The organism is Candidatus Kosakonia sp. 282A-S69 (assembly GCF_029433855.1).
Lineage (GTDB): Bacteria > Pseudomonadota > Gammaproteobacteria > Enterobacterales > Enterobacteriaceae > Kosakonia > Kosakonia cowanii_A.
Map to the genome: position 1 here is coordinate 807,089 of NZ_JAROAU010000001.1, position 56,412 is coordinate 863,500.

A 56,412-nucleotide genomic window follows, 5' to 3' on the forward strand; every position below is an offset into this window, starting at 1 on the left:
CAACCCGCAGGCCGGATAAGGCGCGAGCCGCCATCCGGCAATGCAGACCGCACCCAATCCGCAGGCCGGATAAGGCGCGAGCCGCCATCCGGCATGCAGACCGCACCCAACCCGCAGGCCGGATAAGGCGCGAGCCGCCATCCGGCAATGCAGACCGCACCCAATCCGCAGGCCGGATAAGGCGTGAGCCGCCATCCGGCAATGCAGATCGCACCCAACCCGCAGGCCGGATAAGGCGTGAGCCGCCATCCGGCAATGCAGACCGCACCAACCCGTAGGCCGGATAAGGCGCGAGCCGCCATCCGGCAATGCAGATCGCACCCAATCCGTAGGCCGGATAAGGCGCGAGCCGCCATCCGGCAATGCCAAACGTGACGGCGTTTACAGCGTCCCCGCGCGCGCCTGCGCCATCATGCGCGGGTAAAACGCCCAAAACTGCGTCTCCAGCGCGTGATAATTGGCGTCAAGATCCTGCCAGGAGTCGCGCAGCGCCTCCAGCCGCGGCCGGCGGCTCGCCATGCCGTTGAGCACATTCTGGATAAATGCCATCTCGCCGTAGCGCTCCATCCAGCGCTCCGACCATAAGTAATTGTTCAAATTCACAAAGCGCGGCGGTGAGTCCGGCAGAATGGTCGCCACCTGCGAATGGGCATAGCGGATAAAATCCGTCAGTTCGATGTCGGGTGAGACCTGCGCCCAGTGGCGCGAGAGAAAGTGATCCCACATCACATCCAGCGTAATCGGCGCGACCCGCCGCGTTTCGGGGCGAAACCACTCGCGGGCGGTTTTCACCTCCGGCAGGTTGTCGGTCAGCACGTCAATACGGCGATGCATATGGATCCCTGCCACCACCTCCGGTGCGTAGAGGTCCTCCGGGTTGCCGCGAACAAAATCCGCCAGCAGGTTACCGGCAAGGGAGCTGTTCGCCAGGTGGGCAAGGTGCAGGTGCGCTAAAAAATTCATCTCTATTATTTATCCAAAAGCGGCTAACGGTTGCAGCGAAGGGGCGTGGGCACTAGACTACCCGCCTCTTATTTTATGTCTCGAGTCAGTGTCATGCGCGTTACCGATTTCTCCTTTGAGTTACCCGAATCCCTGATTGCCCACTATCCACAGCCTGAGCGCAGCAGCTGTCGCTTACTGTCGCTGGATGGCCCAACAGGCGCGCTGACGCACGGTACTTTCACCGATCTGCTCGATAAGCTCAACCCGGGTGACCTGCTGGTGTTCAACAACACCCGCGTTATTCCGGCGCGCCTTTTCGGGCGTAAAGCCAGCGGCGGCAAGATTGAAGTGCTGGTTGAGCGCATGCTCGACGACAAACGTATTCTGGCACATATTCGCGCTTCTAAAGCGCCGAAGCCGGGTGCAGAGCTGCTGCTGGGCGATGCGGAAGATATTCAGGCCACCATGGTCGCCCGCCACGATGCGCTGTTTGAAGTGGAATTCCACGATGAGCGCCCGGTGCTCGATATCCTTAACGCCATTGGCCATATGCCGCTGCCGCCCTATATCGATCGCCCGGATGAAGACGCCGACCGCGAACTCTATCAAACGGTCTATAGCCAGAAACCTGGTGCCGTTGCTGCACCGACGGCAGGTCTGCATTTTGATGAGCCGCTGCTGGAGCGCCTGCGCAACAAGGGTATCGAGATGGCTTTTGTCACCCTGCACGTGGGCGCGGGGACCTTCCAGCCGGTGCGCGTTGATAGTATCGAAGATCACATCATGCACTCCGAATATGCCGAAGTGCCGCAAGAGGTGGTGGATGCGGTGCTGGCGGCAAAAGCGCGCGGCAACCGCGTCGTAGCGGTCGGGACGACCTCCGTGCGCTCGCTGGAGAGCGCCGCGCAGGCGGCAAAAGCGGAACTGATCGAACCCTTCTTTGGCGACACGCAGATCTTTATCTATCCGGGTTATCAATACAAAGTGATTGATGCGCTGGTCACCAACTTCCATCTGCCGGAATCGACGCTGATTATGCTGGTCTCTGCGTTTGCGGGGTATCAACACACTATGAATGCGTACCGCGCCGCAGTTGCTGAAAAATATCGCTTTTTTAGTTACGGGGATGCGATGTTTATCACGTACAATCCGCAAGCGATTTTAGAGCGCCCTTAACGGGGCGATTTACTTGCCATTCTGGACCTGAGCTGTGCTCGCACCCCTCACGTACTGCGTGTATGCTCCGGTTGCTGCATGCTTTCCGCGTCCGGACTGGCTGCGCCAATAACGCTTTGCGTGTGGATTGGCTAATTTGAGGTTGTGGAGTGAGTCCGCAACAGAGAGTAATCATCAGACTGTCTATCTGGTGTTGGAGAAAAGATGAAATTCGAACTGGATACTACCGACGGACGCGCCCGCCGCGGCCGGTTGGTGTTTGAGCGCGGTGTGGTTGAAACGCCGGCGTTTATGCCTGTTGGCACCTACGGCACCGTGAAAGGGATGACCCCGGAAGAGGTCGAAGCCACCGGCGCGCAGATCATTCTGGGTAACACCTTCCACCTGTGGCTGCGCCCGGGTCAGGAGATCATGAAGCTCCACGGCGATCTGCACGACTTCATGCAGTGGAAAGGGCCAATTCTCACCGATTCCGGCGGCTTCCAGGTGTTCAGCCTCGGCGATATCCGCAAAATTACCGAAGCGGGCGTTCACTTCCGTAACCCGATCAACGGCGATCCGATCTTCCTCGATCCGGAAAAATCGATGGAGATTCAGTACGATCTCGGCTCCGATATCGTGATGATCTTTGACGAATGTACGCCATACCCGGCGGACTGGGACTACGCCAAACGCTCAATGGAGATGTCTCTGCGCTGGGCAAAACGCAGCCGCGACCGCTTTGACGGGCTGGGTAACAAAAACGCACTGTTCGGCATTATTCAGGGCAGTGTTTACGAAGATTTACGCGATATCTCCGTCAAAGGTCTGGTAGAGATAGGCTTTGATGGCTACGCTGTCGGCGGTCTTGCTGTGGGCGAACCGAAAGAGGATATGCACCGCATTCTGGAGCATGTCTGTCCGCAGATCCCCGCAGACAAACCGCGTTACCTGATGGGCGTAGGTAAACCGGAAGATCTGGTCGAAGGCGTGCGTCGTGGTATCGACATGTTTGACTGTGTAATGCCGACGCGTAACGCGCGTAACGGCCATCTGTTCGTGACCAACGGCGTGGTGAAAATCCGTAACGCAAAATATAAAAGCGACACCAGCCCGCTCGATGCCGAGTGTGATTGCTACACCTGTCGCAATTATTCGCTCGCCTACTTGCATCATCTTGATCGTTGCAACGAAATACTGGGCGCGCGTCTCAATACCATTCATAACCTGCGCTACTATCAGCGCTTAATGGCTGGTTTACGCAAGGCTATTGAAGAGGGTAAATTAGAGAGCTTCGTAGCAGATTTTTACCAGCGTCAGGGTCGACCGGTTCCACCTTTGAACGTTGATTAATTTAATAATGAGGGAATTTGAATGAGCTTTTTTATTTCTGACGCGGTAGCGGCAGCAGGCGCACCGGCGCAGGGCAGCCCGATGTCTCTGATCCTGATGCTGGTAGTATTTGGTCTGATCTTCTACTTCATGATCCTGCGCCCGCAGCAAAAACGTACCAAAGAGCATAAAAAGCTGATGGACTCCATCGCGAAAGGCGATGAAGTGCTGACCAACGGTGGCCTGGTTGGGCGCGTAACCAAAGTAGCGGAAACCGGCTACATTGCTATCGCACTGAACGACACCACTGAAGTGGTAATCAAACGTGACTTCGTAGCTGCCGTTCTGCCGAAAGGCACCATGAAGGCGCTGTAATTTTCGTTTTTCCCAAAGGGAACTGCCGTGTTAAACCGTTATCCTTTGTGGAAGTACATCATGCTGGTCGTCGTCCTTATCGTCGGCCTGCTTTACGCACTTCCCAACCTCTATGGTGAGGATCCGGCTGTTCAGATCTCTGGCGCGCGCGGTGTCGCCGCCAGCGAACAAACTCTGATCCAGGTCCGGAACGAACTAACAAAAGAAAAGATCCGCTGGAAGTCTGTGGCGATGGAAGAGGGCACGGTTCTTGCCCGCTTTGAATCGACCGACACCCAGCTGCGCGCGCGTGAAGTCCTGCTCAGCGCATTAGGCGACAAATATGTTGTCGCGCTCAACCTTGCACCAGCCACGCCTCGCTGGCTCTCCCTCATTAAAGCGGAACCGATGAAACTCGGCCTCGACTTACGTGGCGGGGTTCACTTCCTGATGGAAGTGGATATGCAAACGGCGCTGGGTAAATTGCAGGAACAGAATATCGACAGCCTGCGCAGCGATCTGCGGGAAAAAGGCATTCCTTACTCCACCGTGCGTAAGGAAGATAACTATGGTCTTAGCATTCAGTTTCGCGACAGCGCGGCGCGCGACCAGGCGAATAACTACCTGACCGGCCGTCATCGCGATCTCGTCTTCTCTAATCAGGGCGACAACGTGCTGCGCGTGGTGATGAGCGATGCGCGTCTGAGCGAAGCCCGTGAATATGCTGTTCAGCAGAACATCAACATCCTGCGTAACCGTGTCAACCAGCTTGGCGTTGCCGAGCCGCTGGTGCAGCGTCAGGGCGCTGACCGCATTGTGGTTGAACTGCCGGGTATTCAGGACACGGCGCGTGCGAAAGAGATTCTGGGCGCGACCGCCACGCTTGAGTTCCGTCTGGTTAATACCAATGTCGACGCTTCAGCTGCGGCAAATGGTCGTATACCGGGTGATTCCGAAGTGAAAGAGACACGTGATGGACGGCCAGTTGTGCTGTACAAACGCGTAATCCTCACCGGCGACCACATTACCGACTCGACCTCCAGCCAGGATGAGTACAACGTACCGCAGGTGAATATTTCACTCGATAGCGCGGGCGGTAACATCATGTCTAACTTCACCAAGGACAACATCAATAAACCGATGGCGACCCTGTTTGTGGAGTACAAAGACAGCGGTAAAAAGGATGCCAACGGTCGCGCAATTCTGGTGAAGCAGGAAGAGGTGATTAATATCGCCAATATCCAGTCTCGCCTGGGTAACAGCTTCCGTATTACCGGTATCCAAAACGCCAACGAAGCACGTCAGCTCTCGCTGCTGCTGCGTGCGGGTGCGTTGATTGCGCCGATTCAGATTGTGGAAGAGCGTACCATCGGCCCAACCCTTGGCGCGCAGAACATCACGCAAGGTCTGGAAGCGTGTCTGGCCGGTCTGGCGGTGTCGATCATCTTTATGATCTTCTTCTATAAGAAGTTTGGCCTGATTGCGACCTCGGCGCTGCTGGCGAACCTGGTGCTGATTGTCGGCATTATGTCGCTGCTGCCGGGTGCCACGCTGACCATGCCGGGGATTGCGGGGATCGTGCTAACCCTTGCGGTGGCAGTGGATGCTAACGTACTGATAAACGAACGTATTAAAGAAGAGCTGAGTAACGGACGATCCGTGCAGCAGGCGATTCACGAAGGTTATCAGGGCGCGTTCTCGTCCATTTTCGATGCCAACATCACCACGTTGATCAAAGTGCTTATCCTTTACGCGGTGGGTACTGGCTCAATCAAAGGCTTTGCTATCACCACCGGTATCGGTGTGGCGACGTCCATGTTCACCGCTATTGTCGGTACCCGTGCCATCGTCAACCTGTTGTACGGCGGCAAACGCATTAACAAGCTGTCTATCTGAGGAGTGCGTTGTGGCACAGGATTATACTGTTGAACAATTGAACCATGGTCGTAAAGTCTGGGACTTTATGCGCTGGGACAACTGGGCTTTTATCATTTCCGGCGGGCTGCTGATCCTCTCCATCATTGTGATGGGCATTCGCGGTTTTAACTGGGGCCTGGATTTTACCGGCGGTACGGTTATCGAAATCTCGCTGGAGAAACCGGCGGATATGGACGTCATGCGCGAAGCGCTGGAGAAAGCGGGCTTCCAGGATCCGCTACTGCAGAACTTCGGCAGCAGCCGCGACATCATGGTACGCATGCCGCCAGCGCAGAGCGATAACGGCGGGCAGCTGCTGGGTAGCAAAGTGGTGAGCGTCATTAACGAAGCGACCAGCCAGAATGCCGCCGTGAAGCGTATTGAGTTCGTTGGTCCGAGCGTTGGCGCGGATCTGGCACAAACCGGCGGCATGGCGCTGCTGGTGGCGCTGATCAGCATCCTCGTTTATGTCGGTTTCCGTTTCGAATGGCGCCTGGCGGCGGGCGTGGTTATCGCGCTGGCGCACGACGTCATCATTACCATGGGCGTGCTGTCGCTGTTCCAGATCGAGGTTGATCTGACCATCGTGGCCTCTCTGATGTCGGTGATCGGTTACTCGCTCAACGACAGTATCGTGGTTTCGGACCGTATCCGTGAGAACTTCCGTAAGATCCGTCGCGGTACGCCGTATGAGATCTTCAACATCTCACTGACGCAGACGCTGCACCGTACCCTGATCACCTCCGGCACGACGCTGGTGGTGATCCTGATGCTCTATCTCTTCGGCGGCGCGATGCTGAAAGGCTTCTCACTGACGATGCTGATTGGTGTTTCTATCGGTACGGCCTCTTCCATCTATGTTGCTTCAGCGCTGGCGCTGAAACTTGGGATGAAGCGCGAGCATCTCCTGCAACAGAAAGTGGAAAAAGAGGGGGCGGATCAGCCCTCGATTCTGCCGTAACAGACGGGCAATAATAAAAAACCGCAGCGTAATGTTGCGGTTTTTTTTGCCTGAAATATTCGTAGAATTTATTGGTTAATTATTTCCATCTAATATTTATATCGATTTCGCGTTTCTGTTTATTTCCCTCCCGATATTACTAATAAATATTCATCCTGCACCGGGAGGTTTTTTGCTAGAGTAGCCGCCACTCCTGTAATAACGATGCCACCTGAAAACCCGTAAGCATGGTAATGGAAAAAAAGATCCTGATAGCTGACGATCACCCCATCTATTTAATGGGGTTGCGCGCATTACTCTCACCGCTTGCCGGGCAATATCATATCGTTGACGAGGCGCTCACCACCGATGACGTAATAAGCAAGCTTGAACGTGATGATATCGATATTCTGATTACCGATTTCAGTATGCCCGGGGATAAATATAACGATGGCCTCGCCCTGATTCAGTTAATTAAACGGCGCTGGCCTGAACTGCTGATTATTGTGGTGACGATGATTGATAACCCGGGTATTCAGCGCGCGTTACGGCAGCTTGGCGTGCATGGTGTGCTCAGCAAAGCGGGTCTCTCAACGGAGTTAGTGCATTTTATAAAAGGGCTTACCGGCACATTTGCACCCAGCAAACCCACTGCCGATGTACCCGCCCCGGCAGGCATCAGCCTGACGCCTAAAGAGAGCGAAGTGCTGCGTCTGCTGCTGCGCGGCTTAACGGTGAGCGATATCAGCACCCGCCTTAATCGCACCAAACAGACCGTCAGCGCACAAAAGAAGAGCGCGATGCGCAAGCTGGGCGTCACCTCCGAATATGAACTTTATCAACAGTTGCAACAGCTTGGGCTGGCCAGCTGATTGCCGACAGTGAAGATGAAGATCCCAGCCAACCTGCTCGTTACCTTTGACGCATCGCAACAGAGGCTGTTAACGCAGCAGTGCCAGGTGGATGTTCTTAATAAGATCGAAGTTATTGAGAGCGAATCCGCTATCAGCGCGCTGCGCCGTCACTGCTGGAACGCCCTGATGGTGGATTTAACCCACGACCTCAAGCCAGGCCTGATGCTTATCAACCGGGTGCTGGCGGCCGAACTGGCGGGCACCTTCGCGCCGCCGGGGCTGCTGCTGGCCTGCAGCGCAACCCCGGAGACCTTAAACAGATCTCTGCTGCATCTTAACGGCTTTGATCGGCTTGTCGCCTTACCGATAACCGAAACCTTGCCCTGTGCCGCGCCGCAGGCGGTGGATCTCAGGGAGCTAAATGCGCTGGCAGGCGAGCAACCGGCGGTTATTGATGCGATGATCCCAGTGCTTATTCAGGCGCTTAAAGAGGATATTTGCCACCTCACCACTCTGCCTGTGCAGACGCCGCTCACGACAATTGCTGATATCGCCCACCGAATGAAATCCTCCTGGCATCTGCTGGGCATCAGCCGCGCCAGACGAAGCTGCATCATTATGGAGCGCCTGCCTGCACTGCTGGAAAGCGGTGTTATAACCACGCAGGAGAGCGAAAAGATGCGCATCAATTTTATTTCAGTGCTGTTTGCGTCGCTTCATCAATGTAAGAGGCTGTTATCCGCGCACCGGTAACGTGATGCTGACGGTTAAATAGCTCTCCCTTTTCCTGCTGGTGAATCTCTTTAAAGCGGAGCAGATCGTGCGCAGCGTTACTTTTTATCGCCTCTCGTGGCTCGCTTGTGTGCCGGGGCTGTTTTTCTTCTCTCTGCCTGCGTATGCCGCGCTCTCTGCACGCTGGCATGATGCGGGTTTGCTGAGCGCCATATGTATGGGGGCGCTTCTCCTCTTACTGGTTTACGGGTACGCACAGCGCAGAAAGCGCATCCGCAACCTGCCGCGCAATGAGACGGCGGCTGCAAGCCTTATGAAAAACCACTTCCTCGCTATCATTGGCCATGAAATCCGCACGCCGCTCCATGCGATCCTCGGCATCCTGGAGTTGCAGATCAAACAGAATGCGCAGACGCAACATCCCCAGCCGATGCTGGAGGTGGCATACGATGCGGCAAAAGATCTGCTGGCGTTAGTCGGTGATGTTCTTGATCTGTCGCGCATTGAGTCGGGCCATATGCCCCTTGCCCCCTCTGCGCAGGAGCTGGTGAGCCTGACCCGCTCCGTGGTGCAGCTCTTTGAGGAGGCGAGCGAACAGAAGCAGCTTGCTACCCATTTTTCGGTTGTCGGCGGCGCACGCTGCCCGGTGCTGATTGATCCCTCACGTTACAAGCAGATCCTCTCCAACTTGCTGAGTAACGCCATTAAGTTCACGCGCGAAGGGGAGATCCGCATTACGCTCTCCCACCATGTAACCGATGAGCGGCAAATCGCGGTTTCGCTGACCGTTGCTGATACCGGCCCCGGCATTGCGCCAGAGCATCAGGCGCGGCTCTTCACCCCTTTCACCCAGGTCGGCTCCTGTAAGGATCGCGTGCAGGAGGGATCGGGCCTTGGCCTCGCCATCTGTCAGGCGCTGTGCGAATTAATGGCAGGAGAACTTATCCTGGCCAGCACGCCCGGCAAAGGTACCCGCGTCACGCTGCAACTCACGTTACCGTTGTCCGATGAGACTTGCCCGGCGCAGACAGCCCTGCAGGAGAGGCCGGGTGCAACCGCAACGGGCAAGCGGGTGATGATAGTTGATGATTACCGGCCAAATCTGCTGCTGCTGCGCCACCAGCTCGAACAGCTCGGCCATCAGGTGACGCAAGCGCAAAGCGCAGATGAGGCGCTGGCAAAATGGCATGCCCGGCAGCCGTTTGATTACATTCTGATGGATTGCAATATGCCGCAGATGGATGGCTTTACGCTGGCAAAAATAATTCGTCTTCAGGAGCAGCAGCAGGCTATTTCCCGGGCGACCCTGTTGGGTTTTACCGCTATTGCTCAGCCAGACATTATTGCGCAGTGCCAAAACGCGGGAATGGATGGCTGTCTGTTTAAACCCTGCAGCCAGCAGGAACTTGCAAAATGGATAATATAAACGCGGCGCCGATCAGCGACTAAAAAAGCGTATCGCTTATTGCCAGGAATTTTCCTTGCTTACGCTTCTCGCTTCTCAACTCAGCAAAGAGAGCGCTAATAGGATTATTTATCGCCGGGATTAACATGGAGGACAGAATAATTACTTACCCTGTAACAGGAGGTTACATTGAAAAAGCTCTCTTTAGCTCTCTTGATTGGCTCAGTATTACTCACGCAATCTGTGTTAGCGGCTGAAAATAACCGCACCATGAGTTACCTGACATCATGGGGTCTTCCACAAGATGCCGCGACTCAGTTAGAGAAGTCCAATGTTGACACTTTCTTCCTCTCATTTGGCGGCTGGGATCAGAATGGTGATATCGCCTCTTCTGACAACATCATCAAGCCTGCCGAGTACGATGCTTATTGGCTCTCCCCTTCCTACACGTCCTGGACACAGACCAAGCTGGCAGCGCCCTCTAAACGCATGCTGGTCGCTTTCGGCGGGGAAACGTATGAAAGTATGTGGGCTCATCTTGCCGATCCGGCGAGCCGGGAAAAGATTGCTCAGGGGCTGGTTAAACTGCTGAACACCGACTTCCCGGTTTACAAAAAGGATATGAAGCCGGAAGAGATCGTGGGCGGCTGTTTAAGCACCAACTGGGACAACACCTGCAATATGGCGAGCTACCAGAAAGCAGGCACGGTTCAGCTGGACGGCATCGATTTCGATTATGAAAAAGTGGCCCGCCTGACGCCGCAGGAGAATGAAAACCTGCTTATGCTGGCGAAACGTGTCAGGACGCTGCTCGGCCCGAACAGCGGCAAGCTGCTGAGCCTGACTACCTATCACGTCGGCGCAGATCCTGAAGCCTGCGCCAACCCATCGGTGATGGAAAACTGCTCCTTTATTGAGGATGCCCGCTCTGCACATCACGGTGAAGTGCTGTCACTGCTCACCGGCGGGCGCGATGTGTTCGACTTCTTTAATGTTATGACCTATGACGCCGGTCCGCGTTTCCGCTATAACGTTGCGATGGCCAACTACGCCCGTGCGGTAGGCGATAAGAAGAAGATCATTCTCGGCAATACCATCAACTCCCAGTGGGGGCCGGATGGCCGCTATGTTGAGTCCAAAGAGAATAACCTGACCCGTGCGGCCTGGCAGGCAGAGCAGGGTTACGGCGGTGTCTTCGTCTGGGCGTTGGGATCTAATAACGTTCAGCTGAGCTTTGCCGACCAGGTGAGCTACATCAATGAGATGAAACAGGCGGCGGGCGGCGATGCACCACAGGTGGAGAACCATATTCCCGTTGCGAAAGCAGCATATCCGCAGCAGGTCACCGGTGCCGCCACCGTTGTGCTCGATGGATCTGCCTCAACCGATCCGGAGGGAGCGCCACTGAGCTGGTCCTGGACACAGGTTTCAGGTCCACATGTCACGCTGAGCAGTGCTAACCAGCAGAAGGCGAGCTTTACGCTCAACGCACCGGAAGAGAAGAGCACGCTGGTCTTTACCCTGACGGTAAACGATGGTGAACATGACTCGCTACCGTTAACGATCACCATTTCGCATAACCCGGAGGATAACAGCGCCACCGACCCGGATACGCCGGATAATGGCTCAGTGGCTGCTACGTGGCAGAGCGATAAGATTTATGTCGGAGGCGATAAAGTCTCCTGGAAGGGGCTGGAATATAAAGCGCGCTGGTGGACCCGCGGTAATGAACCAGGAACGAATGAAGTGTGGCAGGTAGTTGAGTAAATTCTAGTTGAGTTAGTCTTTTATGTTTTAGCCGCAATATTCACTTTGCGGCTTTTTTTTATTTGTTCTGAATGGGAATTTTCCTCGCCTTATTACGCTGGCTCTGAAGGGATAAAGGAAAGTTGATATTACTGCTGGGGTGATAACTATTTAATTTAACGCTGTGGATCTATTTCACTAATAAAAGGAGTACGTATGAATTATTCAAAAATAGGCCTGGCGGTTATGACATTATGTATGGCAGGCGGTGCGCTGGCGCATGGCTATGTCTCTCTCCCGGCGTCACGCGCCTATATGTGTAATGCCAACATGGGGTATCAAAATAAAGAGTGTGGCAGCGGTCCGCTGTATGAGATGCAGAGCGTTGAGGGGCCTGATGGGTTTCCCGCTGCCGATCAAGGGCCTGCGGATGGTCATATCGCCAGCGCGGGGGTAGCGTCAATGGGGCGGCTGGATGAGCAGAGTGAAACGCGCTGGGCGAAACACCCTATCAGCGCGGGCAAACACGCCTTCACCTGGACCTATACCGCGCCGCACAAAAGCAAATCATGGGACTACTACCTGACGAAAAGTGACTGGAATCCCGCGCAGCCGCTCACGCGCGCCGCCTTTGAAACAAAACCATTTTGTCATATCGAAGGGAAGAACATTCAGCCCAGCACCGGCCCGGATGTGCCGCATGAGTGCACCGTTCCCGAACGGCAGGGCTACCATGTGATCCTTGCGGCATGGGACGTTGCTGATACGGGCGCCACCTTTTACAACGTGATTGACGTCGATTTCGGCGGTCAAAACGCCCCTGCGCCGGAGGACGATCCCCAGAGCGAACTCCCGGCACAGTGGCAGAACGACGCTATCTATGTGAGCGGCGACAGGGTGTCGTGGAAGGGGAAAGAGTATCAGGCACGCTGGTGGACGCGGGGCAACCAGCCAGGCGAGCATGAAGTCTGGAGCGAAGTGAAGTAACGCGCAGCAGACAAAACAGGGCCATACAGCAACGTGGATGGCCCTGTTTTATCATGCCCGGGCGGCGGTGATATGGAGTGAGATGGCTGGCTTTCCGGTTACATCGCAATATCAAACATCCGCGTCTGGAAGAGCAGGCAGTAGAGCTGGCAGTCTGTTCGCACATTGAGTTTCGCCATTGCCCGCAGCTTATGGGCGCTCACCGTTTTTATGCTGATATTCATGCGTCTGGAGATGGTAGTTAACGAGAGCCCCCGGCAGAGTAGGCGTAAGACTTCACTTTCGCGCGTCGAGAGCTCCTGTGGCGTGATGGCATCGCGGCGGAAAAGGGAGTCCATTAAACCGCGCTCAATATAGACTTCGTCCATTAATACCGTGGCCATCGCGCGCCATAATGTGCGTTCACTGGTATTACGGCTGATATACCCTTTTGCACCGGCCTCAAGGGCGATTCGAATAAGGTTGGTGTTGTTATACGGGGATAAGAAGATGATTTTTGTTTTGGGATAACGGCCTGAAATCCATTTTACCAGCGCGATACCATCTAATTCTGATAAGGGGCTACCGGTTTTTATTGTCGTCAGTCCGTAGCCAAGGAAAAGCAGATCAACTTGTTTATTTGCGAGAATATTCAGCAGTTCTGTTTGTTCATGTGTGTCGCCAACAACCTCGATATCTAATCTCTCAGTGTTGATATTACTGGCCTTCAGAGAGTTAATCATCGAGGTCATTCCTCGGCGTATTATCGTATGCTCATCAGCAATCAATATATTAATTGGCATTAATTATCCTCCCAACGTCCTGTAGGAATGAAGAGTACAAAAGCACCATACGGCGTTCCTGATGTTATTTCTATCTGACCAGTAAGAAAAATCAGCGGCCTTTTACCCAAAAGAGAATTCCTTGCGCGCGTAGAGCATTCTTGAACGCTACGGGAGCAATCGGCTTTCGTCTCTGTTGCATCGGGGGAGAATAGACATGGTAAACGGCAATTCTTTGAGCGAACACGTGAATCATGAATAATCAACAACGCCTTAAGATTAATCAGCAGCAGGGTTTTACACTGCTCGAACTGCTGGTGGTATTAATGATCATTGCGCTGCTGGCCGGCTTCGTTGGCCCGAAATTATTTTCTAATGTTGATCAGGCGAAAGAAAAAACCGCACTACGCCAGATGCACGCCTTTGCGGACGCATTAACGCAATATCGGCTGGATACCGGCAGCTATCCTTCGGAGGCTGAGGGTTTAAATGTACTGGTTGAAAAGCCCGATAACGTTAATAACTGGAACGGCCCCTATCTGGCGCAAAAAATTCCTCATGACCCATGGGGTAAAGCTTACCAGTGGCACAACCCGAGCCGACAATCGCAAAGCGTATTCGAAGTGGATATTTCTACCACTGATAATAATGGCAAGGCCATTGTCTACGGCTTCTGATAATGATTCGGTTAATGCTGGTACTCACTCTGCTGGCCGTGCATGGCGCTGAAGCCCACTGCTGGCAACGTGCGGGCGCGCGTTACGGTATTGAGCCAGCATTATTAAAAGCGATTGCTGTCGTTGAATCAGGATTATCGCCAACGGTGGTGCATAAAAACCGAAATGGCTCCACGGATGTCGGCCTGATGCAGATAAACAGCCAGCATTTCGCACAGCTTAAGCAATACAACATCACCGCACATTCGCTTATTAATAACCCTTGCCAAAACGTGATAACGGGTGCCTGGGTGCTGGCCGGGCAAATTCGCCAGTTTGGTTATAACTGGGAAGCGGTTGGCGCTTATAACGCCGGGAACGCCCGTAATAAGAAAACCCATTTAGCACGCCTGCGCTATAGCCAAAAAGTGGCGCGTATTTATCAGTCGCTGAAAAGGAACGATAAGGAGTTCGCGGCATGGGAAAAATGAGCACCTGGGAAGTGACCTATTTAGAAAAGGGTAAACGAAAAAAAATTCGCACCCAGGCCGATACGCCCATTTCAGCCAGACACCAATTACAGCAGGCCGGCTATGTGGTGCTGCGCGTGGCGCAACAGGCGCAACACTCAACAAAGCGCGTCTCGCTGACGCTCTTTATTCAGGAGCTGATGGCGTTGCTGGATGCCGGGCTGGTGGTGACCGAAGCGATTGAGACCCTCTGCGCCTGCTCCAGCGATGAACAGGCGCTGGAGATGCTGGAGGGTCTGCTGGAGAAACTCTACGCCGGGAGCCAGTTATCGCAGGCGATGGCCGCTCAACCCGACATTTTCCCGCCGCTATTAGTGAATACCGTCGCCTCTTCAGAGCAAACCGGCCAGCTGGCTAGCGCCCTGAAACGCTACCACTTCTATGAACAGCGCCTTGAGCAGTTGCGTAAACGCATTCGCGGTACCTTAACCTACCCGCTGATTGTACTGACGGTAGGCGGCCTGATTATCTGTTTCCTGCTGGGCTTTATCGTGCCCAGCTTTTCACAAGTGTTTGAAGGCGTTAACACCCCCAGCCGCAGCGCTGAACTGATTTTATGGTGGGGTCAGCTGGTGAAACACTCCGGCGCGGAGCTGCTGATGGGCACCATTGTCACGCTCGGTACGCTGATTGTGCTGGCTAAGCAGAGCCTGACCAAACAGCTGCTGCTGAGAGCCGCCATGAAAATCCCCCAGCTTCGCCAGCAGCAGTTCCTCACCATTCTGGTTCGTTTCTATCGCACTCTCGGCCTGCTGCTGGAGGGGGGCGTACCGGTTACCCACGCGTTACGCCTTGCTCAGTCGGTGATCCCGGTCAGCCACCACTCACAGCTCAACACCGTGGTGGAGCATGTAATGGCGGGTAAAAGCGTCTCGGAATCGCTGGAGAGCCAGCATTTAACCACCCCGGTAGCGATGCGTTTACTGCAGGTGGGCGAGCGCAGCGGGGAGTTAGCCGGTATGTGTGAACGCATCGCGGGCTTTTATGACGAGGCGCTGGAGCGCGCCATCGATACGTTTACCCGCGTTTTTGAGCCGTTACTGATGATGATCGTCGGCGGCATCGTCGGTCTGGTGGTGTTTCTCCTCTACATGCCCATTTTTGAGATGGCCGGGAGTATGTCCTGATGATGTCGCAGCCGGAAATTTCCGCCCTGATTGATGACCTGCTGGCGGTTGATGAAGCCCAGCGCAGCGAGGCGTTTGAAAAGCAAATCGAGACCGATGCTGCTGTGCTGCCCGCGCTGGCTGATGCCCTCGGTATCGCGCTGTTTACGCCGCAGGCGGAGGAGGAGGTCACCGTCGATTTTCAGCATGTCGCACTCAATGATGCGCTGGCGATGCATGTCCTGCCGGTGTGCTGGCGCGACCGGCACTGGTTGCTCCTGAGCGACCCCTTTTCGCTGGCGCTACGCCAGTGGGCGCAGCGGCTACCGGTGACCCTTGCCATCGCCTCGCCGGGCTGGTTACGCGAGCAGCTTGAGGCGCTGACCCGCCAGCAGCGCACACTCGATCAGCTTGAACAGCAGGGGAGTGAAGAGGGCGAGGATGAGGTGATCCTTGAGATCACCCCCGGCAATATCGCCAGTGAAAGCAACCCGATTATCAAACTGGTTAACGCCACCCTCTATGATGCGATCCAGAGCCGCGCCAGCGATATTCACCTCAGCGCCGCGCCGGATGGCCTGGCGGTCAAATACCGCGTCGATGGCGTCATCCACGCCATTCGTCACTGCCCGGGTATCCAGGCGTCCGGTCAGATTATTTCGCGCATTAAGGTACTGAGCAGTATGGATATTTCCGAGCGTCGTATTCCACAGGATGGGCGCTTCAAGGCGATGATCCATCAGCGGCCGGTCGATTTTCGTGTCTCGGTGGTGCCGGGGATTCATGGTGAGGATGCGGTGTTGCGCGTGCTCGACAAATCCCACAGCAGCACCCTGAGCCTTGAGACGCTGGGTTTTGATGACCATACGCTGCGCGAAATTCGCCTGTTAACCCACCAGCCGCACGGCATGGTGCTGGTCACCGGGCCGACCGGCAGCGGCAAATCGACCACCCTTTACGCGGCGCTGAGCGAGCTGAACACCGGTGATAATAAGATCATCACCATTGAAGATCCGGTCGAGTATCAGCTTAACGATGTGCTGCAAATTCCCGTCAATGACAAAAAAGGGCTTACCTTTGCCCGTGGCCTGCGCGCCATCTTGCGCCACGATCCCGACACCATTCTGGTCGGTGAGATCCGCGACAGCGAAACCGCCGGTATCGCGGTGCAGGCTGCGCTCACCGGCCACTTAGTGCTCTCCTCCGTGCACGCCAACGATGTATTCAGCGTGCTGGAACGCTTTCTCTATATGAACGTTGATGCCAATAGCCTGCTCTCTGCGCTGCGCGGCGTGCTGGCACAGCGGCTGGTGCGCGGTATCTGCCCGCAGTGCCTGGAGGAGGCGCAACCGAGTGAAGAGGATCTGCATCAGTGGCAGCAGAGCGCGCTTAACACGCTCACGCCGGTGTGGCGTAAAGGGCGCGGCTGTCCGGCCTGCCGACAGAGCGGTTTTCGCGGTCGGCTGGCGCTGGCGGAAGTTTTGCCCTTCAGCGACAGAATGAAAGAGGCGCTTCAGATGCGGGCCTCGGTGCGCCAGATGCGCGAAATTGCCTTAGCAGAAGGCTTTGTCCCACTGCATAACGTTGCCATTCGCGCGGTGCTGGAGGGCAAAACCACTTTTTCGGAGATTAACCGTGTTATCACTCCTCCCGCCTGAGTTGCAGTGCGAGATTCACCCGCAACGGCTGGTGCTTCGCCGGGGCGACCGGGTGCTCGGCGAACAGGCGTTAACCGCGCAGTGTGGGCTGGATGAGGCGCTCGACCAGCTATTACGTGGTCATGCCTTAGCAATGCCCTGGTGGGGAAAGCTCAGCTTCTGTCTGAGCAGCAGCCGGATTCACTACTTTACCGTGCCGTGGCAGCCCGGGCTGAGCACGCCGGAGGAGCTACGCAGCTTCGCCGCTACCGAGGCTGCCAGGCAACCTTTCTGGCGCGACGTTCTGGCGTGTAAAACCGCCTTTATCTCGGTGCAGTTCGGCGCAACGGCGCTGGCGGCAGCCATTGATGAAGCGCTCTGGCAAGCCTTACTGCTCACCGCCCGTAAATGGAGGCTGCGTGTAGGCGGTATTCATGTCGCGTTGCACCATAAGCTTCGCGCGTGGCGCGGCGCGCTGCCCGCCGATGCGCTCTTCTGCCTGCGCGATGAGCAGGCGACGATCTTTGTCTCGCGCCAGCGCGGGCAGTGGCAGCAAGCGTGGTGTCTGCACAATGACACGGGGGTGAGTCCGCAGCAGCAGGTCGCCCGCACCGCGCGATTAATGGGGCTGGACGCTGCCGTTCCGCACTACTTTCTTAACGCTATCGATGTGCCGGGGGAGTAAGGATGTTTTCCATTTCGGCTTGTAAAGGTTGGGCTGCTCCCTGTTTTCAACATCGGCCACGCGCCGCCTGGCCTGTAATGGGGGTCGTGCTGCTGCTGAGCGGCGGTCTGCTGCTGGTAAGCATGAAGGATTATCAACAGCGCGACGCGCTGCAGCGCCAGCATCAGCGGCTGCTGGAGACGGTGGCAAAGCGGGATGAAATTGTCCGCGGCCTGTCGGCGCGCATGAAAAAGCATCAGCCGGATGCGAGTGCCGCCATGCAGGTCGTGGCGATGCTGAACCCACTGGCGAAACTACTCCTGCCCGATGTGGCAATCATGAATGTGAGCGTCGAGCCTGCGAAAAAAGTGGTCCGGCTGCAGGTAAAAGCGATGTCGCTTGAGGCGCTGCTCGATTTCAGCACCCGTCTGGAGGCGATTCCGGCGCGGGTTGAGCTGCAAAACCATACGCCGTCAAAGGAGCTCAGCCAGAAATGGGCGGTCGACGCCACGTTAATCGTTATCTATACCCTTAACCCCCGGCTCTGAGTGAACTTATGAGATTTTCCCTCTCTTTACCTTATCTACGCTGGTCGCTGGCTTCTCTGGTGGAAAAAACGGGCAGGGCACCGCTGCTGGCGGCGCTGTTGCCCCTGATGATCGTCGTTTATTGGCAATTTGCGATCGCCCCGGAGAAGCGCCAGCTCGTCTCTGAAAATGCACAGCTGGAGCTGCAGTTAGATAAACCGCTGGCGCTCTCTCCTCAGCCTGAAAATAGCGCGGCAACTTTACAGCGAACGCTTAACGATACCGAGTATCAACAGGTGAAAGCGGTCTTTGACATTTTTCAGCAGAATCACCTGCAGGTTGACGGCAGCCGGTATCAATTCGGTAAAAACGGAAAAGGGCGTCAACGCGCGCTGGCGCTGACCATTCCGCTGCAGGGCGAGTGGAAGAACTTAACGCGCTCCCTTATCACGATGAGTAAGAGCCTGATATTTCACGTCGACAGGCTCGCCATCAGCCGCGCCAGCCCGGAAAGCGCCCACCTGCTGATCACGCTGCAGTTAACGCTGAGCCTTGCATCTGGTCTGGAGGCGTAATGAAACTGCCGCGATACCTGCAAATCCTGCTGCTGTTGACTGCCGGGCTGCTTACCTGGGTGCATTTCACCGATGAGGAATCACAAAGCGGAGCCGGGATGAGCCAGGCTGCGCCAGAGGACATCCGCCCGCCGCGCCAGGCGAAGGCCCGTTCGCTACGCGTCACGGATGATGCCAGCGCGATTGCCGATCTCTTTCCCGTCTATAACGTGCCGGTCGCGAAAGCGCCCGCGCCGGTGGCGAAGGTACAGAGCGTCACCTTTCCTTTTCGCGTCGTGGGGCTGTGGGTCCGCAAAGATATGCGCATCGTCATCCTGACGGATGGCGCACGTCAATGGCTGATCTGTGACGCCTGTCGTAAAGCGGGGTATATCCGGCCTGGCGGTCTGATCACGCCCGAGTGGCGACTGCAGGCGATGGCGCAGGGCAGCCTGCTTTTTGAATCCTTACCGGGGCATGAGCCATACAGCATCAGCCTTAACTCTTTGACTACACAAGCCGTAACAACACAATGAAAAAACCGATTCTCACTATGGTATGCGCCCTTGCGCTGCTGGCGGGCTGCGTAAGCACTAAGCCGGTTGCGCCGGAAGAGGCCGGGCCCGTCAATACGGCGTCGCTGCTTGATGCGTTGCAGCGTGTCGATAGCCAGCTTAAGCGCCACCCGCAGGATGTTGAGTTGCGAACGCAGCGGCAGCTGCTGGTGACACAACTGGTGGAGGGCTATATCACCGCTGCCCGCCAGGCGGCGGCGAAAAACAACTATCTGGCGGCAAGCCGCGCGTGGCAATCGGTGCTGCGCTATCAGCCCGGCCACTTTGTCGCACTACAGGGATTACAGAAAATAGACCGGCTGCGCGTGCTGGATAAGCTCTACCAGCAGGCGATGGCGCAGTACCAGACCGACCCGGAGCAGGCGTTGGCTAAAATCCAGCAGATCCTGGAGGAGTCGCCGGGCTGGCCGCAGGCGGCAGAGATGCGTGACCATCTTATGCGTGTAATAGCCGTGCAGAATCAGCCGGAGAAGAAGATGAAGCGCGAGCTGCGCAAGCCCGTTAGCTTTACCTTCAGCAAACATAATCTGAAGGAGATCTTCGCCGCCATCAGCCAGATTACCGGCATCAATATTATCTACGATAAGGATGTCTCAGATGCAGCAACGGCCAGCCTGATCGCCCACGATACCAGTGCGGAAAATGCCCTCAATCTGCTGCTGCTCTCCAATCAGCTGCGTAAAAAGATCCTTAATGGCAACACGCTGCTGATCTATCCCGCCACGTTGCAGAAAGAGAAGCTCTACCGCGATACGGTGGTAAAAACGGTCTTTCTCGGATACGCCAAAGCGAAAGAGCTGAACGTGGCGCTGCGTAATTTGATCAAGCTGCGCGATGTTCATGTTGATGAGCGAACCAACTCGGTGACCTTTCGCGGCCCGCGTGAAAGCGTTGAAAAAGCCGAGCAGCTGTTGCTGACTCTCGACCGTCCGGAGGCGGAGGTGACGCTGGCGGTAGAGGTGCTGGAAGTGGACGCCAAAGATGTCGAAAGCTTTGGCATCAACTTCCCCGGGCAGGTTGGCATTGGTTTTAACGCCGTTGAGTCCGGCAGCAGCAACATCGCTGTTAACGCACTGAATAAAAATAATATGTTCGTCAATCTCGGTTCTGGCCAGGGGCTGAGCGCCAATATGCAGAAGATCCGCTCCCATGGTCGCGTGCTGGCTAACCCGCGCATCCGCGTGAAAAACAATAAAAAAGCGGTGGTGGAGATTGGCGAGCGCATCCCGGTTCTGACCAGCAGCATCTCCGAGGGTTTTTCACAAGAGCAGGTTGAGTATCAGGATGTTGGCCTGAAGCTGGAGGTTACGCCGGATATCAGCGTCGATAACACCATCTCGATGGATGTGAAGTTTAACCTCAGCACCATTGGCAGCGCCGAGCACTCGAAAGATGGCGTCGCTTACTATCGCACCAACAACCGCGACGCGGCCACCGTGCTCAGCAGCCAGAATGGGGAAACGCAAATGCTGGCAGGGTTGATCAAAGAGAGCGACAGCGCAGGGCTGAACGGCCTGCCGGGGCTGGCAGAGCTGCCGCTGCTCGGCAAACTCTTCGGCAGCCATGAAAGTAACCATGAGCGGACCGAAGTGGTACTACTGATCACGCCCACCATTGAGCGCAGCATCGACCTGCCAGGCACCCACATCAACACCATCGAGATGGGCAGCGAAGATGCGCCGGGTGAGAGCGCCTACCTGCCGCCAGCCGCAGAGGAGACGCCTGAAGTCTCGCACTTTGCCCCGCCACCGCTGACGCCGCCGGCCTCCTTCCCGGCGAGGAAAAAAGTGCCGATGCCAACGCTTGCTAAAGGCGAGCAGTAATGGCACGGCGCAATGGGTTTACGCTGATTGAGATGCTGGTATCGCTGGCGCTGCTCGCGACGCTTGCCAGCGCCGCGATCCCGATTTACCAGCGTCAGCTCCAGCAGCGCAACGAAGAGGCGTTGCGCGTGGCGCTGCGCGAGATCCGCACTGCCCTCGATCGCTATGCTCAACTCAGTGAAGAGGGAATTATTGAAAAAGAGGCCGATATGTCCAACTGGCCGGTGTCGCTGAATCAACTGGTGGACGGGGTGAACAATAAAAAGTCGGCCAATCGGGAGAAGATCTACCTGCTGCGCGCCATTCCGCGCGATCCCTTCTGCGACTGTGAAGGCAAGCCGAACAGTGAAACCTGGCGGCTGCGCGCCTCGACGCAGGCTCCCGGCGAAAGCACTGGCGGGAAGGATATCTGGGATGTCAGCTCCACCAGCATGCAGCCCGGACTGAATGGAGTGCCGTATGCGCAGTGGTGAAAAGGGCTTTACGCTGATTGAGTTACTGGTGGTGATGGCGATTATCGCCACGCTGATGACACTGGTAGCGCCACGTTTTTTCAATCAAACCGAGCGCGCCAAAATCGTGGTGTTGCAGCACAACCGCAATGCCCTGCGTTCGGCGATTGCCGCCTGGCGTCACGATCGTCTCAGCGGGCCGGAGCGGCTGGAGGAGCTGGTCGAGCAGGGGTATCTGTTTGCTATCCCGTTAGATCCCGTGACCCAGCGGCGCGATAACTGGCAGGTGAAGCGTGACGAGAACGATCAGATTGTCGATGTCACTTCGCCCTCGCTGCCGGAGCAGGAAAATGAGTGGCAGTAAGCCGGAGGGCGGTTTCACCTATCTGTGGGTGCTGCTGATGCTCACCGTGCTGTCGCTCTCCCTGCTGAAAGAGACCCGCTCACGCGAAGTGCGCTTTCGGCAGCAGCAGGAGGAGGAGCTCTTTTTTCGCGGCGTGCAGATCCGCAATGCGATCCACCGTTATCAGAAAAACGGCAGCGGCTGCTTCCCGCTCGGTTTTGAGGATCTGCTGCGCGACAGCCGGGATAAAAAGCCCGTCGCGCATCTGCGCCAGTGGTTTGCCGATCCGCTCACCGGCACGCGTGACTGGGGAATGAGCTACGACAAGCAGGGGCGCTGGGTTGGCGTCTTCAGCAAAGGCCGCGGTAAGCCGCTGCGCCGTATGCTCTTTCCGCCTGAGATAAAGAACTTCAAACCGGCCGAGCGCTATGAGCAATGGGTATTCAAAACCCCGGAAGTGCTCTCCGCTCCGCTCCCTTCAGCCTGCCGCTCGCTGCTTAATCAACCGGATCGATGAGCCTGTGGAAAGCCTCTTTTTTGCGCTGCTTGGCGCCATTTTCGGCAGTTTTATCAATGTTGTGATCTACCGTTTACCGCGAAAAATGCAGGGTGAAGCGCTAAGTCTGAGCTGGCCGCCCTCCTTTTGTCCCCACTGCCGGGCGCGGATAACGGCGCGTGACAATGTTCCGCTGCTCGGTTGGCTGTGGCTGCGCGGGCGCAGCCGCTGCTGTCAGAAGCGGATAAGCGCTCGCTATCCGGCCATTGAAGCCTTGATGGCGCTGCTGTTCGCGGCGGTAATTACCCATGATGGCGTCAACCCGGCGGCGCTGCTGACGCTGGCGCTGATGAGTTTGCTGGTGGCGATGTGCTTTATCGATATCGACCATATGCTGCTGCCGGACGGGCTGACTTATCCCTTTATAGCGCTGGCGCTGCTCTGCGCCTGGTGTCGTCAACCGCATCTGCTAACGCTGCAGGAACATGCGCTTGCCGCGGCGGTCGGCTTTTTTATCCTGTGGTTGCTTAACTACGGATTTGCGCGCTGCCGCGGATATGACGGAATAGGGGGAGGGGATATGAAACTGTTTGCCGGCATCGGGGCATGGCATGGCTTACCGGCGCTGTTCAATATCATGCTCATCGCTGCGCTGATCGGGCTGGCGAGCGGGCTGTTGCTCTTTCGCGCCGCGCGTCAGCAGCCTTTTCCATTTGGCCCTGCCATTATTATCGCCTGCATAGGCTGGGCGATGGTTTACAGCCAGTAATCGAGAGCGATCTGCCAGCGGCGCTCACTCAGATTCAGCAGATAGACCTTTTGCCACTGCAACGCCACATCCAGTGAGGCAAAATGGCGGCGAAGTTCGGCAAACCCCATATTTTTATGCCGCTGCAGATCCCGCTGCGCAATCAGGTTGAGATCGTACTGTTCGAAAAAATCCTTCCAGTAAGCCTGCAGCAGCATGCTGCGGCGGGGATCCTGACCGGCTATGTTCGGCTGCGCGCTGCCGTTGTAGTGCCCTTCGAGCCGCAGCGTCAGCTCGCTCTCTCCGGTCCAGGTCAGACCCGCCGCCACGCGGTTGCGCCAGGCGATATCCCACTGGCTCTCCGGCAGCAGCGTCTCCTGCCAGCGGTAGGGCTGACGTCCGCCGGCCCATTCGCCGTAAATCAGCGTTGAGCGGGAGATCACGCGCGAAAGATTGAGGCCAAACTGCACCTCGCGCTGCTGCTCTTTAAACAGCAGCAGTTGCGGATTGAAATTCTCTGCAAAGCGGTAGCTGGCGCTCAGCAGCAGGCGGTCGCGCGGGTTACTGGCCTGCCAGCCCAGGCTGCCGCTGCTCTCCGTGCTGCCCCTGCGAATTTGTGGTGCCCAGAGTGCGCTAACGGCGGCGTTATCCCAGAAGTGCTGCAGGCGCACCATCGCGTTCCCCATGCGGTTGTTGCGCAGCGTTTCCGGATCGGCAGAGATCGCTGAGCGCACCGTGCCCCGGCCGAGAAAGTCCGTGGGGTTATAGCCCAGCGCGACGCCGTAGCGGGTGTTGATACGCCCCATATCCAGCATCGTTTGCGGCGTCAGGTGATAGCTGAGCCAGGCTTCGCGCAGGGTATTGGTATAACGGGGTTCACTGAGCCGGTGCGTAAAACGGCTATCCAGACGGTTGGAGAGCACCAGCCGCCACTCCTCACCAGGCGAGGTATCCAGGCGCATATCAAGCGACAGCCGCTGCTCTTTCTCCTGTTGATGATTGATGCTGCTGGCCGCTTCAAACATCATGTTCAGCGCCCGGTAGTCGTCGGGCGTGAACTCGGTGCTGTCCGCCAGATCGAGCGCCGCCAGGGTCTCGTCCTGCTGCGACAGCGCGGGGTTGGCCAGCAGCAGTAGGCAGAGAAGAAAGAGGGGCGATCGTGTCATTAATTCGCCTCCCGAAAATGGGCGAGAAAATCACGTTGCAGCCAGGACTCCGGCACATCGCGCCACTGAAAATCCTTCTGGCGCAGCACGGTAACCCAGTGCGCATTAACGCCATCAATAATCACCGCTTCGGTCGGGCGGACGCCGCCCAGCACGGGCGCATAGCGGCGATAGAAGGTGGTTTTCAGCAGGTTACCGTTGACGGCATAGAACTCCGCTTTGTGGCTCTTAAAGTCGCTTTTATCGACCCATAAATCCATCGAGGGGTAGGCCGCATCTCTGTTTTGCGCTACCAGGTGCAGGCGATAGCAGTCGCGCATCTGCCGCTCGCCATCCTGAATCCGCTCCTCACCCACCAGCTTTGCCTGATAATCCGCCGCCCAGTTCGCGGTAATGACATCGCCGTTGGAGGCTTGCCCCATCAACCGCTGCTGCGGTGAAATCGGCACGCTCGCCTGGCTTGTGGGATCGTAAAGCCACAAATCGCGGCCGCTTTTCAGCGTCAGTTTACCGGCATCGCGCGGCGGGCTGATAAAGCGCAGCAGGCTGCGAAACTGACCGCCATCCGGCGCAACCCGTGAATAGAGCATCAGTTCGCTGGTTTCGTGCTGTTTGCCATGCTTGTAGCTGACCAGGGTGGTCACCAGGCTGAAGGAGCGATCCGGGTTACGTACCGCATCGCTTTTTTTCAGGATCTGCTGGGCATTAAGCGCCGCAAATGCTGGTGCGGTGCTCATCAACAGGATGCTCAGCCACGCTGACGTCAGGCTCTTTTTCCGTAATGACATGATTCCTCCTTTTTTATTCAGTGCGTTGCATCAGATATGGCGTAGCGCTTCAACAATTGACACACGCGATGCGCGTCGTGCGGGCCACCAGGAAGAGAGTACGGTCACCAGCAGCAGGGTGCCTGTGACGCTGGCCAGCATGCGCCACTCGCCCCAGATAGTGATGCGGATTGGCAGCGGCGCGGCCACGCCCGGCGGCTGCCATGTCATTCCGGAGCGGTTGATCAGCCAGGCCAGCGCCAGCGCGATAAGCACGCCAGAGATCGCGCCAATCGCCCCCAGCAGCGCCCCCTCGCTCAGGAACAGACGCTGAATATCGCCACGCTTTAGCCCTACCGCGCGCAGGGTGCCGATCTCCACCGTGCGCTCCATCACGGCCATATTCATGGTGTTGCCGACGGTGAAGAGCGCAATACAGAGGATCAGCGCCAGCAGGAATGAGAAGATCTTGTCAAACATCGCCAGCACCTGGTTATAAAGCGGCTGTAGCTGAGTGAAGTCATACACTGCCAGCGGTTCGCCGGAGAGCTTATTGGCGAAGATCTGTTGCAGGCGCGCCCGCGCGGCCTCCAACGCGTTGGTGCTGTGCAACTGAAGCAGGATCGCTGTCACGCCGGGCGTCTCCTGGCCAAAAAGCAGCTGCTGGGCCTGACGCAGGTGCAGGTTCACTACGGTGTCATCCAACTCGCGCGCCTGCTGCGGCTGGGTGCCCAGTACGTTAACGCGGACAATATTTGGCGCGCCGGCGGCGGAAGCGGCCAGCAGTTCAATATGCGATCCGGTGGCAGGCGGACGCGTATCTTGCGTGCGTTGCGATAGCTCAAGCAGATCGTCAGGCAGCGGGCTGGCGCTGTTCTCTCTTGGCTGCGGCGGCGCGCAGGGCTGATCTTTTACAAAATCACATAGCAGTAGTAGACGCGCCAGCCCGCGGCCAATCAGAGCGTCCTCCGGGTGGGTGCCGGTCAGCGGTTTGCGCACGATAAGATCAGCACCTATCTGATATTCATCCCATTTATCGAGCTGCGCTTGCCCGATCGCTTCTGTGCCATAGATCAATACCGGACGTGAGGTACCGACCGCGTAGTGGCCCGCAAGGCCGGTCATGGAGAGGACCGGGGTGGTGACGGCGATCATCTTCTTCAGCACCGGATCGCGGATGAGAATATCGACGATTTGTTGATAGTTATGAATGCTGTAAAGCGCAGGGTTGCTGGTGCCATGCAGAAGGTAGTCCCGCTGCTGGATCTGCAGATGGCCCTTATCGCGCACAAAGGTGGTTTGTAGACTGTACTCAATCGACTGGTTATAGCCTGCGAAAAGCAGGATGCCTATTGCCCCGATGACAATCGCGCAGAGGGTTGAGAGCGTACGTCGGCGGCTGCGCAGTAGGTTGCGCATTGCATGTTTGATCAGCGTTGTGGTTTGCATTTTCTCCCCTTATGCCCTTGTCGGGCGCGTGACGCTGCCGTCATGCACCACATAGAGATCGTCCGCAGCGGCAATCACCTGCGGATCGTGGGAGGAGAAAACCACCGTCACGGCGTATTCACGCTGTAAATGGCGCAGCAGCTGCAAAATGGCGGCGCCGGTTTTACTGTCGAGGTTGGCTGTCGGTTCGTCGGCGACAATCAGCGCGGGACGGTGGATCAGCGCGCGGGCGATGGCAACGCGCTGGCGCTGACCGCCGGAGAGCTGGTTGGGCAGCGAGTCGGCTTTATGTGCCAGACCGACATTATCGAGCATCTCATCGATGCGCTGCTGGCGATACGCCGGGTTTTTATGCTGTATCAGCAGCGGAATTTCGACGTTCTCGCGCACGGTCAGCACCGGTATAAGGTTGAAGTTCTGGAAGATAAAACCGAGGTGGCGGGCGCGAAAGCTGCTGCACTGGTCGTCATCCAGCTCCGCCATCGGCTGGCCGGCAATCGTCAGATATCCGCTGTCGGGCCGATCGATGCCGCCGATTAAATTGAGTAGCGTTGTTTTGCCACTGCCCGATTGCCCGGACAGGACGGTAAAGCGATTTGCTGCAATGTTGAGTGTGACGTCTCTAAGGGCATCAACCCACACCTGACCCAGTAAATATCTCTTACTGATGCCCTCCATTTCTACGGCCCACATGGTTCTCTTTTCCTTAGAGTAAATTCCTCTCAGGAGCGTATCCTAAAGCATGGTGGAGAGCATTGGATGGGGAGAATTGGCACTGCTGTACTGGAAAGGTCTGTTTTCAGATTTTTATTCAACGGCGTTGAGGCGATAAAAAAAGCCGACCCTGGGTCGGCTTTTTCAGAGAGCGGAATCAGAAGTTGTAGCCGACCACCAGGTAGCCACCCCAGCCGGTAGAGCGGGCGCTGAAGTCGCCTGAGCCGAAGTTCAGGGTCGAATCATCTTTGAACTGACCGCCGTTATGCCAGTAACGGGCAACAACGGAGTAGTGCCAGTGATCGTAGCTCAGCGCCAGGATGTGGCTGGACGCGATGGAATCGCTGGTGCGTTGTTGCTCGCCATTGTTGTAGTAACGGCGATCGCCAAGCTTGGAGCCCCAGTCGAAGTTGGTGAAGCCGATATAGCTCAGCTGACCGCCCCACAGTGGGGTGATCGGCACAAAGTATTTCACTTTAAAGCGGTAACCGTCCCACTCGTTGGCGTTCTCTGCGCCATAGTTCTGCCACTGATATTTTGCATAGACGTTGAGGGAGAGGCTCATCGGCAGGCCGGTGTCGATATCGGTGCCCAGACCCATATACCAGGTGCTCTGGCGACCAGCCGCATTACGGCCCATGTCGTAGATGTAGTTGTTGGCGAAGTACCACTCTTTGAACGGGCCGAAGCTCAGATCGGTGTTGGTCAGCTTATCAATCGAGAAGCGCGGTTCGATCTCCATAAACAGCGGCGAGCCGTGGTTCCAGATCCCCTTCGCGCCGGAGTTGCCGCCGAAGAAGACCGGCGCATCCAGGTAGCCGTAGAAGTCGAACCAATCTTTCTTGGCAAAGGCTTCATATTCCAGATAGGTATCGTTACGCGGAATCGGCGAAAAACGAGTGTGATAGCTGCCTACCACGTTCACGCTCTGATGCCACCAGTCGGAGACAAATTCAGGTTTGCTGGTTTCCGCTGCGCTGGCAGAGAAAGAAGCGGTAAGCGCCAGTGCGGCACCGGCTGCGAGGATAATTTTTTTCATCATTACGCCACTGATTAAGATCCCAGACGGGAGTGAAAGTAAGCACGCATTAAATTGCTAAATGTTTCATATTTCTGCGCGCCTATTATAAGTATCCGCGCTCACAAAAATATGTGGTGTTTCACATTATTGACATTTACGTAATCGATTGCGTTCACGTTTGCGTCTAATAAACGGCGGCGATTGTACTGACATTTATTGATAATGCCAATTGATGAATATCAAGGTTACAGAGTGGCTTAAAAAGCGAGCGGCGAAAGGGCGGGCGAGAGGTTCGCCCGCAGATGAGAGATTACTGCACGTTCGCTGGCTGGATATCGTGAATGCGTACAAAGCCGAGTTGCTCAGGCGTGATGCCATTAAGCTGCAACGGAATGTCGACATCGCTCGGTGCCAGCGTGCTGGCCGGGGCGTTGATCAGCTGATTTTGTACATTCACTTCCTGGTAGTTCTCGGTGGTGCCCTGTAGCTGACCATACTCAATGGTGCCGCTAAAGGCCGGAAGCGGATCGTTGGACTGGCCCTGAATGTGCAGCACAACGCGCGTTCCGGCTGCGTTTGGCGCCATATCTTTCAGCGACATACGCAGTGTGCCGATCTGGCTCTTCAGCAGCGCAGGCGTATTGGCTCCGGGCAGCAGGTAGGCGCCGCTGCCGGATTTGGCGTTAAGGCTGTTTTGCTGTGTGATTTTGACCGTCTCCTGGTTCAGCTTGCTCATCTCTTTATTGAGCGTACTGACGCTTTGGTGGAGCTGGCGTACTTCGCTTTGCGGGGCGCAGGCGCTGAGGGTAAAAAGGCTTCCCAGCAACAGTGTTCTTAGGTAACGTCTTGTCATTGCGTCTGTTTCCTTGAAGAGGAGGATCGCTGTAATGGTAGATCGCAACCGCGGCCTTGCCATCGATCCATTGTCTCAAAAAGGGTCTGCCTTTGTTGTCATGCCACTTCAGGTTAAAATAGATTTCAGTTAACTCTCACGTCAGGACCCCGTATGCATTGCCCATTCTGTTTCGCCGTGGACACTAAAGTCATCGATTCCCGCCTGGTGGGAGAGGGATCATCCGTTCGCCGTCGCCGGCAGTGTCTGGTTTGCAATGAGCGTTTCACCACCTTTGAAGTGGCAGAGCTTGTGATGCCGCGCGTAGTGAAAAGCAATGATGTGCGTGAACCCTTTAATGAAGACAAGCTGCGCAGCGGCATGTTGAAAGCGCTGGAGAAGCGTCCAGTGAGCGCCGATGACGTAGAAATGGCGTTAAACCATATTAAATCGCAACTTCGCGCAACCGGCGAACGCGAAGTGCCGAGTAAGATGATCGGCAACCTGGTGATGGAGCAGCTGAAAAAGCTCGATAAAGTGGCCTATGTGCGCTTTGCCTCCGTCTACCGCAGTTTCGAGGATATCCGCGAATTTGGCGAAGAGATCGCCCGTCTACAGGATTGATCATGCAGGATGAAATCTACATGGCACGCGCGCTGAAACTGGCGCAGCGCGGCCGCTTTACCACCCATCCGAATCCGCGCGTCGGCTGCGTGATCGTCAACGAGGGCGAAATCGTCGGCGAAGGGTTTCACTACCGCGCCGGTGAGCCGCACGCCGAAGTGCATGCCCTGCGCATGGCAGGCGATCGCGCGCGCGGCGGCACCGCCTATGTGACGCTGGAGCCCTGCAGCCACCACGGGCGCACGCCGCCCTGCTGCGATGCGCTGATTGCCGCAGGGATCACGCGGGTCGTTGCCGCCATGCAGGATCCTAATCCGCAGGTTGCCGGGCGTGGCCTCTATCGTTTACAGCAGGCCGGGGTTGACGTGAGCCACGGCCTGATGATGAGCGAGGCCGAAGCGCTGAATAAGGGCTTTCTCAAGCGTATGCGCACCGGTTTCCCCTATGTTCAGCTGAAACTCGGCGCGTCGCTGGATGGGCGCACGGCGATGGCGAGCGGCGAGAGCCAGTGGATCACCTCGGCGCAGGCGCGCCGCGACGTGCAACAGCTGCGCGCGCAGAGCCATGCCATTCTCAGCAGCAGCGCAACGGTGCTGGCGGACGATCCGGCGCTGACGGTGCGCTGGAAAGAGTTAAACAGCGATGCGCAGGCGCGTTATCCCGAAGCGGATCTGCGCCAGCCGCTGCGAATTATTATCGACAGCCAGAACCGCGTGACGCCGCAGCATAAGGTTGTCAGCCAGCCGGGTGAGACCTGGTTTGCACGCACCAAGGCCGATACGCGCGCGTGGCCAGAGGGCGTGCGCGAAGTCATCGTGCCGGAGCATAACGGCCATGCCGATCTGGTGATGCTGATGATGATGCTCGGTAAACAGCAGATCAACAGCATCTGGGTTGAGGCGGGCGCGCAGCTTGCCGGCGCGCTGCTCAACGCGGGCCTGGTTGATGAACTGGTGGTCTATCTTGCGCCTAAACTGTTAGGCAGCGATGCGCGGGGTCTGTGTCATCTGCCGGGATTGACGGCGCTTACCGATGCGCCGCGCTTTAATTTCAGTGAGATACGGCAGGTTGGCCCTGATGTTTGCCTGCACCTCACCAACGCCTGAAGCCTGCTGTAAAAGGGAAGCAGCGCGTTAAATAGTATGCTAAAATCCGCCCCCCTGCGGGGTCCGAACTGAACCTGTGAAGGAAGTGTATGAACATTATTGAAGCCAACGTTGCTGCTCCGGACGCTCGCGTCGCCATCACCATTGCGCGTTTCAACAACTTTATCAATGACAGTCTGCTGGAAGGCGCGGTCGATGCCCTGAAACGTATTGGTCAGGTGCAGGACGATAACATCACCGTCGTGTGGGTTCCGGGCGCTTACGAGCTGCCGCTGGCCGCAGGCGAGCTGGCTAAAACCGGCAAATATGACGCAGTTATTGCGCTCGGCACCGTGATTCGCGGCGGCACTGCGCACTTTGAGTATGTGGCAGGTGGTGCAAGTAACGGCCTGGCGCATGTCGCTCAGGAGAGCGCCATTCCGGTCGCTTTCGGCGTGCTCACCACAGAAAGTATTGAACAGGCCATCGAACGCGCTGGCACCAAAGCCGGTAATAAAGGTGCGGAAGCCGCACTGACCGCGCTTGAAATGATTAATGTATTGAAAGCCATCAAGGCTTGAATTTTGTAAGGGGAATTACGTGAAACCTGCTGCTCGTCGCCGCGCCCGTGAGTGTGCCGTTCAGGCGCTTTACTCCTGGCAGTTGTCCCAGAACGACATCACTGATGTTGAATACCAGTTCCTGGCGGAACAGGACGTGAAAGATGTTGACGTCGTGTACTTCCGTGAACTGTTGAACGGAGTGGCGACTAATAGCGCATATCTCGATGGCCTGATGAAGCCATACCTCTCCCGTCTGCTCGAAGAGCTGGGTCAGGTTGAGAAAGCGGTATTGCGTATCGCGCTGTTCGAACTCTCTAAACGTGATGATGTGCCCTACAAAGTGGCGATCAACGAAGCTATCGAACTGGCTAAAACCTTTGGCGCTGAAGACAGCCATAAGTTTGTGAACGGCGTGCTGGATAAAGCCGCACCTGCGATCCGTCCCCATAAGAAGTGATCCGCAAGCCGGTGACGGGCGATGCTTTCAGCGCGCCAGTCCCGGCTTTTTCTTTTTTCTACAGAGGAATAACGTATGGCATGCGGTGAATTCTCCCTGATTGCCCGTTATTTTGACCGCGTACGAACTTCACGTCGCGACGTCGAAACCGGTATCGGTGACGATTGTGCGCTGCTCAATGTCCCCGAAAAACAGACCCTGGCGATCAGCGTCGACACGCTGGTGGCGGGTAACCATTTTCTTCCCGATATCGATCCTGCCGATCTGGCCTGGAAAGCCATGGCGTCCAATCTCAGCGATTTGGCGGCGATGGGGGCCGATCCTGCCTGGCTGACGCTGGCGTTAACGCTGCCAGAGGCCGACGAAGCGTGGCTGCAGGCCTTCAGTGACAGTCTGTTTGAGCAAATAAGCTACTACGATATGCAGCTTATCGGCGGCGATACCACCCGCGGGCCGCTGTCGATGACTATTGGTATTCACGGCTACGTGCCGGCAGGCCGCGCGATGAAGCGCTCCGGCGCGAAGCCGGGCGACTGGATCTATGTCACCGGTACGCCGGGCGACAGCGCCGCAGGGCTGGCGATTTTGCAAAACCGTTTATCCATCAGCGACAGCGACGATGCCGCTTACCTGAAAAAGCGCCATCTGCGCCCGACGCCGCGCGTGCTGCAGGGCCAGGCGCTGCGTAACCTGGCAAGCTCGGCCATCGATCTCTCTGACGGTCTGATCTCCGATTTGGGGCATATTTTGAAAGCGAGCGGTTTTGGTGCGCGGATCGACCTTGATGCGATACCGTTATCGGATGCCTTGCGTCGGCACGTCGAGCCGGATCAGGCGCTGCGCTGGGCATTGTCCGGTGGAGAGGATTATGAACTCTGCTTTACCGTACCTGAGCTGAACCGCGGCGCGCTGGATGTGGCGATTGGTCAGCTGGGCGCGCCGTTTACCTGCATCGGGCAGATGGGCGCGGACGGGGAGGGGCTTTACTTCACTCGCGAGGGAAAAGCCGTCACCCTCGACTGGAAAGGATATGACCATTTTGCCGCGCACTAAAGATAAAGATATCGCCAAAAGCCGTCTCAATCTTCGTAACCCCTGGCACCTGCTGGCGACCGGATTTGGCAGCGGTTTGATTCCGTTTATGCCCGGCACCATGGGTTCGCTGGCGGCGATCCCCTTCTGGTGGCTAATGACCTTCCTGCCCTGGCAGCTCTATTCGCTGCTGGTGATGCTGGGTATCTCGCTGGGTGTCTATCTCTGCCATCAGACGGCAAAAGATATGGGCGTGCACGATCACGGCAGTATCGTCTGGGATGAGTTTATCGGGATGTGGATCACCCTGATGGCACTGCCCACCAGCGACTGGCAGTGGGTGGCGGTGGGGTTTGTGCTGTTCCGCATTCTGGATATCTGGAAACCGTGGCCGATCCGCTGGTTTGATCGTAATGTGCACGGCGGCATGGGGATTATGGTCGACGATATCGTCGCCGGGATCGTTGCCGCCGGGCTGCTCTACTGGATTGGTCACCACTGGCCGATTGGGCTGATTTAGCGGCACCAGGCTACGTCGAAGTGCCTGATGGCGCTCCGCTTATCAGGCCTACGCTTGCTGATTTGTATGTGAATACGGTGAAATGCCTGATGGCGCTGCGCTTATCAGGCCTACGATTCCGGATTTGTATGTGGATGCGGTGGAAATGCCTGATGGCGCTGCGCTTATCCGGCCTACAGTGCCGGATTCACATCCGGGCGTAAGCCGGATAAGGCGCAAGCCGCCATCCGGCACACCATCCGCGTTGTGCACTACTTAAACCCCACCACCGGGTGCTGTTTGTAGGGCGTCTCCAGCTCGGCAATCTGCTCTGGCTTCAGCGTCAACTCTACCGCGCCCAGAAGCTCTTCCAACTGATCCCCACGCGACGCGCCAATAATCGGTGCGGCAATGCCCGGCTTGCTTAACAGCCATGCCAGCGCCACCTGTGCACGTGAAGCGCCCAGCTCATCTGCCACGCTCGCCAGACGCTCGGCGATCAGCGCATCGTTGGCATCCGTTTCGCTATACAGCGTTTTGCCAAACTCATCGGAGACCAGACGGGCGGTGGTTTCCCCCCACGGGCGGGTCAAACGTCCACGGGCCAGCGGGCTCCACGGGATAATCGCCACGCCCTCTTTGTAGCAGAGTGGCAGCATCTCGCGCTCTTCTTCACGATAGATAAGGTTGTAGTGGTTTTGCATGGTGACAAAGCGCGCCCAGCCGTGCTGCTCCTGCAAGGCAAGCGCCTGCGCAAACTGGCTGGCGTGCATGGAAGAAGCGCCGATATAGCGCGCTTTACCCGCTTTCACCACATCGTTCAGCGCTTCCAGCGTCTCTTCAATCGGTGTGTTGTAGTCCCAGCGGTGGATTTGCAGCAGATCGACATACTCCATGCCGAGGCGCTGCAGGCTGTCATCAATGGAGCGCAGGATCTGCGCGCGGGAGAGGCCTTCCGCCAGATCGCCGACCTGATGGTAAACCTTGGTGGCAACAACGACTTCATCGCGGCGGGCGAAATCGCGCAGCGCGCGGCCAACGATCTCTTCACTGCTGCCGTCGGAGTAGCTGTTGGCAGTATCAAAAAAGTTAATCCCGCCCTCCAGCGCGCGTTGGATAATCGGGCGGCTGCTCTCTTCCGGCAGCGTCCAGGCATGCTTACCCCGGTCCGGCTCGCCAAAGGTCATACAGCCAAGGCAAAGGCGGGAGACCCTGAGCTCTGTTTTCCCTAATGTGTTGTATTGCATGGTTCCACTCCTGCTGTTCACGAATTACGCTTAAGCATAGCAGGAGCGGAAAAGGGCGGAATCAGGCGAGCCAGTTTTTAATACGTGATGCGATCCCGGCGGCGTCGAGGCCAATCTCGGCGCGCGCTTCATCCTGCGTACCCTGCGGAATAAAGAAGTCCGGCAGACCGAGGTTGAGTACCGGCACCGGCTTGCGCTTCGCCATCAGCACTTCGTTAACGCCGCTGCCGGCGCCGCCCGCAATGGCGTTCTCTTCAAGCGTTACCAGTACCTCGTGCTGCGCAGCCGCCTGCAGGATCAGCGCTTCATCCAGTGGTTTGGCAAAACGCATATCGATTAGCGTCGCGTTGAGCGCCTCGGCGGCTTTTGCCGCTTCCGGCAGCAAAGTACCGAAGTTGAGGATCGCCACTTTCTCGCCTTTGCGTTTCACCACGCCTTTACCGATAGGCAGCTTCGCCAGCGGCTCCAGCGTCACGCCGACCGCATTACCTCGCGGGTAGCGCACGGCGCTCGGGCCATCCATATAGTGGTAGCCGGTAAAGAGCATCTGTCGACACTCGTTCTCATCGCTCGGCGTCATCACCACCATATCCGGGATGCAGCGCAGATAGGAGATATCAAATGCCCCCTGGTGGGTCTGACCGTCCGCGCCAACAATCCCGGCGCGATCGATAGCAAACAGCACCGGCAGTTTCTGGATCGCCACGTCATGGATCACCTGATCGTAGGCGCGCTGCAGGAAAGTGGAGTAGATCGCCACCACCGGTTTGTAGCCGCCAATCGCCAGCCCGGCGGCAAAGGTGACTGCATGCTGCTCGGCAATGGCGACATCAAAATATTGCCCAGGGTATTTGCGCGAGAATTCAACCATGCCGGAGCCTTCGCGCATCGCCGGGGTAACAGCCATTAGTTTGTTATCTTTGGCGGCGGTCTCACACAGCCAGTCGCCGAAGATTTTCGAATAGCTCGGCATACCGCCGCTGCTTTTCGGCAGGGTGCCGCTGGTCGGATCGAACTTCGGCACCGCGTGGAAGGTGATGGGATCTTTCTCGGCCGGCTCATAGCCGCGCCCCTTTTTGGTCATGATATGCAGGAATTGCGGGCCTTTCAGATCGCGCATATTGCGCAGCGTCTGCACCAGACCCAGCACATCGTGACCGTCTACCGGGCCGATATAGTTAAAGCCCAGCTCTTCAAAGAGCGTGCCCGGCACAACCATGCCCTTGATATGCTCTTCGGTGCGTTTCAGCAACTCTTTGATCGGCGGCACGCCGGAGAGCACTTTTTTTCCACCTTCGCGCAGGGTGGAGTAGAGCTTGCCAGAGAGCAGTTTCGCCAGATGGTTATTGAGCGCGCCAACATTCTCGGAGATCGACATCTCGTTGTCGTTAAGCACCACCAGCATGTCGGGGCGAATATCCCCGGCGTGGTTCATCGCCTCAAACGCCATGCCCGCGGTGATCGCGCCATCGCCAATCACGCAGACGGTACGACGCTGCTTATTCTCTTTCGCTGCCGCAACGGCCACGCCAATCCCGGCGCTGATGGAGGTGGAAGAGTGGCCGACGCTCAGCACGTCATACTCACTCTCGCCGCGCCACGGAAAAGGGTGCAGGCCGTTTTTCTGCCGGATGGTGCCGATTTTGTCGCGGCGGCCGGTGAGGATTTTGTGCGGATAGGCCTGGTGGCCGACGTCCCAGATTAACTGATCGAAGGGCGTGTTGTAGACGTAATGCAGCGCCACGGTCAGTTCAACCGTGCCAAGCCCGGAGGCGAAGTGTCCACTGGAGCGGCTTACGCTGTCGAGAAGGTAGCGACGCAGCTCGTCGCACAGTTTCGGCAAACTCTCTTTCGGCAGCAGGCGCAACTCTTGCGTGGTATCAACCAGCGCCAGCGTCGGGTATTTGGCAGTATCAAAACTCATCAGAGACTCGGACTCATCCTGTTATTTCGTTATTTATCACGCTGGATTATGTAATTCGCCAGTGCTTCCAGTGCCGTCGTATCCAGCGATTGCGCCGACAGCAGGCTCAGCGCCTGGCGGGCATCGTCAATCAGATCGCGGGCTTTCGTGCGGGCTTGCTCAAGGCCCAGTAGTGCGGGGTAGGTGCTTTTACCCAGTTGCTGGTCAGCACCCTGGCGTTTGCCAAGGGTGGCAGTATCGCCGACCACATCAAGGATGTCATCCTGAACCTGAAACGCAAGGCCGACACACTGTGCGTAGCGTTCGAGCAGCGGCAGCGCGTCGCGACCGCGTTGACCAGCGCTCAGGGCACCCATTTTTACCGCCGCGCAGATAAGCGCCCCGGTTTTATGGCGGTGAATCTGCTCCAGCCCTTCAAGAGAAACCTGCTCATTTTCTGCCGCCAGATCCAGCGCCTGCCCGCCGCACATGCCGGCAACGCCGCTGGCGTTTGCAAGCGTGGCGACCATCGCCAGGCGATCTTCGGCGGCAACGTCCGCCATCGGCGCTTCCGTCAGGATCGAGAAGGCCAGCGTCTGCAAGGCATCGCCCGCGAGAATGGCATTGGCTTCGCCAAATTTAATATGGCAGGTGGGCAGACCGCGACGCAGGTCGTCGTCGTCCATTGCTGGCAGATCGTCATGCATTAATGAGTAAGCATGAATGCACTCCACCGCCGCGGCGGGCGCGTCCAGCGTCTGCTGGCTGACGCCGAACATGCGACCGGTGGCATAGACCAAAAATGGGCGCAGGCGTTTGCCGCCTAAGAGTGCGCCATACTGCATCGCCTCAACCAGCGGAGTGTTCTGAAAGGGCAGGGGATCGATGAAACGGCGCAACGCGTCGTTGGCCTGTTCAACGCAGGCCTGCAGTTGTTGATTGAAATCCATCTATTCAGCATCCGGAGCGAAAGGGGTTAACGGCGCCTCTTCGGTATCGGAGAGCAGGATCTGCACGCGCTGTTCCGCTTGCTGAAGCTTAACCTGTCCCTGGCGGGCCAGCTGGACGCCGCGTTCGAATTCATTCAGGGCCTCTTCAAGCGGAAGCTCGCCGCTTTCAAGACGAGTGACAATCTGTTCCAGTTCGCTCAGCGCGGTTTCGAAACTGGCGGGTGCGTCGTTTTTCTTTGGCATAGTGAATGTCTGACTCTTCTATTATTCCGACTACGTTATGGTAGCGAAGTCGGGGCACATAGCAAATAACGCTCAATGGTAATGCGTTGCACATGATCTTCGCGATGGTGGTATACTTCCGCGCCTGGATGCAGCCGCAGGTAGGGGCTGCTGTAAATTTTCCTCTACAGGCCTTCGCAGGCTTGCCAACGAACCATTGCCGCCATGAAGTTTATCATTAAATTGTTCCCGGAAATCACCATCAAAAGCCAATCTGTGCGTTTGCGCTTTATTAAAATTTTGACCGGGAACATTCGTAACGTTCTGAAGCACTACGATGAGGCACTCGCCGTTGTGCGCCACTGGGACCATATTGAAGTGCGCGCCAAAGACGAAAATCAGCGTCTGGCGATCCGCGATGCGCTGACCCGCGTTCCGGGCATCCACCATGTGCTGGAAGTAGAGGATGTTCCCTTTACCTCTCTGCATGACATTTTCGAGAAAGCGCTGGCGCAGTATCGCGAGGCGATCGAAGGCAAAACGTTCTGCGTGCGGGTAAAGCGCCGCGGGCAACATGAGTTTAGCTCGATCGAAGCAGAACGCTACATCGGCGGCGGCCTTAATCAACACGTTGCGTCGGCAAAGGTCAAATTGACCCACCCGGATGTGACCGTGCATCTGGAGATTGAAGACGATCGCCTGCTGCTGGTGAAGGGCCGTTATGAAGGCATTGGCGGCTTCCCGATCGGCACGCAGGAGGATGTGCTGTCTCTCATCTCCGGCGGGTTTGACTCCGGCGTCTCCAGCTATATGCTGATGCGCCGCGGCTGCCGCGTACACTACTGCTTCTTTAACCTCGGCGGCGCGGCGCATGAAATCGGCGTACGTCAGGTGGCACACTATTTATGGAACCGCTTTGGCAGTTCGCATCGCGTGCGCTTTGTGGCGATCAACTTTGAGCCGGTGGTTGGCGAGATCCTTGAGAAGGTCGACGACGGCCAGATGGGCGTGGTGCTAAAACGTATGATGGTTCGTGCAGCCTCTCAGGTAGCCGAGCGCTACGGCGTGCAGGCACTGGTGACCGGCGAAGCGCTGGGCCAGGTCTCCAGCCAGACGCTGACCAACCTGCGTTTGATTGATAACGTCTCCGATACGCTGATCCTGCGCCCGCTTATCTCTCACGATAAAGAGCACATCATCGATCTGGCGCGTAAAATCGGCACCGAAGATTTTGCCCGCACCATGCCGGAGTATTGCGGCGTGATCTCCAAAAAGCCGACGGTAAAAGCGGTCAAAGGAAAGATTGAAGCGGAAGAGGCGAACTTTGATTTCGCGATCCTCGATAAAGTGGTCGCGGAAGCGAACAATATCGATATTCGTGAAATTGCGCAGCAGACCGCAGAAGAGGTGGTGGAAGTCGAGACGGTAACCGGCTTCGGCGAGAATGATGCCATTCTCGATATTCGCTCCATCGACGAGCAGGATGAGAAACCGCTGCAGCTGGAAGGCGTCGAGGTGGTGTCACTGCCGTTCTACAAGCTCAGCACCGGGTTTGGCGATCTCGATCAGAGTAAAACCTGGCTGCTGTGGTGCGAGCGCGGCGTGATGAGCCGTCTGCAGGCGCTCTATCTGCGTGAGCAGGGCTTTACCAATGTGAAGGTGTATCGCCCGTAACTTTTCGTGCACCGTGATTTGTGCCCATGACTGCCGGATAAGCGCCAGCGCCATCCGGCAATCAATATCAACGAATAGTCCCCGCTTTACGCTTCGTAGTAGTTATAAATCCCCGCCGCCATCACCAGCTGTGACGCTACTTCGTGGGCTTTTTCGCGCCCAACCAGCAGATCGATAATCTTCAAACCGAAATCAATCGCCGTGCCAGGCCCCTGGCTGGTCAACAGATTGACGCGCGGATCCCACACCACACGCTTATCCTGCCACTGCGCTTCCGGTATCGTCTCCCTGAGCCCTGGAAAACCGGTCATATTGCCGATCGGGAAGATCTCATGGGGCACCAGCACGGTACCGACGGCGGCACATATCGCCGCAACGATACGACCAGAGCGGTGAAACTGGCGCACGGTCTCTACCAGCAGCGGATTATCGCGCATGCACTCTGCGCCTTTCAGGCCGCCGGGCAGCACGATAACGTCGTAATCCCCGTCTGCCACCTCAACCAGCGGCGCGTCTGCTAACAGTTTTACGCCGCGCGAGCAGACGATCGCGAGCTCACCGTCGCTGGCCACGCTGGCGGTGGTCACTGAGATCCCGCCGCGCACCAGCAGATCGATAGTGGTGACCGCCTCCATCTCTTCGCTACCAGGGGCGAGACATATCAGAGCTGATGCGCTCATATTCACTCTCCTTACGTTTAATCAGGTCAAACAGCCGGGCATTCTCAGGCACCGCGATCCCGTGCGCGCGGGCGCGTCTGAGCAGATAGCCGGTAATGTAATCGCATTCGGTATGGCGCATCGCGCGCACATCCTGCAGCATCGATGAGATATTCTCCGCCGTACTCTCAATCACCTGGTGCACATAGGCGATCAGATCGTCGGCAGAGATATGGTGCCCTTCGCGCTCGATGACCGCCGCCACTTCGCGGGCGATCTTCGCAATCTCTTCCGGCGCGTCGCGCAGATCGCCATTCTTGCAGTCGCGCAGCGCCGTCAGCGGGTTGATAACGCAGTTCACCGCCAGCTTGCGCCAGAGTGCGGGGCGAATGGTGTTGTGCCAGGCGACATCCGGCAGTGCCATTTGCAGCGTGTCAGCGAGGTAGCTGAACTCGCCGTCCTGCGCGCGGGCCGGGCCAATGTGGGTGATGCCGCTGGCGACGTGAACAATCACATTACCATCGCGGCGCGCAGCATGCGTGGTGGTGCCCATCAACAGCGGATTAGGCAGGGATTTCAGCTCCTCTACGGTGCCCATGCCGTTGTGGATTAACAGCACCGGCGTGGCGGGCTGGAGCGAGGAAGAGAGACCTTTTACCGCATCGGAGACCTGCCAGGCTTTGAGCGTGACCAGCAGCAGATCGCTGCGGGCCAGGAAATCGGGGTCGTTAGCCGTCAGGGACTCATTAAAAATCGTGCCGTCTTCTTCAACCAGGTTCACACTGCAATAAGGTTGCGGGATACGTAACCAGCCCTGTACCTCATGTCCCTGCTTGCAGAGTGCGGTTAACCACAGTTGCCCTAAGGCGCCGCATCCCAGTACGGTAATTCTCATTATTCCTCCTCACCTGCAACTGCGCCAGGTGTTACAGCGATAAGTATAGCGCTGTCAGCTAAGCTTCCAGTATTCAAGATTGTGTTAATACACATTGCGGGTATTATGCATCGCTGAAATTACAGAGGGAGAGAAAAGATGCCATCTTTCGATATTGTTTCCGAAATTGATCTGCGCGAAGTGCAAAACGGCGTCGAGAATGCGACCCGTGAACTGGCCACGCGTTTCGACTTTCGCAACATTGAAGCGACGTTTGAATTAAACGAAACCAATAAAACCATCAAGGTGCTGAGCGAGTCTGACTTCCAGGTTAACCAGCTGCTCGACATTTTGCGCGCCAAGCTGTTAAAGCGCGGCATTGAAGGCACCTCGCTGGAAGTGCCGGAAGAGTTTGTTCATAGCGGTAAAACCTGGTTTGTTGAAGCCAGGCTCAAGCAGGGGATTGACGCTGCAATGGCGAAGAAGATCGTCAAGCTGATCAAAGAGAGCAAACTGAAGGTGCAGGCGCAGATTCAGGGTGAAGAGATCCGCGTTACCGGCAAAGCCCGTGACGACCTGCAGGCCGCCATGGCGCTGGTACGCGGCGGTAATTTAGGCCAGCCGTTCCAGTTTAAGAACTTCCGCGATTAATCACTTGCCCTCTCTCGTACGGGGGAGGGCGCTTCACATTTAACCCGCAACCACCTGTTCCACTTCAAAGCGATTGGTCACCTTGCTGTCTATCTTCACATAGACGCTGCGCTCTTCCGGCACCACCATCGCTTCGCTCACGCCGTCCATTGCCAGCAGGCGCTGCTGCAGCGCAGTATCTACCGCGACATCATCAGGAATCGCGATGCGCAAACTGCTGACGTATGGCGGCTCCTGCATGGTGCTGGCGACTAGCAGCCAAAGCACCGCCAGCAGCGCGCCAGCAAGGAAGACGGTCTGGGAGTCGAAAAAGCCATCGACCCAACCGCCGAGCGAGCCGCCAATCGCCACGCCAAGAAACTGGCTGGTGGAGTAGATGCCCATCGCTGTGCCTTTATAACCAGCAGGCGCTTCTTTACTGATTAGAGAGGGGAGCAGCGCTTCCATCAGGTTAAAGGCGAGGAAGAAGATCTGCACGCCAATAACAATCTCCCAGAAGTGCGGGCCTGCGCCCCACAGCACAATCTCTGCGATCACCAGCAGAGCGACGCAAAGCAGGAAGACCCGTTTCATTTTGCGCTTCACTTCGGCATAGATGATGAACGGCACGACGGAGATAAAGGACACCAGCATGGTGACGAGATAGATTTTCCAGTGCTGCGCCGCGGCAAACCCGGCGGCTTCAAGCTGGCCCGGCAGAGCGACAAAGGTCGACATCAGCAGCATATGCAGACACATAATGCCGAAGTTGAGCTTGAGCAGCTTCGGATTAGCCATCACCAGGCTAAAACACCCTTTCACCATCCCCGATTCACGGTTGCGTACGTGCTGGGTGCTATTTGGCACCACCCACAGCGTCAGCGCGATACCGAGCGTGGCAAGCCCGGCGATCATCCAGAAGAGCGCATGCAGACCCAGTTGATGGGTGATAATCGGGCCGAGCACCATGGCGATGGCGAAGGTGACGCCAAAACTGACGCCGATAAAGGCCATCGCTTTGGTACGGTTCTGCTCGCGGGTCAGATCGGAGAGCAGCGCCATGACAGCGGCGGCAATCGCGCCGGAGCCCTGCAGCGCGCGGCCGAGAATAATGCCCCAGATTGAGTGGGAGAGGGCGGCAATCACGCTGCCGGCGACAAAAATCACCAGCCCGCCGACGATCAGCGGCTTGCGGCCGATGCGATCCGAGAGCAGACCGAAGGGAATTTGAAAGATGGCCTGAGCGAGGCCGTAGATACCGATTGCCAGACCGATTAATGCTTCGCTGGCGCCCTGTAGCGCCATACCGTACGTGGTCAGAACGGGCAGGACCATAAACATGCCGAGCATGCGCAGGGAGAATACAGTCCCTAAACCCCAGGTTGCGCGCAACTCGCCTGGCGTCATCTTGTAATCGTTCATTACCACCTCATGTTAAAAACCGGACATAGTGTAGTGCGGGGGCAGGGCGGGGTAAACACCAGCTTAATTAACAAATATTACCTGCGTGAATGGGATTGCGGGCATAAAAAAAGGGTGCCGGGGCACCCTTTAGATGACGGTCTGGATCACCAGACGTAAGTCAGCAGACTATGTGAATCCGGCACCATAAAGTCCACGGACATCATCACGCTCAGCGACGTGATGGCGACAATTGAGAAGACGAACAGTTTGCGCGCCCACACTTTGTCATCCGCCACTTTATATCCGCGCAGCGCCATGCCCAGCCACCAGAGGCTCACCGCAGCAGCAACCACCAGGTATTTGTAACCTGCATAGCCGCCCAGCGAGAGCATCAGGGTAGCGACAGCAAACGCCACGATGTAGAGCGTGATGTGGTTTTTCGCCACGGAGATGCCTTTCACTACCGGCAGAACCGGGATGTTCGCTGCCTGATAATCCTTAAAGCGGAAAATCGCGATGGCATACGAGTGAGGCATCTGCCACAGGCTGAAAATCGCCAGCAGGATCGCCGCGCCGCTATCAAACTCGTTGGTCACGGCGCAGTAGCCAATCACCGGCGGCGCCGCGCCGGAGAGAGAGCCAATCAGCGTACCGTAGACGGAGTGGCGTTTCATGTAGAGGCTATAAACCCCGACATAAACCACAAACCCCATCACCCCGAGCCAGCAGGCCAGCGGGTTAGCGCCGAACCACAGCAGCATAAAGCCAGCAATACCCAACAAGGCGGCGTACACCAGCGAGACTTTTGGCGAGATCAGCCCTCTGACCAGCACCCTGTTTTTCGTCCGCTCCATCTTTTTATCGATGTCACGGTCGATGTAGTTGTTAAAAACACAACCAGAGGCGACCACCAACGACACGCCAACCAGCGTGTAGAGGAACAGGGGGTAATCAATCTGGCCTTTAGAGGCCAGCAGGAACCCCCCAATCACGGAGATCAAATTGCCAAAAATAATGCCCGGTTTCGTTACTTGCAGGTATTGCTTGAACATACTCGCCGCTCTTAGTGAACCATCATGTTGTAGTTCAGGTTCCACATAATCCAGATGGAGCCCACTACCAGGATAGCGATGATAATCACGGTAAAGACAAAGGCGGTCAGGTTCCAGCGCTCCTCAGAAGAGGTGTTCATGTGCAGGAAGCAGACCAGATGAACCAAAATCTGTACCACTGCGGTGACCAGTACGGTCCCCAGAATTGCGGCGTGTGACGCGGTACCGCTCATCACCATCCAGAACGGAATGACCGTCAGGATGATCGACAGGATAAAACCTGTCATGTAGGTTTTTACGCTACCGTGGGATGCGCCGCTGTGATCGGTTGAATGACTCATTACATCGCCCCCATCAGATAAACAACAGAGAACACACAGATCCATACCACATCAAGGAAGTGCCAGAAGAGGCTCAGGCACATGATGCGGGTACGGTTTGTGCTGGTCAGGCCGCGACGGGAGATCTGGAACATCAGAACCGCCATCCAGATGAGGCCAGAAGTGACGTGCAGACCGTGGGTACCCACCAGCGCAAAGAACGCTGACAGGAAGCCGCTACGATCCGGACCCATACCTTCCGCAATCAGATGATGGAACTCATAGATCTCCATGCCGATAAAGCCAGCACCAAACAGGAAGGTCAGCGCAAGCCAGGAGATAACCTGGCTCTTGTTGCCTTTATGCATGGCGATCGCCGCCATGCCGTAGGTGATGGAGCTGAACAGCAGCAGGAATGTCTCTACCAGAACGAACGGCAGTTCGAAAATGTCCTTGCCGGTCGGGCCGCCCGCTGTGCCGTTCACCAGAACGGCATAGGTCGCGAACAGACAGCTGAACAGAATGCAGTCGCTCATCAGGTAGATCCAGAAACCGAATACTTTATTCGGCCCTGCATCGTGGTGCCCGTGTTCGTGCGCATGGGCGTGCGCGTTGGTCAAAGTATCAGTTGCCATTTGTCAGCCCTGCTTTGTTGATCTCATCGAAATGCTGTTTTTCCAGTTTCTCGATTTCTGCAACCGGTACGTAGTAGTCCACGTCTTCGTCGAAGCTTTTCACAATCCAGCTGATGATGATGCCTGCGAAGCTGGCAATCGCCATCCACCAGATATGCCAGATCATGGCAAAACCGAATACCGTTGCGAACGCGGCAATAACAATCCCGGCACCGCTGTTTTTCGGCATATGAATCTCTTCATAATGCGTAGGTTGCTTGTACGCTTCGCCTTTCTCTTTCATCTCCCAGAAAGCATCACGTTCGTGAATTTCCGGAACAACGGCAAAGTTATAGAACGGCGGAGGAGAGGAGGTTGCCCACTCCAGCGTACGGCCACCCCACGGGTCACCGGTCAGGTCGCGGTTCTGATCGCGGTCACGAATAGAGACGTAGATCTGAATCAGCAGACACAGGATACCCAACGCGATCAGCGCGGCACCGCAAGCAGCTACGATCAGCATGCTGTGGAACTGCGGATCGATATGCTGGCTGAGACGACGGGTCATACCCATGAAGCCCAGTACGTACAGCGGCATAAACGCAACGAAGAAGCCAATAATCCAGAACCAGAAGGCGCGTTTACCCCAGGTTTCGTTCAGGGTGTAACCAAACGCTTTCGGCCACCAGTAGGTCATACCTGCGAAGCAACCAAATACCACGCCGCCGATGATGACGTTATGGAAGTGTGCAATCAGGAACAGGCTGTTGTGCAGCACGAAGTCTGCGCCTGGAACCGCCAGCAGCACGCCGGTCATCCCACCTACGGAGAAGGTGACGATAAAGCCGATAGTCCACAGCATAGAGGAGTGGAATACGATACGGCCCTGGTACATGGTGAACAGCCAGTTGAAGATCTTCACCCCGGTCGGGATGGCGATAATCATCGTGGTAATACCGAAGAAGGCGTTTACGTTCGCGCCGGCACCCATGGTGAAGAAGTGGTGCAGCCAAACGATGAACGACAGGATGGTAATACACACGGTCGCCCACACCAGCGAGGTGTAGCCAAACAGGCGTTTACGCGAGAAGGTGGCGGTAATTTCGGAGAAGACCCCGAACACCGGCAGCACCAGAATGTACACTTCCGGGTGACCCCAGGCCCAAATCAGGTTGATGTACATCATCATGTTGCCGCCCATATCGTTGGTAAAGAAATGGGTGCCCAGATAACGATCCAGGGTAAGCAACGCGATGGTAACCGTCAGAATTGGGAACGAAGCGATAATCAGCACGTTCGCGCACAGAGAGGCCCAGGTGAAGACCGGCATTTTGAACATGGTCATGCCCGGCGCACGCATGCGCAGGATGGTCACGAAGAAGTTAATACCGGTCAGCGTCGTACCGATACCAGAGAGCTGGAGACTCCAGATCCAGTAATCGACCCCGACACCAGGGCTGTACTCAATTCCCGAGAGCGGCGGATAAGCCAGCCAACCTGTCTGCGCGAACTCACCGACGCCCAGAGAGATGTTAACCAGAATCACGCCCACAACCGTGAACCAGAAGCTCAGGTTGTTAAGGAACGGGAAGGCAACGTCGCGCGCGCCGATCTGCAGCGGAACCACCAGGTTCATCAGACCGATAACAAACGGCATCGCCACGAAGAAGATCATAATCACGCCGTGGGCGGTGAAGATCTGATCGTAGTGGTGAGGCGGCAGGAAGCCCGCTTCGCCCATCGACGAAATCGCTTGTTGACTACGCATCATTACGGCGTCAGCAAAGCCGCGCAGCAGCATAACAACTGCTACGAGGACATACATGATGCCAAGACGTTTATGGTCAACCGAGGTTAACCACTCATTCCATAGCCATTTCCACTTACCGAAGTAAGAGAGCAGGCCGACTACCGCCAGACCACCGACGGCAATCGCAGCGATCGTAACCATGATAATCGGTTCATGGTACGGCACTGCATCCAGTGTAAGTTTTCCGAACATCGTTTTCCTCGGCCCCTTAGTGAGAGGTTTCCGCGTGGCTCATGTCCATGCCTTCCATACCTTCGTGTGACTTGTGCTCACCTTCCGGTTGGGTCATGTCCATGCTCTTGCCGTGGCCCATAAATTTGTTAATAACATCTTTAAACAAATCGGGTTTCACGCTGGAGAAGTATTCAACCTTGTTGTATTCGCTTGGTGCGGCAATTTTCTCGTACGTCGCCATATCTGGCACCGTAGTAGAAGACTGTTTCGCTTTGGCGACCCACTGGTCAAATGCGGCGCGGTCCGGCGTTGCAATGGCTTTAAACTTCATGCCAGAGAAGCCCGGGCCGCTGTAACTGGCAGAGATGCCATCATACGTACCTGCTTCGTTGGCAATCAGATGCAGTTTGGTCTGCATACCGGCCATCGCGTAGATCTGGCTGCCCAGACGCGGAATAAAGAACGAGTTCATCACGGAGTTGGAAGTCACTTTGAATTCCACCGGAGTGTTCGCCGGGAAGGCGATTTCATTCACGGTAGCGATGCCCTGTTCCGGATAGATAAAGAACCATTTCCAGTCCATGGCGACCACTTCAATAGTAACCGGGCGTTCGTCATGTACCAGTGGTCTGCTCGGCTCGAGCGAGTGGGTGGTTTTCCACGTCAGCACGGCAAGGAACAGGATGATCAGAATCGGCACCGTCCAGACCACAGCTTCCACTTTATTGGAGTGTGACCAGTTCGGGCTATACTTCGCATCTTTATTGCTCGCACGATACTTCCAGGCAAAACCTACGGCCATTAAGATGGCAGGCACCACGACAATCATCATCAGGCCAAAAGCCGTCAGGATGAGTGAACGTTGCTCCATACCAATCTGTCCTTTGGGGTCAAGAAGCGCAGAATCGCAGCCACTGAGTAATACAGTGCCGGCGATTAAGGACATCCATCCCAAACTTTTATTGTATTTCCTGAGTCTCATTTAACGACCTCAATTCCACGGGATCTGGTGGCGCTTAAAGTGTGCGGGCATTTTACGGAAAGGTTACGTTACTGTAAACATGATTGGCTTTGTGTCAGTAAGGTGTTACTGGGTTCTGCCGCACATGTCACACAGAATGCAACAATCTGTAAAACCGGGCGTTCGCACAGCCAGAGAGAGCGATTATAACGAAAACCCGACGTTACAATCTGCGTTGAGGGTAAATTGGTATAACCAATCGTTCAAATAAACAAATAATTAACAATTATCCAGCAAGAATTAAACATTATTGGAACGAATATGAAACCCAACAATTAATAACCGTGCTGAATCGTTATAGGATAGACCTTATTTTATAAGGCACAAATTAATTAAGATTTTTTATTTTTTGTCCGCTCAGGGCGTCTTGATAAAAAACAAAAATACGCCTGTTTAATGAACGAAATAATAACGGCGCTAAATTTATTTTTTCGCTTTTTTTATTTTTAATAGCTGATTTTAAAAGGGTTATCCGTTAAAAAATAACCCTGGCCTACACTATGCAAAATATATCGCATGCCGTGACGCCCGTTTCGCCCCCGCTAAAGCAGGGCGGTTCTGCGCAGCGCCAGCAGATCTAACCCGCCACCGAAGAGGATGCCCACCAACGCCAGCAGCGCGCCGCCCTCCAGCAGGAGGCCATCGACCGACCACTGCGTCAGACCCAGCGCATTGCTGGCCAGCACCAGCAGGCCGGCGGCAAGCAGCAGCGCGCCCGCGCCAAGGGTACGCAGCGCCAGCCGGTAAAGCGCCGTAAACTCGGTGCGCGGCATAAAGGCTTCCGTGCGCTGCGTATACTCCAGCGTGCGTTTACACAGCAGCAGCAGCGCCAGCCCCGGGATCGCCGCAAAGATCGAAAAGAGATAGAAGGTCGGCCAGTCATAACTGGCGACAAACCAGCCCGCCAGCGGCCCGACATAGACACGGCCAACGGCGGAAAGCGCAGAGAGTAACGCAAACTGCGTGGCGGAAAAGGCGCTGTTACAGAGCGTCATCAGCAGCGCGACAAATGCCGCCGTTCCCATGCCGCCGCAGAGGTTTTCGAAGAAGACCGCTGCACCCATCGTCACAATGTCTTTATCGGTAATGGAGAGCAGCCAGTAACCGGCATTGGAGATCGCCTGTAACACACCGAAGATCAGCAGGGCACGAAACAGCGTTAAGCGCTGCATCAACACGCCGCCCCACAAAGCACCGATTATCGTCGCCACCAGCCCTAAGCTTTTATTCACCATCCCGACATCGCCCGGGTCGAAACCGACGCCGCGAATCAGGAAGAGGGTGGTCAGGCTCATGGCAAACGCGTCGCCGAGCTTATAAAGGACAATCAGCAGCAGGATCAGCCAGGCGTTATTGCGCCCGAAGAAATCACGCAGCGGCGCTACCACCGCTTCCTCAAGGGTTCTCGGCGCGGGGAGGGTGCCCACCGGTTCCGGCGCACGCAGTGTGGCGAGAATACAAGGGATCATCAGCGCCGCCATTAGCCAGTACATCCCTTGCCAGCCCAGCCAGCGATCCGCCAGCCACAGCGCCAGACCGCCGGAGATGAGCATCGCAAGGCGGTAACCGAGCACGCTTATCGCCGCGCCTGCACCGCGCTCTTCAGCCGAGAGTACATCCGTTTTCCAGGCATCGAAAACGATGTCCTGCGACGCGGAGCAGAAGGCGATCACCACCGCCAGCGCTGCCATCCAGCGCAGATCGCTGGCAGGCTGCAGAAAGCCCATCGCGGCGATGGCGATCAGGAGCGCAACCTGCGTCAGCAACAGCCAGCCGCGGCGGCGTCCTAAAAAGGAGGGGGTATAGCGATCCATTGCCGGCGACCAGAGAAACTTAAAGACGTAGGCCTGACCGACCAGCGAGAAGAAGCCAATGGTTTTGACATCCACGCCTGCGACGGTTATCCACGCCTGTAACGTGCCGCTGGTGAGGGCAAGCGGCAAACCGGAGGCAAAGCCGAGCATCAGCAAAATTGCTGATTTGGGCTGCGTGAAAATGCGTAAGTAGTGACTGGGCATAGCGGCTCAGCTGGCCCGGCAGAACCGGGCCAGTGCAGAGAGATTAACGCGCGTTCTGCTTGATGAAATCGTGGATGGTGGTGTCCTGAGACATATCCGCGATTGTGTCGGTCAACACGCTGTTAACCGCATTGGTGATCTTTTCGTTGGTCGCCTGGAAAGCGCCTTCTACGTTATAGCTGGCGCGGTAGTTTTTTGTCAGCTTGTTGCCATTGGCGGCGGTGGCGATGATCGCAATATCCGCTTTGGTGGCAATGTTGTAACGCACGTTGCCCTGAGAGACGTCAGCGTAGAGCTGGTTAACGATGATCTGCAGGTTAACCGCGCCGTTCGGCCCAATCATGTAACCACGGGCGGTCATCTGCTTCTCAAGCACTTCCTGCAGCAGGAAGCGCAGATCGCGCGATGCGGTGAGGGTGACCAGCTGGTTATCACGGGTGACTTTCGCCAGCGCCTGATCCGGACGCTGATCGGCACCATTAATGCTGACCGTTACGCCCATCAGGCTCGGATCTTGTTGCGGAAGGGTAATTTTCGGCGTCACTTCAAGCGTGGTCGGCGGTGTTGCGCAGCCAGCCAGCATAAATAAAGCAACCAACGGGAAGAGAAGTTTCTTAATCATGTTCAGGCTCTCAAGGCTCTAAGCTTCTGGGAAAAATTGTCGCCATCATAACATTGCCGTTGTTAAGAGGAAGTCCTCAACGCATGTAAATTCATCGTGTTGTGATTTTTTTCAGCGCAGGGAAGATCTTCAAATGCTATTCCCGCCGCAAATAGCCAGGTTTTCCCTTGAGATTATGCCGTTGAGCGCAAAAGCACGACGAAGGCTAAATTTTTGTTGTCTTATTGTAACGGAGACGGTAAAAGCGGCTAACATTTAAAGGGATAGCTGGTATCTCAGCGTTGTCGGAGGCGTACCATGATGATGCGTGATCAAATAGAATCAAAACTGAAGGCGGCATTTGAGCCTGTTTTTCTCGACGTTGTGGATGAAAGTTACCGCCACAACGTTCCCGCGGGTTCGGAAAGCCATTTCAAAGTGGTACTGGTAAGCGACTGCTTCACCGGTGAACGTTTCCTCAACCGCCACCGCATGATTTACGCTACCCTGGCAGAGGAGCTGGCGACGAAAATTCATGCGCTCGCGCTGCATACCTACACCCTGAAAGAGTGGGAGGGGCTACAGGATACCTTGTTGGCCTCTCCAGCCTGCCGCGGCGCAGGGACTCTCGCTTAGAAAACCGGGTTGCAACAGGCTGAACTTTTCCAGTATGTTGCATGCAGTTAATGTGAAAACGGCCTGCGGGCCGTTTTGTTTTGTCTGAAATTTGAGCGAGAAGCGCCTTTTTGTGAGCATAATTGCTTCAGAAGTGTGAAAAATGACGCACCGTTGCGCTATTACCGTTCTCGACTCATATCTACGATGCCGCTATAATGCTGCGTCTTATTTTTCGGAATGTCTTCGGGGTGATTCTGACGACAGGGAATGTATATCTGATTTGAGAGAGCATCCCGGTTCTGCAAAGCGAAAGGTTTGCTTCGCAGGGTAGAGTTGACCGAGCACTGTGATTTTTTGAGGTAACAAGATGCAAGTTTCAGTTGAGACCACTCAGGGCCTTGGGCGCCGTGTAACGATTACAATCGCTGCTGACAGCATCGAGACCGCTGTGAAGAGCGAGCTGGTCAACGTAGCGAAGAAAGTACGTATTGATGGTTTCCGTAAGGGTAAAGTCCCGATGACCGTCGTTGCTCAGCGTTACGGCGCCTCTGTTCGCCAGGATGTGCTGGGCGACCTGATGAGCCGCAACTTCATCGACGCGATCATCCAGGAAAAAATCAACCCGGCTGGCGCACCGAACTATGTTCCGGGCGAATACAAACTGGGCGAAGACTTCACCTACTCTGTTGAATTCGAAGTCTATCCGGAAGTCGAACTGAAAGCGCTGGACACCATCGAAGTTGAAAAACCGATCGTTGAAGTGACCGACGCCGACGTTGACACCATGCTGGATACCCTGCGTAAGCAGCAGGCAGACTGGAAAGAGAAAGATGGCGCTGCAGATGCGGAAGACCGCGTAACTGTCGATTTCACCGGTTCTGTTGACGGCGAAGAGTTCGAAGGCGGCAAAGCGACTGATTTCGTGCTGGCGATGGGCCAGGGTCGTATGATCCCGGGCTTTGAAGAGGGCATCAAAGGCCACAAAGCGGGCGAAGAGTTCACCATCGATGTGACCTTCCCGGAAGAGTACCACGCGGAAAATCTGAAAGGCAAAGCGGCGAAATTCGTTATTAACCTGAAGAAAGTTGAAGAGCGTGAGCTGCCGGAGCTGACCGAAGAGTTCATCAAACGTTTCGGCGTTGAAGATGGTTCTATGGACGGTCTGCGCGCAGAAGTCCGTAAAAACATGGAGCGCGAGCTGAAAGGTGCCGTGCGTAACCGTGTTAAATCTCAGGCGATCGACGGTCTGGTTAACGCCAACAACATCGACGTTCCGGCTGCACTGATCGACAGCGAAATCGACGTTCTGCGTCGCCAGGCTGCTCAGCGTTTCGGTGGCAACGAGAAACAGGCTCTGGAACTGCCGCGCGAGCTGTTCGAAGAGCAGGCTAAACGCCGCGTAGTCGTTGGTCTGCTGCTGGGCGAAGTGATTCGTACCCATGAGCTGAAAGCTGACGAAGAGCGCGTAAAAGGCCTGATCGAAGAGATGGCTTCTGCGTATGAAGATCCGAAAGAAGTGATCGAGTTCTACAGCAAAAACAAAGAGCTGATGGACAACATGCGTAACGTCGCGCTGGAAGAACAAGCGGTTGAAGCGGTTCTGGAAAAAGCGAAAGTGACGGAGAAAGCAACCTCCTTCAGCGAGCTGATGAACCAACAGGCTTAATCGTTTTCTGCGATAGCTAAAAGTAATAAGCCCGTCACCTGCTTGCTGGTGGCGGGCTTTTTTTATCGTATTGGCTTTATCAGAACTGTGCTAAAAGCGTGTTTCAGGGTTAGCGTAACAGCAAAAGATTGTTATGCTTGAAAACATGCGTGGTCATCCCCACTAAAGAGGGTGGCAGGAAAGATTCTGGCTGATAATCCGTCCGTGAGGGGTCGTAGTCAGACCTCTTTCACTCAAGTACAATCAGTGCAGCAAGTTTGTTAATTTTTTATCCAGGAGACGGAAATGTCATACAGCGGCGAACGAGACAACTTTGCACCCCATATGGCCCTGGTGCCAATGGTTATTGAACAGACCTCCCGCGGTGAGCGCTCTTTCGATATCTACTCCCGTCTTCTCAAGGAACGCGTAATTTTCCTGACCGGTCAGGTCGAAGACCATATGGCCAACCTGATCGTGGCACAAATGCTGTTTCTCGAAGCAGAGAACCCGGAAAAAGATATCTATCTCTACATTAACTCTCCGGGCGGCGTCATTACGGCAGGCATGTCGATCTACGACACCATGCAATTTATTAAACCGGACGTCAGCACCATCTGTATGGGCCAGGCCGCGTCAATGGGCGCATTCCTGCTGACGGCTGGCGCAAAAGGCAAGCGCTTCTGCCTGCCTAATTCACGCGTGATGATCCACCAACCGCTGGGCGGCTATCAGGGTCAGGCGACGGATATCGAAATCCACGCGCGTGAGATCCTGAAAGTGAAAGGGCGCATGAATGAACTTATGGCGCATCACACGGGTCAATCCTTAGAACAAATTGAGCGCGATACCGAACGTGACCGCTTCCTTGCCGCGCAAGAAGCAGTAGAGTACGGGCTGGTTGACTCAATTTTGACCCATCGTAACTAATGCTCAGTCCGCATTGGCCGCTATACTTTCCAGTGCAAGCGGCGTAATGCCTGAGTAACGTTTTGCGCCTGGAATGGCATTTGCGTCGTCGTGTGGCGCAAAGAACAGAAAAGAGGTTTTACTCATGACAGATAAACGCAAAGATGGTTCGGGCAAACTGTTGTACTGCTCTTTTTGCGGCAAAAGCCAGCATGAAGTGCGTAAACTGATCGCCGGGCCGTCCGTGTATATCTGCGACGAATGTGTGGATCTGTGTAACGACATTATTCGCGAAGAGATTAAAGAAGTTGCGCCGCACCGCGAGCGCAGCGCGCTGCCGACGCCGCATGAAATCCGCCACCATCTCGATGACTACGTTATCGGTCAGGAGCAGGCGAAAAAGGTGCTGGCAGTGGCGGTCTACAACCACTACAAACGCCTGCGCAACGGCGACACCAGCAACGGTGTTGAGTTAGGTAAAAGTAACATTCTGCTGATCGGTCCGACCGGTTCCGGTAAAACGCTGCTTGCGGAAACACTGGCACGCCTGCTTGATGTACCGTTCACCATGGCGGACGCCACCACGCTTACCGAAGCGGGCTACGTCGGTGAAGATGTGGAAAACATCATTCAGAAGCTGCTGCAGAAGTGTGACTACGATGTGCAGAAAGCGCAGCGCGGCATCGTCTATATTGATGAGATCGATAAGATCTCCCGTAAGTCAGACAACCCTTCCATCACGCGTGACGTGTCGGGCGAAGGCGTACAGCAGGCGCTGCTGAAGCTGATTGAAGGTACTGTCGCAGCCGTTCCGCCGCAGGGCGGCCGTAAGCATCCGCAGCAGGAGTTTTTGCAGGTTGATACCTCCAAAATCCTCTTTATCTGCGGTGGTGCTTTCGCAGGCCTTGATAAGGTGATCTCTCACCGTGTGGAAACCGGCTCCGGCATCGGTTTTGGCGCGACGGTGAAAGGAAAATCCGAAAAAGCCAAAGAGGGCGAACTGCTGGCGCAGGTTGAGCCGGAAGATTTGATCAAATTTGGTCTGATCCCGGAGTTCATCGGTCGTCTGCCGGTTGTTGCCACGCTGAACGAGCTGAGTGAAGAAGCGCTAATTCAGATCCTGAAAGAGCCGAAAAACGCCCTGACCAAGCAGTACCAGGCGCTGTTTAATCTTGAAGGCGTCGATCTGGAGTTCCGCGACGAAGCGCTCAACGCGATTGCTAAAAAAGCGATGAGCCGTAAAACCGGCGCACGTGGTCTGCGCTCTATCGTAGAAGCCGCGCTGCTCGACACCATGTACGATCTGCCGTCGCTGGAAGACGTCGAGAAAGTGGTGATTGATGAGTCGGTAATCGACGGGCAAACCAAGCCGCTGCTGATTTACGGCAAGCCGGAGGCGCAGCAGGCATCTGGCGAATAATTCGTCAATTCATACAGTCAGTTAATCAAAAAGGGGGGATTTTATCTCCCCTTTTATTTTTCCGACTTCCCGGCGTTGAATGTGTGGGAAACATCCCCATATACTCCATTACATGTTAATGGTGCGTGTGGCACAGTCACGTCACCTTGATTACCTGGCGGACTTTAAACTAAGAGAGAGCTCTATGAATCCTGAGCGTTCTGAACGCATTGAAATCCCCGTATTGCCGTTGCGCGATGTGGTGGTTTATCCGCACATGGTCATCCCGTTATTTGTGGGGCGGGAAAAATCAATCCGTTGTCTTGAAGCAGCCATGGATCATGATAAAAAAATCATGCTGGTTGCGCAGAAAGAAGCGTCAACGGATGAGCCGGGTGTAAACGATCTTTTCACCGTCGGGACCGTGGCGTCTATTCTGCAGATGTTGAAACTGCCTGATGGCACTGTAAAAGTGCTGGTTGAGGGGCTTCAGCGCGCGCGCATTACTTCGCTTGCCGATAACGGCGAGCACTTCTCCGCAAAAGCGGAATACCTCGACTCGCCGGCAATTGACGAGCGCGAGCAGGAAGTGCTGGTACGTACCGCGATTAGCCAGTTCGAAGGCTATATCAAGCTCAACAAAAAAATCCCGCCGGAAGTGCTGACGTCGCTGAATAGCATCGACGATCCTGCGCGTCTGGCTGACACCATTGCTGCGCATATGCCGCTGAAGCTGGCTGACAAGCAGTCGGTGCTGGAGATGTCCGACATCAACGAGCGCCTCGAGTATCTGATGGCGATGATGGAGTCGGAGATCGATCTGCTGCAGGTTGAGAAACGTATTCGCAACCGCGTGAAGAAGCAGATGGAGAAATCCCAGCGCGAGTACTATCTGAATGAGCAGATGAAGGCCATCCAGAAAGAGCTCGGCGAGATGGATGATGCGCCGGACGAAAACGAAGCGCTGAAGCGTAAAATTGACGCGGCGAAAATGCCGAAAGAGGCCAAAGAGAAGGCCGAGTCCGAGCTGCAGAAGTTGAAAATGATGTCGCCGATGTCTGCGGAAGCAACCGTCGTGCGTGGCTACATCGAGTGGATGGTGCAGGTTCCGTGGAATGCGCGTAGCAAGGTCAAAAAAGACCTTCGCCAGGCGCAGGAAGTGCTGGATACCGACCACTACGGCTTAGAGCGCGTCAAAGACCGCATCCTTGAGTATCTTG

The 56,412-nt window shown here is 56.0% G+C and carries 58 protein-coding genes (1 of these 58 running past the window's edge); 36 read left to right on the forward strand and 22 right to left on the reverse strand.

The genetic code is table 11. From position 1 onward, the window contains the following. Window positions 1–381: 381 nt before the first annotated feature. The gene (gene acpH, locus PU683_RS03475) at window positions 382–963 is read right to left on the reverse strand and encodes an ACP phosphodiesterase (RefSeq protein WP_277170140.1); all 582 of its coding nucleotides are present in this window, start codon (window positions 961–963) and stop codon (window positions 382–384) included. 93 nt (window positions 964–1,056) lie between these two features. On the opposite strand from acpH, the gene queA reads away from it, so the two are divergent. The 10 genes from queA (at window position 1,057) to PU683_RS03525 (ending at window position 12,367) form a co-directional block, all read left to right on the forward strand. Then, window positions 1,057–2,121, forward strand: a complete 1,065-nt coding sequence (gene queA, locus PU683_RS03480) for a tRNA preQ1(34) S-adenosylmethionine ribosyltransferase-isomerase QueA (protein WP_277170141.1) — start codon at window positions 1,057–1,059, stop codon at window positions 2,119–2,121. A 204-nt stretch (window positions 2,122–2,325) separates the two neighbouring features. Continuing rightward, on the forward strand, window positions 2,326–3,453 hold the full coding sequence (gene tgt / locus PU683_RS03485) for a tRNA guanosine(34) transglycosylase Tgt (RefSeq protein ID WP_023481912.1): 1,128 nt from the start codon (window positions 2,326–2,328) through the stop codon (window positions 3,451–3,453). 21 nt (window positions 3,454–3,474) lie between these two features. Continuing rightward, window positions 3,475–3,807: a preprotein translocase subunit YajC gene (yajC, locus tag PU683_RS03490; protein ID WP_187801500.1), complete on the forward strand. Its 333-nt coding sequence runs from the start codon at window positions 3,475–3,477 to the stop codon at window positions 3,805–3,807. A gap of 27 nt (window positions 3,808–3,834) precedes the next feature. Continuing rightward, window positions 3,835–5,682: a protein translocase subunit SecD gene (secD, locus tag PU683_RS03495; protein ID WP_277170143.1), complete on the forward strand. Its 1,848-nt coding sequence runs from the start codon at window positions 3,835–3,837 to the stop codon at window positions 5,680–5,682. A 10-nt stretch (window positions 5,683–5,692) separates the two neighbouring features. Further along, window positions 5,693–6,664 carry a protein translocase subunit SecF gene (gene secF / locus PU683_RS03500; RefSeq protein ID WP_277170144.1) on the forward strand — a complete coding sequence of 324 codons (972 nt, stop codon included), beginning with the start codon at window positions 5,693–5,695 and terminating at the stop codon, window positions 6,662–6,664. Window positions 6,665–6,897: 233 nt separating this feature from the next. After that, the gene (locus tag PU683_RS03505) at window positions 6,898–7,515 is read left to right on the forward strand and encodes a response regulator (protein ID WP_277170145.1); all 618 of its coding nucleotides are present in this window, start codon (window positions 6,898–6,900) and stop codon (window positions 7,513–7,515) included. Window positions 7,516–7,530: 15 nt separating this feature from the next. Continuing rightward, entirely contained in the window at window positions 7,531–8,250 is a 720-nt protein-coding gene (locus PU683_RS03510) for an Hpt domain-containing protein (RefSeq protein ID WP_277170146.1), read from the forward strand. Between the two features lie 67 nt (window positions 8,251–8,317). Continuing rightward, window positions 8,318–9,655, forward strand: a complete 1,338-nt coding sequence (locus PU683_RS03515) for an ATP-binding protein (protein ID WP_277170147.1) — start codon at window positions 8,318–8,320, stop codon at window positions 9,653–9,655. A gap of 249 nt (window positions 9,656–9,904) precedes the next feature. Continuing rightward, complete coding sequence (locus PU683_RS03520) at window positions 9,905–11,401, forward strand: glycosyl hydrolase family 18 protein (protein ID WP_277170148.1); 1,497 nt, start codon at window positions 9,905–9,907, stop codon at window positions 11,399–11,401. Between the two features lie 195 nt (window positions 11,402–11,596). Further along, entirely contained in the window at window positions 11,597–12,367 is a 771-nt protein-coding gene (locus PU683_RS03525; protein WP_277170149.1) for a lytic polysaccharide monooxygenase, read from the forward strand. A gap of 98 nt (window positions 12,368–12,465) precedes the next feature. Here PU683_RS03525 and PU683_RS03530 read toward each other — a convergent pair whose 3' ends face one another. Beyond that, window positions 12,466–13,149: a LuxR C-terminal-related transcriptional regulator gene (locus PU683_RS03530; protein WP_034814117.1), complete on the reverse strand. Its 684-nt coding sequence runs from the start codon at window positions 13,147–13,149 to the stop codon at window positions 12,466–12,468. Window positions 13,150–13,382: 233 nt separating this feature from the next. On the opposite strand from PU683_RS03530, the gene gspG reads away from it, so the two are divergent. From gspG to PU683_RS03595, 13 genes are all read left to right on the forward strand, one after another. Continuing rightward, the gene (gene gspG / locus PU683_RS03535) at window positions 13,383–13,805 is read left to right on the forward strand and encodes a type II secretion system major pseudopilin GspG (protein WP_277170150.1); all 423 of its coding nucleotides are present in this window, start codon (window positions 13,383–13,385) and stop codon (window positions 13,803–13,805) included. 14 nt (window positions 13,806–13,819) lie between these two features. Beyond that, entirely contained in the window at window positions 13,820–14,275 is a 456-nt protein-coding gene (locus PU683_RS03540; RefSeq protein WP_277170151.1) for a lytic transglycosylase domain-containing protein, read from the forward strand. After that, entirely contained in the window at window positions 14,263–15,441 is a 1,179-nt protein-coding gene (locus tag PU683_RS03545; protein ID WP_277170152.1) for a type II secretion system F family protein, read from the forward strand. Before PU683_RS03540 ends, PU683_RS03545 begins: the two co-directional genes overlap by 13 nt. Further along, a complete protein-coding gene (locus PU683_RS03550; protein WP_277170153.1) occupies window positions 15,441–17,078 on the forward strand; it encodes a GspE/PulE family protein in 1,638 nt (545 codons plus the stop codon). Before PU683_RS03545 ends, PU683_RS03550 begins: the two co-directional genes overlap by 1 nt. Next, entirely contained in the window at window positions 17,056–17,742 is a 687-nt protein-coding gene (locus PU683_RS03555) for a hypothetical protein (RefSeq protein ID WP_277170154.1), read from the forward strand. The genes PU683_RS03550 and PU683_RS03555 overlap by 23 nt, the downstream gene beginning before the upstream one ends. A gap of 77 nt (window positions 17,743–17,819) precedes the next feature. After that, a complete protein-coding gene (locus PU683_RS03560; RefSeq protein WP_277170155.1) occupies window positions 17,820–18,269 on the forward strand; it encodes a hypothetical protein in 450 nt (149 codons plus the stop codon). A gap of 8 nt (window positions 18,270–18,277) precedes the next feature. Continuing rightward, complete coding sequence (locus PU683_RS03565) at window positions 18,278–18,823, forward strand: hypothetical protein (RefSeq protein ID WP_277170156.1); 546 nt, start codon at window positions 18,278–18,280, stop codon at window positions 18,821–18,823. Next, a complete protein-coding gene (locus PU683_RS03570; protein WP_277170157.1) occupies window positions 18,823–19,338 on the forward strand; it encodes a hypothetical protein in 516 nt (171 codons plus the stop codon). Before PU683_RS03565 ends, PU683_RS03570 begins: the two co-directional genes overlap by 1 nt. Next, complete coding sequence (locus PU683_RS03575; protein ID WP_277170158.1) at window positions 19,335–21,200, forward strand: secretin N-terminal domain-containing protein; 1,866 nt, start codon at window positions 19,335–19,337, stop codon at window positions 21,198–21,200. The genes PU683_RS03570 and PU683_RS03575 overlap by 4 nt, the downstream gene beginning before the upstream one ends. After that, on the forward strand, window positions 21,200–21,673 hold the full coding sequence (locus tag PU683_RS03580) for a type II secretion system protein (RefSeq protein ID WP_277170159.1): 474 nt from the start codon (window positions 21,200–21,202) through the stop codon (window positions 21,671–21,673). Before PU683_RS03575 ends, PU683_RS03580 begins: the two co-directional genes overlap by 1 nt. Then, on the forward strand, window positions 21,660–22,016 hold the full coding sequence (locus PU683_RS03585; RefSeq protein ID WP_277170160.1) for a type II secretion system protein: 357 nt from the start codon (window positions 21,660–21,662) through the stop codon (window positions 22,014–22,016). The genes PU683_RS03580 and PU683_RS03585 overlap by 14 nt, the downstream gene beginning before the upstream one ends. After that, entirely contained in the window at window positions 22,003–22,512 is a 510-nt protein-coding gene (locus PU683_RS03590; RefSeq protein ID WP_277170161.1) for a hypothetical protein, read from the forward strand. The genes PU683_RS03585 and PU683_RS03590 overlap by 14 nt, the downstream gene beginning before the upstream one ends. A gap of 4 nt (window positions 22,513–22,516) precedes the next feature. Then, complete coding sequence (locus PU683_RS03595; RefSeq protein ID WP_277170162.1) at window positions 22,517–23,260, forward strand: prepilin peptidase; 744 nt, start codon at window positions 22,517–22,519, stop codon at window positions 23,258–23,260. Here the strand turns inward: PU683_RS03595 and PU683_RS03600 are convergent. The 6 genes from PU683_RS03600 to PU683_RS03625 all read right to left on the reverse strand — a co-directional run bounded on the left by PU683_RS03600 (window position 23,248) and on the right by PU683_RS03625 (window position 29,209). After that, window positions 23,248–24,405 carry a hypothetical protein gene (locus PU683_RS03600; protein ID WP_277170163.1) on the reverse strand — a complete coding sequence of 386 codons (1,158 nt, stop codon included), beginning with the start codon at window positions 24,403–24,405 and terminating at the stop codon, window positions 23,248–23,250. The genes PU683_RS03595 and PU683_RS03600 overlap by 13 nt on opposite strands. Next, window positions 24,405–25,193: an outer membrane lipoprotein-sorting protein gene (locus PU683_RS03605; RefSeq protein ID WP_277170164.1), complete on the reverse strand. Its 789-nt coding sequence runs from the start codon at window positions 25,191–25,193 to the stop codon at window positions 24,405–24,407. The genes PU683_RS03600 and PU683_RS03605 overlap by 1 nt, the downstream gene beginning before the upstream one ends. Window positions 25,194–25,223: 30 nt before the next feature. Continuing rightward, a complete protein-coding gene (locus PU683_RS03610; protein WP_277170165.1) occupies window positions 25,224–26,621 on the reverse strand; it encodes an ABC transporter permease in 1,398 nt (465 codons plus the stop codon). A gap of 9 nt (window positions 26,622–26,630) precedes the next feature. Continuing rightward, window positions 26,631–27,314, reverse strand: a complete 684-nt coding sequence (locus PU683_RS03615; protein ID WP_277170166.1) for an ABC transporter ATP-binding protein — start codon at window positions 27,312–27,314, stop codon at window positions 26,631–26,633. 178 nt (window positions 27,315–27,492) lie between these two features. Beyond that, complete coding sequence (locus PU683_RS03620; RefSeq protein WP_277170486.1) at window positions 27,493–28,374, reverse strand: nucleoside-specific channel-forming protein Tsx; 882 nt, start codon at window positions 28,372–28,374, stop codon at window positions 27,493–27,495. A gap of 292 nt (window positions 28,375–28,666) precedes the next feature. Beyond that, on the reverse strand, window positions 28,667–29,209 hold the full coding sequence (locus PU683_RS03625) for a SadB/YajI family lipoprotein (RefSeq protein WP_277170167.1): 543 nt from the start codon (window positions 29,207–29,209) through the stop codon (window positions 28,667–28,669). A gap of 153 nt (window positions 29,210–29,362) precedes the next feature. Here PU683_RS03625 and nrdR point away from each other — a divergent pair, with 153 nt between their 5' ends. From nrdR to pgpA, 6 genes are all read left to right on the forward strand, one after another. Further along, window positions 29,363–29,812, forward strand: a complete 450-nt coding sequence (gene nrdR, locus PU683_RS03630; protein ID WP_054804396.1) for a transcriptional regulator NrdR — start codon at window positions 29,363–29,365, stop codon at window positions 29,810–29,812. Window positions 29,813–29,814: 2 nt separating this feature from the next. Next, window positions 29,815–30,918: a bifunctional diaminohydroxyphosphoribosylaminopyrimidine deaminase/5-amino-6-(5-phosphoribosylamino)uracil reductase RibD gene (ribD, locus tag PU683_RS03635; protein WP_277170168.1), complete on the forward strand. Its 1,104-nt coding sequence runs from the start codon at window positions 29,815–29,817 to the stop codon at window positions 30,916–30,918. A gap of 89 nt (window positions 30,919–31,007) precedes the next feature. Continuing rightward, on the forward strand, window positions 31,008–31,478 hold the full coding sequence (gene ribH, locus PU683_RS03640; protein ID WP_023481903.1) for a 6,7-dimethyl-8-ribityllumazine synthase: 471 nt from the start codon (window positions 31,008–31,010) through the stop codon (window positions 31,476–31,478). Between the two features lie 19 nt (window positions 31,479–31,497). After that, the gene (gene nusB / locus PU683_RS03645) at window positions 31,498–31,917 is read left to right on the forward strand and encodes a transcription antitermination factor NusB (protein WP_023481929.1); all 420 of its coding nucleotides are present in this window, start codon (window positions 31,498–31,500) and stop codon (window positions 31,915–31,917) included. Between the two features lie 75 nt (window positions 31,918–31,992). Continuing rightward, a complete protein-coding gene (thiL, locus tag PU683_RS03650; RefSeq protein WP_277170169.1) occupies window positions 31,993–32,970 on the forward strand; it encodes a thiamine-phosphate kinase in 978 nt (325 codons plus the stop codon). After that, a complete protein-coding gene (gene pgpA, locus PU683_RS03655; protein WP_277170170.1) occupies window positions 32,948–33,469 on the forward strand; it encodes a phosphatidylglycerophosphatase A in 522 nt (173 codons plus the stop codon). The genes thiL and pgpA overlap by 23 nt, the downstream gene beginning before the upstream one ends. 251 nt (window positions 33,470–33,720) lie before the next feature. Here the strand turns inward: pgpA and PU683_RS03660 are convergent, their stop codons facing one another. The 4 genes from PU683_RS03660 to xseB all read right to left on the reverse strand — a co-directional run bounded on the left by PU683_RS03660 (window position 33,721) and on the right by xseB (window position 37,791). Further along, entirely contained in the window at window positions 33,721–34,695 is a 975-nt protein-coding gene (locus tag PU683_RS03660; protein WP_277170171.1) for an aldo/keto reductase, read from the reverse strand. 61 nt (window positions 34,696–34,756) lie between these two features. Continuing rightward, window positions 34,757–36,619, reverse strand: a complete 1,863-nt coding sequence (gene dxs, locus PU683_RS03665; protein WP_277170172.1) for a 1-deoxy-D-xylulose-5-phosphate synthase — start codon at window positions 36,617–36,619, stop codon at window positions 34,757–34,759. 29 nt (window positions 36,620–36,648) lie between these two features. Further along, window positions 36,649–37,548, reverse strand: a complete 900-nt coding sequence (gene ispA, locus PU683_RS03670) for a (2E,6E)-farnesyl diphosphate synthase (RefSeq protein WP_076769476.1) — start codon at window positions 37,546–37,548, stop codon at window positions 36,649–36,651. Continuing rightward, entirely contained in the window at window positions 37,549–37,791 is a 243-nt protein-coding gene (xseB, locus tag PU683_RS03675) for an exodeoxyribonuclease VII small subunit (protein ID WP_023481901.1), read from the reverse strand. Between the two features lie 204 nt (window positions 37,792–37,995). Between xseB and thiI the strand changes: the two genes are divergently transcribed. Next, window positions 37,996–39,444: a tRNA uracil 4-sulfurtransferase ThiI gene (gene thiI, locus PU683_RS03680; protein ID WP_277170173.1), complete on the forward strand. Its 1,449-nt coding sequence runs from the start codon at window positions 37,996–37,998 to the stop codon at window positions 39,442–39,444. Between the two features lie 86 nt (window positions 39,445–39,530). Here the strand turns inward: thiI and yajL are convergent, their stop codons facing one another. Both yajL and panE read right to left on the reverse strand, forming a co-directional pair. After that, window positions 39,531–40,124 carry a protein deglycase YajL gene (gene yajL / locus PU683_RS03685; protein WP_277170174.1) on the reverse strand — a complete coding sequence of 198 codons (594 nt, stop codon included), beginning with the start codon at window positions 40,122–40,124 and terminating at the stop codon, window positions 39,531–39,533. Further along, window positions 40,087–40,998 carry a 2-dehydropantoate 2-reductase gene (panE, locus tag PU683_RS03690; RefSeq protein WP_277170175.1) on the reverse strand — a complete coding sequence of 304 codons (912 nt, stop codon included), beginning with the start codon at window positions 40,996–40,998 and terminating at the stop codon, window positions 40,087–40,089. The genes yajL and panE overlap by 38 nt, the downstream gene beginning before the upstream one ends. A gap of 138 nt (window positions 40,999–41,136) precedes the next feature. Between panE and PU683_RS03695 the strand changes: the two genes are divergently transcribed. Beyond that, entirely contained in the window at window positions 41,137–41,628 is a 492-nt protein-coding gene (locus PU683_RS03695) for a YajQ family cyclic di-GMP-binding protein (protein ID WP_277170176.1), read from the forward strand. Window positions 41,629–41,667: 39 nt separating this feature from the next. Here the strand turns inward: PU683_RS03695 and PU683_RS03700 are convergent, their stop codons facing one another. From PU683_RS03700 to PU683_RS03735, 8 genes are all read right to left on the reverse strand, one after another. Further along, window positions 41,668–43,029, reverse strand: coding sequence for an MFS transporter (locus PU683_RS03700; protein WP_277170177.1), 1,362 nt, complete (start codon window positions 43,027–43,029; stop codon window positions 41,668–41,670). Between the two features lie 146 nt (window positions 43,030–43,175). Then, window positions 43,176–44,063 (reverse strand): heme o synthase, encoded by an 888-nt coding sequence (gene cyoE / locus PU683_RS03705; RefSeq protein ID WP_094419519.1) that lies wholly within the window; start codon window positions 44,061–44,063, stop codon window positions 43,176–43,178. Between the two features lie 11 nt (window positions 44,064–44,074). Continuing rightward, a complete protein-coding gene (locus PU683_RS03710; RefSeq protein WP_187801537.1) occupies window positions 44,075–44,404 on the reverse strand; it encodes a cytochrome o ubiquinol oxidase subunit IV in 330 nt (109 codons plus the stop codon). Beyond that, window positions 44,404–45,018, reverse strand: a complete 615-nt coding sequence (locus PU683_RS03715) for a cytochrome o ubiquinol oxidase subunit III (RefSeq protein WP_187801538.1) — start codon at window positions 45,016–45,018, stop codon at window positions 44,404–44,406. Before PU683_RS03715 ends, PU683_RS03710 begins: the two co-directional genes overlap by 1 nt. Then, the gene (gene cyoB, locus PU683_RS03720; RefSeq protein WP_277170178.1) at window positions 45,008–46,999 is read right to left on the reverse strand and encodes a cytochrome o ubiquinol oxidase subunit I; all 1,992 of its coding nucleotides are present in this window, start codon (window positions 46,997–46,999) and stop codon (window positions 45,008–45,010) included. The genes PU683_RS03715 and cyoB overlap by 11 nt, the downstream gene beginning before the upstream one ends. A 16-nt stretch (window positions 47,000–47,015) precedes the next feature. Next, on the reverse strand, window positions 47,016–47,963 hold the full coding sequence (cyoA, locus tag PU683_RS03725) for a cytochrome o ubiquinol oxidase subunit II (RefSeq protein ID WP_187801540.1): 948 nt from the start codon (window positions 47,961–47,963) through the stop codon (window positions 47,016–47,018). Between the two features lie 581 nt (window positions 47,964–48,544). Then, window positions 48,545–50,020 (reverse strand): muropeptide MFS transporter AmpG, encoded by a 1,476-nt coding sequence (gene ampG, locus PU683_RS03730; protein ID WP_277170179.1) that lies wholly within the window; start codon window positions 50,018–50,020, stop codon window positions 48,545–48,547. A 43-nt stretch (window positions 50,021–50,063) separates the two neighbouring features. Beyond that, window positions 50,064–50,642 (reverse strand): lipoprotein, encoded by a 579-nt coding sequence (locus tag PU683_RS03735; protein ID WP_277170180.1) that lies wholly within the window; start codon window positions 50,640–50,642, stop codon window positions 50,064–50,066. A 297-nt stretch (window positions 50,643–50,939) separates the two neighbouring features. Here PU683_RS03735 and bolA point away from each other — a divergent pair, with 297 nt between their 5' ends. From bolA to lon, 5 genes are all read left to right on the forward strand, one after another. After that, window positions 50,940–51,257, forward strand: coding sequence for a transcriptional regulator BolA (gene bolA, locus PU683_RS03740; RefSeq protein ID WP_277170181.1), 318 nt, complete (start codon window positions 50,940–50,942; stop codon window positions 51,255–51,257). Window positions 51,258–51,606: 349 nt separating this feature from the next. Continuing rightward, a complete protein-coding gene (gene tig, locus PU683_RS03745; RefSeq protein WP_124969419.1) occupies window positions 51,607–52,905 on the forward strand; it encodes a trigger factor in 1,299 nt (432 codons plus the stop codon). A 285-nt stretch (window positions 52,906–53,190) separates the two neighbouring features. Then, entirely contained in the window at window positions 53,191–53,814 is a 624-nt protein-coding gene (gene clpP / locus PU683_RS03750) for an ATP-dependent Clp endopeptidase proteolytic subunit ClpP (protein ID WP_017458886.1), read from the forward strand. Between the two features lie 124 nt (window positions 53,815–53,938). Further along, entirely contained in the window at window positions 53,939–55,213 is a 1,275-nt protein-coding gene (gene clpX, locus PU683_RS03755) for an ATP-dependent protease ATP-binding subunit ClpX (protein WP_187801543.1), read from the forward strand. A gap of 184 nt (window positions 55,214–55,397) precedes the next feature. Continuing rightward, a protein-coding gene (lon, locus tag PU683_RS03760; RefSeq protein ID WP_277170182.1) for an endopeptidase La crosses the window boundary here: on the forward strand, window positions 55,398–56,412 show its 5' end (the start). 1,340 nt of this gene lie beyond the right edge of the window; only the first 1,015 of its 2,355 coding nucleotides appear in the window; it begins with the start codon at window positions 55,398–55,400; the stop codon falls past the right edge of the window.

What these genes read in the sequence shown, in the direction of transcription:
- acpH (WP_277170140.1), bottom strand. Translation starts at nt 963, where the DNA reads ATGAATTTTTTAGCGCACCTGCACCTTGCCCACCTGGCGAACAGCTCC.
- queA (WP_277170141.1), top strand. Translation starts at nt 1,057, where the DNA reads ATGCGCGTTACCGATTTCTCCTTTGAGTTACCCGAATCCCTGATTGCC.
- tgt (WP_023481912.1), top strand. Translation starts at nt 2,326, where the DNA reads ATGAAATTCGAACTGGATACTACCGACGGACGCGCCCGCCGCGGCCGG.
- yajC (WP_187801500.1), top strand. Translation starts at nt 3,475, where the DNA reads ATGAGCTTTTTTATTTCTGACGCGGTAGCGGCAGCAGGCGCACCGGCG.
- PU683_RS03505 (WP_277170145.1), top strand. Translation starts at nt 6,898, where the DNA reads ATGGAAAAAAAGATCCTGATAGCTGACGATCACCCCATCTATTTAATG.
- PU683_RS03510 (WP_277170146.1), top strand. Translation starts at nt 7,531, where the DNA reads ATGAAGATCCCAGCCAACCTGCTCGTTACCTTTGACGCATCGCAACAG.
- PU683_RS03520 (WP_277170148.1), top strand. Translation starts at nt 9,905, where the DNA reads ATGAGTTACCTGACATCATGGGGTCTTCCACAAGATGCCGCGACTCAG.
- PU683_RS03525 (WP_277170149.1), top strand. Translation starts at nt 11,597, where the DNA reads ATGAATTATTCAAAAATAGGCCTGGCGGTTATGACATTATGTATGGCA.
- PU683_RS03530 (WP_034814117.1), bottom strand. Translation starts at nt 13,149, where the DNA reads ATGCCAATTAATATATTGATTGCTGATGAGCATACGATAATACGCCGA.
- gspG (WP_277170150.1), top strand. Translation starts at nt 13,383, where the DNA reads ATGAATAATCAACAACGCCTTAAGATTAATCAGCAGCAGGGTTTTACA.
- PU683_RS03540 (WP_277170151.1), top strand. Translation starts at nt 13,820, where the DNA reads ATGCTGGTACTCACTCTGCTGGCCGTGCATGGCGCTGAAGCCCACTGC.
- PU683_RS03545 (WP_277170152.1), top strand. Translation starts at nt 14,263, where the DNA reads ATGGGAAAAATGAGCACCTGGGAAGTGACCTATTTAGAAAAGGGTAAA.
- PU683_RS03550 (WP_277170153.1), top strand. Translation starts at nt 15,441, where the DNA reads ATGATGTCGCAGCCGGAAATTTCCGCCCTGATTGATGACCTGCTGGCG.
- PU683_RS03560 (WP_277170155.1), top strand. Translation starts at nt 17,820, where the DNA reads ATGGGGGTCGTGCTGCTGCTGAGCGGCGGTCTGCTGCTGGTAAGCATG.
- PU683_RS03565 (WP_277170156.1), top strand. Translation starts at nt 18,278, where the DNA reads ATGAGATTTTCCCTCTCTTTACCTTATCTACGCTGGTCGCTGGCTTCT.
- PU683_RS03570 (WP_277170157.1), top strand. Translation starts at nt 18,823, where the DNA reads ATGAAACTGCCGCGATACCTGCAAATCCTGCTGCTGTTGACTGCCGGG.
- PU683_RS03575 (WP_277170158.1), top strand. Translation starts at nt 19,335, where the DNA reads ATGAAAAAACCGATTCTCACTATGGTATGCGCCCTTGCGCTGCTGGCG.
- PU683_RS03580 (WP_277170159.1), top strand. Translation starts at nt 21,200, where the DNA reads ATGGCACGGCGCAATGGGTTTACGCTGATTGAGATGCTGGTATCGCTG.
- PU683_RS03585 (WP_277170160.1), top strand. Translation starts at nt 21,660, where the DNA reads ATGCGCAGTGGTGAAAAGGGCTTTACGCTGATTGAGTTACTGGTGGTG.
- PU683_RS03590 (WP_277170161.1), top strand. Translation starts at nt 22,003, where the DNA reads ATGAGTGGCAGTAAGCCGGAGGGCGGTTTCACCTATCTGTGGGTGCTG.
- PU683_RS03600 (WP_277170163.1), bottom strand. Translation starts at nt 24,405, where the DNA reads ATGACACGATCGCCCCTCTTTCTTCTCTGCCTACTGCTGCTGGCCAAC.
- PU683_RS03605 (WP_277170164.1), bottom strand. Translation starts at nt 25,193, where the DNA reads ATGTCATTACGGAAAAAGAGCCTGACGTCAGCGTGGCTGAGCATCCTG.
- PU683_RS03610 (WP_277170165.1), bottom strand. Translation starts at nt 26,621, where the DNA reads ATGCAAACCACAACGCTGATCAAACATGCAATGCGCAACCTACTGCGC.
- PU683_RS03615 (WP_277170166.1), bottom strand. Translation starts at nt 27,314, where the DNA reads ATGTGGGCCGTAGAAATGGAGGGCATCAGTAAGAGATATTTACTGGGT.
- PU683_RS03620 (WP_277170486.1), bottom strand. Translation starts at nt 28,374, where the DNA reads ATGAAAAAAATTATCCTCGCAGCCGGTGCCGCACTGGCGCTTACCGCT.
- PU683_RS03625 (WP_277170167.1), bottom strand. Translation starts at nt 29,209, where the DNA reads ATGACAAGACGTTACCTAAGAACACTGTTGCTGGGAAGCCTTTTTACC.
- nrdR (WP_054804396.1), top strand. Translation starts at nt 29,363, where the DNA reads ATGCATTGCCCATTCTGTTTCGCCGTGGACACTAAAGTCATCGATTCC.
- ribD (WP_277170168.1), top strand. Translation starts at nt 29,815, where the DNA reads ATGCAGGATGAAATCTACATGGCACGCGCGCTGAAACTGGCGCAGCGC.
- ribH (WP_023481903.1), top strand. Translation starts at nt 31,008, where the DNA reads ATGAACATTATTGAAGCCAACGTTGCTGCTCCGGACGCTCGCGTCGCC.
- thiL (WP_277170169.1), top strand. Translation starts at nt 31,993, where the DNA reads ATGGCATGCGGTGAATTCTCCCTGATTGCCCGTTATTTTGACCGCGTA.
- pgpA (WP_277170170.1), top strand. Translation starts at nt 32,948, where the DNA reads ATGACCATTTTGCCGCGCACTAAAGATAAAGATATCGCCAAAAGCCGT.
- PU683_RS03660 (WP_277170171.1), bottom strand. Translation starts at nt 34,695, where the DNA reads ATGCAATACAACACATTAGGGAAAACAGAGCTCAGGGTCTCCCGCCTT.
- dxs (WP_277170172.1), bottom strand. Translation starts at nt 36,619, where the DNA reads ATGAGTTTTGATACTGCCAAATACCCGACGCTGGCGCTGGTTGATACC.
- ispA (WP_076769476.1), bottom strand. Translation starts at nt 37,548, where the DNA reads ATGGATTTCAATCAACAACTGCAGGCCTGCGTTGAACAGGCCAACGAC.
- xseB (WP_023481901.1), bottom strand. Translation starts at nt 37,791, where the DNA reads ATGCCAAAGAAAAACGACGCACCCGCCAGTTTCGAAACCGCGCTGAGC.
- thiI (WP_277170173.1), top strand. Translation starts at nt 37,996, where the DNA reads ATGAAGTTTATCATTAAATTGTTCCCGGAAATCACCATCAAAAGCCAA.
- yajL (WP_277170174.1), bottom strand. Translation starts at nt 40,124, where the DNA reads ATGAGCGCATCAGCTCTGATATGTCTCGCCCCTGGTAGCGAAGAGATG.
- panE (WP_277170175.1), bottom strand. Translation starts at nt 40,998, where the DNA reads ATGAGAATTACCGTACTGGGATGCGGCGCCTTAGGGCAACTGTGGTTA.
- PU683_RS03695 (WP_277170176.1), top strand. Translation starts at nt 41,137, where the DNA reads ATGCCATCTTTCGATATTGTTTCCGAAATTGATCTGCGCGAAGTGCAA.
- PU683_RS03700 (WP_277170177.1), bottom strand. Translation starts at nt 43,029, where the DNA reads ATGAACGATTACAAGATGACGCCAGGCGAGTTGCGCGCAACCTGGGGT.
- cyoE (WP_094419519.1), bottom strand. Translation starts at nt 44,063, where the DNA reads ATGTTCAAGCAATACCTGCAAGTAACGAAACCGGGCATTATTTTTGGC.
- PU683_RS03710 (WP_187801537.1), bottom strand. Translation starts at nt 44,404, where the DNA reads ATGAGTCATTCAACCGATCACAGCGGCGCATCCCACGGTAGCGTAAAA.
- PU683_RS03715 (WP_187801538.1), bottom strand. Translation starts at nt 45,018, where the DNA reads ATGGCAACTGATACTTTGACCAACGCGCACGCCCATGCGCACGAACAC.
- cyoB (WP_277170178.1), bottom strand. Translation starts at nt 46,999, where the DNA reads ATGTTCGGAAAACTTACACTGGATGCAGTGCCGTACCATGAACCGATT.
- cyoA (WP_187801540.1), bottom strand. Translation starts at nt 47,963, where the DNA reads ATGAGACTCAGGAAATACAATAAAAGTTTGGGATGGATGTCCTTAATC.
- ampG (WP_277170179.1), bottom strand. Translation starts at nt 50,020, where the DNA reads ATGCCCAGTCACTACTTACGCATTTTCACGCAGCCCAAATCAGCAATT.
- PU683_RS03735 (WP_277170180.1), bottom strand. Translation starts at nt 50,642, where the DNA reads ATGATTAAGAAACTTCTCTTCCCGTTGGTTGCTTTATTTATGCTGGCT.
- bolA (WP_277170181.1), top strand. Translation starts at nt 50,940, where the DNA reads ATGATGATGCGTGATCAAATAGAATCAAAACTGAAGGCGGCATTTGAG.
- tig (WP_124969419.1), top strand. Translation starts at nt 51,607, where the DNA reads ATGCAAGTTTCAGTTGAGACCACTCAGGGCCTTGGGCGCCGTGTAACG.
- clpP (WP_017458886.1), top strand. Translation starts at nt 53,191, where the DNA reads ATGTCATACAGCGGCGAACGAGACAACTTTGCACCCCATATGGCCCTG.
- clpX (WP_187801543.1), top strand. Translation starts at nt 53,939, where the DNA reads ATGACAGATAAACGCAAAGATGGTTCGGGCAAACTGTTGTACTGCTCT.